A 56,907-nucleotide genomic window follows, 5' to 3' on the forward strand; every position below is an offset into this window, starting at 1 on the left:
CAGATCAAGTGGGGCCTGGACTACATGAACTCCCGCTACGGCAGCCCCGCCAAGGCCTGGAACTTCTGGCAGGCCAACGGCTGGTACTGAGCCGACAGCACACATCACCGCTTCCGCACCCCCGCCCACCCGGCGGGGGCGCGCGCGTATACGCGTATATACGGATGGGCTGCCACACAGCTTTGCCCGAGCGTCCGGCCCCCGCGAGGGACCCGGACACGCCCGGGACGACGGTTGCGGTCCAGGAGGTCGCTGCACGGCCCGTCCGCCGCCGGTGATGAGGGAAGCGGCCGGCATGGGCCCCGGCTTCGACCGCCGCCGCGTCTCCACGCGCGGGCGGATGGCTCAGTGGAAGCGGCACGAGACCCGCGGCGATTCCCGCCCGGTCGGTCAGCAGCGGCGAGATGCAGGTGTACGTGCCCAGCCCGCCGGCGCTCATGGTGGCGCAGCCCGCCAGCACCAGCCAGAGCCGGTCCGAGCGCAGCGCGGACGGCTCCGAGCGGATCGACACCGTCTGTCCGCCGCTGCTCTCGTACGGGACCCGGCGCGCGATCAGTGCCGCCGCGGCCGGCGCCAGGACGGCCAGCATCCAGAACGGTCCGTGCCAGCCCGTGAGACGCCCGCTGAACGCGCCGAGCGGCACGCCGACGACGTTGGCGAGCATGGCACCGGAACCGACCACGCCCACGGCGCGTGAGCTCGCGGCCGGGCCGGCCGCCCGGGCGGCCACGACGTTCGCCACAGCCCAGACCGCCCCGGTCGCCGGCGCGGTCAAAGACCGCGCGGCAAGCAGCAGCCCGAAACCGCTGGCGACGGCGGCGATCACATGTCCCGCGGCGAAGACGCCCAGGGCCAGCACCAGTGTCCCGCGGACCGGCAGCCGCCGCCTTTCCCCGCCGCTCCCGCGGTTCACCGGCACGAAGCGGGCGGCGCCGGCGACTCGCCCCGGTGACGGCGCCCGGGCCGCCGCCGGTCTCCCGTGTCTCGGGTGAGGCGCTTGAGAGGGCGCCCGGCTGTGCGGTGCGGGAAGCGGGGTCTGCACGCGCGGCTCCGTGACGGCAGTGGACGGCCCGTACGGGCCGGGCGCTCCCGGCCGGTGCGGGGCGAGCCCCCGCACGCGCGGTGCGATCAGTGCGGCGGAGGTCCGGGCGCGGCCGGCCGAGGACAGGCGCCGGTGAGCGTCCCGCCCAGCTCCCGGGCCGTGCGCACGAACACCTCGTGCAGGTCCCGGGCCGCCTGCGGCTCCGACTCCGCCTTGCGGCGTTGCAGCATCAGCAGCACCCGGGGCGCGTCCGCGGCGACCGGCCGGTACGTGATCAGGCCCTGCCGCTCCAGCGGATCCCCGCACACGCTGAAGTCCGGCAGCACCGTCACCCCCAGTCCCTCGGCGACCATCAGCTTGCCCATCTCCGCGCCGTCGGTCGAGTACGAGAAGGACGCCGCACGACCGTCCAGCAGCCGGTGCACATAACGGTGCATCACATACCCGGTGCGCATCGCGATCAACGGCTCGGTGAGCAGGTCCTCCACCGTCACGACCGGGCGGGAGGCGAGCGGGCTGTCCGGCCGGACACACACCACCGGCCGCCCTCGCAGGAGTTCCGTGGACTCGAAGTCGGCGGGTAGGTCGTCCCCCTCCAGATGATTGACCAGACCGAGGTCGAAACCGCCCTCCGACAGGGCCCGGTGGATGTCCGACTGCTGCGCGCCGACCACCTCGACCTGGGTGACGGGGTGGTCGGCGCGAAAGGCACGCACGGCCGGAATGAGCAGCGGTACCGTCGCCGCGTTGACCGTGCCGACGCGCACCATCCGGCTGATGCGGTGCTGCTCGCCCGCCGCGGCCCTGAGCCGGTCGACCGCCTCCAGCACGCCGAGGACGTGGGGCAGCAGTTCGCGGCCCGCGGCGCTCATCGTGGCCCCGGTCCGCTTGCGCTCCAACAGGTCGACTCCGAGCTCCCGTTCCAGATTCCGCACGGTCTCGCTCAGAGCCGGCTGGGACAGGCGCAGTTCGTCGGCGGCCCGGCGCAGGGAACCGAGCCGGACGACGGCCGCTATGTACTCCAGCTGTTCTGTTCGCACACCCGCAGAGTGCGGTGTGTTCCGGTACTCGTTCAAGGGTTTTCCTGTCACACCTTCGTGAATTCCAATGGTCCGCGCCGCGAAACCGGTCGGGTTTACCTTGACGGCCCCGCCCGGCTGCTGCCAGCATCGTCGGCATGACGATGCGACTGGACCTCACGCGGCGACGCCATGTCGACCTCGCCCGCGTTTCCAGCGCCTCCTGTTGCACCGCGGCCTGACCCGCCGATCGGCCGCCCTTCCTCCACGCCACGCCCGTCGACGCACGGTCGAGGGCCGCGTATTCACCGCATCGCCTGAATTCGGCGTTCCCCGCGCCCGGTGAATTCGGCGTGCGGAAAACACCGCACATTCCGCAACAGGAGTTCTACATGCCCGCACAGCCCGTGAAGTTCGCCTATTGGGTCCCCAATGTCAGCGGGGGACTGGTCACCAGCACGATCGAGCAACGCACCGACTGGGGCTACGACTACAACCGCGAACTCGCCGTACTCGCCGAGAACAACGGCTTCGAGTACGCCCTCACCCAGGTCCGCTACATGGCGAGCTACGGCGCCGAGTACCAGCACGAATCCACCAGTTTCAGCCTGGCCCTGCTGCTGGCCACCCAGCGCCTGAAGGTCATCGCCGCCGTCCACCCGGGACTGTGGCACCCCGGAGTCCTGGCCAAGCTCGGCGCCACCGCGGACCACCTGTCCCACGGCCGCTTCGCCGTCAACGTGGTCAGCGGCTGGTTCAAGGACGAGTTCACCGCCCTCGGAGAACCCTGGCTGGAGCACGACGAACGGTACCGGCGCTCCGAGGAGTTCATCACCGCGCTGCGCCGCCTCTGGACCGAGGACCACGCCGAACTGGCCGGTGACTTCTACCGGTTGCGTGACTTCTCCCTCAAACCCAAGCCCCTGCGCACCACCGGCCGGCCGCACCCGGAGATCTTCCAGGGCGGCAACTCCACCGCCGCCCGGCGCATGGCGGGCCGGGTGTCCGACTGGTACTTCTCCAACGGCAAGGACTTCGACGGAGTGGCCGAGCAGATCGACGACATCCGTACGTCCGCGGCCGAGGCGGGACGCACCGCGCCCGGGTTCGGGCTCAACGGCTTCCTCATCGCCCGCGACACCGAGCGCGAGGCCCGCGAGACCCTGCGCGAGATCGTGGCCCGGGCCGACACCGAGGCCGTCGAGGGCTTCGGCACCGCGGTCAGGCAGGCAGGCCGGTCCACCGCCGACGGCAAGGGCATGTGGCAGGACTCCTCCTTCGAGGATCTCGTGCAGTACAACGACGGTTTCCGGACGGGTCTGATCGGCACCCCCGAGCAGATCGCCGAGCGCATCGTCGCCTACAAGAAGCTCGGCGTCGGCCTCTTCCTGCTCGGCTTCCTGCACTACCACGAGGAGGTCGAGTACTTCGGCACGCGCGTGCTGCCCCTCGTCCGGGAACTGGAAGCCCGGCTCTCCGGCGCCGAGGACGAATCCGTCCCCGCCCACGCCTGACCCCCCACCTTCCGCACCGCACCCTGAAAGAGGTCACCCCCGCATGAGCACTGCCACGCCCGCCGACTGGACCACCCGCCCCGCCCCCCGCACGGCCGCGGACTGGATCGCCCGCGCCGCCGAAGTGGCCGCCGTACTCGCCACCGACGCCGCCGAGCGCGACCGGGCCGGCGCCACCCCGTACGCCGAGGTGCGACTGCTGAAGGACTCCGGCCTCGTCACCCTGCTCGGCCCCGTGGAGCACGGCGGCGCGGGGCAGGACTGGCGCACGGCCTACCGGGTCGTCCGCGAGGTCGCCAAGGCCGACGGCTCCATCGGCCAGCTCCTCGGCTACCACTACCTCTGGAACTGGGCCGCCCGCCTGGTCGGCACCCGCGAACAGTGGGAGCACATCGAGGCCGAGGCCGCCCGCAACCGCTGGTTCTTCGGCGGCGCGGTGAACCCGCGCGACAAGGACGTGATCGTCACCGAGGACGGCGACGACCTGGTCTTCACCGGCCGCAAGTCCTTCTCCACCGGCAGCAGGGTCTCCGACGTCACCGTCCTGGAAGGCGTCTTCGAGGGCACCGACCGCCATGTCTTCGCCATCGTGCCCTCCGACACCGCGGGCCTGACCTTCCACGGCGACTGGGACAACATCGGCCAGCGGCTCACCGAGAGCGGCAGCGTCACGCTCGACGGCGTCCGCACACCGTGGTCCTCGGCGGCCGGCTATGTGGACAAGCAGTTCCAGCCCCGGGTGTACAACACCCTCAACGTGCCCACCATCCAGCTCGTCTTCGTCAACCTCTACCTCGGGATCGCGGGCGGCGCGCTGGAGACGGCCGCCGCGTACACCCGTACCAAGTCCCGCTCCTGGCTGCACGGCGGCCACGAGCGCGCGGTCGACGAACCGTACGTCATCGACACCTACGGCGACCTCACCGCCAAACTCTGGGCGGTCGAGGCGCTCGCCGACGCGGTCGCCGCCGAGGGGCAGCGACTGCACGACGACCCCGACGCGGTGACCGAGCAGGTCCGCGGCGACTTCGAGGTGCGGGTGGCGGCCGTCAAGGCGCGCGCCACCGACGTCGCCCTGGAGATCACCGGCCGCATCTTCGAGGTCACCGGCGCCCGTTCCACCACGAGCGCCGAGGGACTGGACCGCTTCTGGCGCAATGTCCGCACCCACACCCTGCACGACCCGGTCGCCTACAAGCGGCGTGAAGTCGGCCGCTGGGTCCTGGAGGGCGAACTGCCCGAACCCACCTGGTACTCCTGACCGCCGCACCGACGGGGCGCCCCACGAACAGGGCGCCCCTCCGCCCGAAAGAGAACCCCATGGCCACCGTTCTGTCCGTCTCCGGCAGCCCCTCCGTCTCCTCCCGCACCAACCGTCTGCTGCGCCACCTGGACCAGCGGCTCCTCGCACAAGGTCACCACGTGGTCCCGCTCGATGTGCGCACCATCCCCTCCGAGGCCCTGCTCGGCGCGGACTTCCGGCACCCCGCCATCCTCGAGGTGACGGAACTGTTCGCCCGCGCCGACGGTGTCGTCATCGGCTCACCCGTCTACAAGGCCGCGTACTCCGGGGTGCTCAAGGCGCTGCTCGACCTGCTGCCGCAGTACGCCCTGACAGGCAAGACCGTGCTGCCGCTGGCCACCGGCGGCAGCCTGGCCCACGTCCTGGCCATCGACTACGCGCTGCGTCCGGTCCTGAACTCCATGGGGGCCTCGCACATCGTCCAGGGATGGTTCACCCTGGACCAGGACCTCACGGTGCACGACGACGGCACCCTCACCGTCGCCCCGGCCGCCGGTGAGGCACTGAACCGCGTGATCGACCAGTTCTCGGCCGCGCTCGGCCGGACCCCGCTCCTGGCCGCGGCGGGCTGATCGCCATGACCGCCCATGTGATCGCCGACGACGCCGAAGCCCTCGCGGTCGCCGCGGAGCTGACCGAGGAGTTCCGGGCGCGAGCCTCCCTGCGCGACGCGGAACGCAGGCTGCCCCGGCACGAACTGGACCGGCTGTCCGCCTCCGGGCTCCTGGCCGTCACCGTGCCCGCCGGCCACGGGGGAGCGGACGTCCGCACCGAGACGCTCGCGGAGATCTTCCGCCTGCTCGGGTCGGCCGACGGCAGCATCGCCCAGATCCCGCAGAGCCACTTCGTGTACGTCAACGTCATCCGCCGCCAGGGCACGCCCGAGCAGCAGAAGTTCTTCTTCGCCGAACTGCTCGCCGGGCGCCGCCTCGGCAACGCCCAGTCGGAGGCCGGCACCCGGCACGTCCAGGACATCCGCACCCGGCTGCGACGCCGCCCCGACGGCTCGTACCTGCTCAACGGCGTCAAGCACTACTGCACCGGAGCCCTGTTCGCCCACTGGATCCCCGTGCTGGCCCGCGCCGAGGACGACACCCTGCACGCGGCGTACGTCCCGCGGGACGCTCCGGGCCTGAGGGTCGTCGACGACTGGGACGGGATGGGCCAGCGGACCACCGCCAGCGGCACGGTCCACCTCGCGGACGTCGCCGTGCCCGCCGACCGGGTCCTGCCCCACCATCTCACCTTCCAGGGCCCGCAACTGCACGGCGCCTTCGCCCAGTTGCTGCACGCGGCCATCGACGCGGGCCTCGCCGCGGGTGCCCTTGCCGAGGCGGCCGGGTTCGTACGGACGAAGAGCAGGCCCTGGTTCGAGAGCGGGGCCGAGTCCGCCGCCGACGACCCGCTGCTCATCCAGCGGTTCGGTGAACTCGCCCTGGAGGTCAGAGCCGCCGAGGCGCTGCTGCGGGAGGCCGCCCGCACCGTCGACGCGGCCCGCGACGACCTCACCGACGACTCCGCGGCCTCGGCGTCCATCGCGGTCGCCGCCGCCAAGGTGGTGGCGGCACAGGCCGCGGTCGAGGTCTCGAGCGCCCTGTTCGAAGTGGCGGGCACCCGCGCGGCGCTCCAGTCACTGAACCTGCACCGGCACTGGCGTGACGCCCGCACCCACACCCTGCACGACCCGACGCGCTGGAAGGTCCAGCACATCGGACGGTACGTGCTGCACGGCACCAGACCGCCTCGCCACGGCCTGCTGTAGGAGCCGAGTGCGACAGCGCCGACGACGCCTCCGAGGCCCCTGATGCCCCCAGGCCCGCAGGCCCGCAGGTCCACCGGTCCCTTACCCCCGCACGGCACATGGCCGGCCTGCCCGGCAGCCCGTTTTCGGTACCCGTTCCGGAGTTCTCATGTCTGCCCTCACCTTCCATTGGTTCCTGCCCACGACCGGTGACAGCCGGCACGTCGTCGGAGGCGGTCACGGGTCCACGCCCGGCACCGCCGCCGGGGACCGCCCGGCCTCCATCGAATATCTCGGCCAGATCGCCCGCACCGCCGAACAGCTCGGCTTCGTCGGAGCACTCACCCCGACGGGCGCGTGGTGCGAGGACGCGTGGCTGACCACGGCCATGCTGACGCAGGTCACCGAGCGGCTGAAGTTCCTGGTGGCCTTCCGCCCCGGGCAGATCGGCCCGACGCTGTCGGCGCAGATGGCCGCGACCTACCAGCGGCAGTCGCACGGACGGCTGCTGCTGAACGTCGTCACGGGCGGCGAATCCGCCGAACAGCGCGCGTACGGCGACTTCCTCGACAAGGACCAACGGTACGCCCGCACCGGGGAGTTCCTCGACATCGTGCGGCGGCTGTGGGCCGGCGAAACGGTCGACCACCACGGCGAGCATCTGCGGGTCGAGGGCGCCACGCTGAGCCGGCTGCCCGAACCGGCGCCGCGGATCTACTTCGGCGGTTCCTCGCCCGCGGCCGGCGAGGTGGCGGCGCGGTACACGGATGTGTACCTGACCTGGGGCGAACCGCCGCAGCAGGTGAAGCAGAAGATCGACTGGGTGCGCTCGCTGGCCGCCGCGCACGGCCGGCGGGTGCGCTTCGGGATTCGCCTGCACACCATCAGCCGGGACACGTCGGCGCAGGCGTGGGCGGAGGCGGAGCGGCTGCTCAAGGCCATGGACCCCGCACACATCAGGGAGGTGCAGCGGGGTCTGGCGACCAGTGAGTCCGAGGGGCAGCGGCGGATGCGCGAGCTGCACCACAGCGGCGACACCGGCAATCTGGAGGTCTACCCGAACCTGTGGGCGGGCATCGGCCTCGTCCGCGGCGGCGCGGGCACCGCGCTGGTCGGCAGCCACACGGAGGTGGCCGACCTGATCGAGGAGTACCACCGCCTCGGCATCGAGGAGTTCGTGCTGTCCGGGGTGCCGCACCTGGAGGAGGCGTACTGGTTCGGGGAAGGCGTTCTGCCGGTACTGGAGAAGCGCGGTCTGTGGCAGCATCCGGCAGGCCCGCGCACCGTCGAGGCGGGCATCGTCCCGTTCGCCGCCAGATGAGCGGGGCGCCCGCGCCCCCGCACGTCCAGACCCGGGCGCACGGACCGGATCCCTCCGGTCCGCCGGGACTGAAGACGGTCGTGCTCGCGAGCCTGCTGGGCACCACCGTGGAGTGGTACGACTTCCCACGGCCGCCGCCGTCCGCTGCTGAGCCGGCGGGCCGGCCGGCAGCGGCCCCGGAGACCATGAGCCGGCCGCTCAGCGGCGGGCACGGGTGCCGCCCCGCCCGCGCAGGCCGACACCCGACTTCGAGCCGTTACGAGCACGCGGGGCGAAGTGGACCAAGCAGGCGCGGAGAATGCCTGGTGAGCCAGGCCGCGGCCAGACCGATGACCGCCCCGGCAGCGACATCGCTGGGGTAGTGGGCGCCGCTCTGCACCCGCTCGACGGCGACCACCGCGGCAGGCACCGCGCACAGAGCGCCGACCAGAGGCCAACTCGGCGCGGCGGCTGCGGCGAACGCCACGGCGGCGGCCGTGTGCCCGGAGGGAAACGACGACGAGACAGGCCGGTCCTCGACCTCGTCGTGGGGAATCCAGTCCCTGGGCGGCCGGGGCCGGTCGGCCAAGGGCTTGCACACGCCGTTGGACACCAACTGCGCCACCGCGACGGCTGCCAGGCCGGCCGCCCCCGTTCTGCGGCCTCGCCGACCGCCCAGCCCGGCCAGCGCGACGGTGACACCGCACCACAGCTTCGTGCCCTGCGCCGCCTCTTCGACCACCGACAGAGCTTCGGCCGGCCGGCGGGGAATGCGGGAGGCGGCCTGCCTCGTGAGCTTCCGGTCCACGTCACGCACTGTCTCGAGCAACCACATGCACTCTCAGTACCCAAGATCGGCGCCTATCGTCAGCTGTCACGTGTGACCGCCCGGGGTCCTTCCGGTCGGCATGACCGCCCAGGCCGATGCCGCCCGCGTCCTCCCCGGTCCAAAGACGCTTCCTGCTCCGTTCGCACCAGCCGCGATGGCGGCCGGCCGCGTGCCCGGTCAGGCTGGAAGGGCGCCCGGGCGGCCTCGTCCGGGCTTCGTCCGCCTGCGCCAAGGGAGCCGGTTTTGTCGACACGCAACACGTTGCTGCGCAGCCTGCACGACGTCGGACTGGCCGCCTGGTTCGGCGGCTCCCTCATGGGCGCGGTCGGCCTGAACGGTGCCGCCCGCGACGAGGGCGGCACCTGGGCGTCCGCCGCGAGGACCGCGAGCTCCGGCTGGGCCAAGTGGACGCCCGTCAGCGCGGCGGCGATCGCCGCGCACCTGTTCGGCTCCGGCGGCCTGCTCGCCGCGAACGCCCCGCGGGTCGCCGTCCAGCAGGGAGTCGCCGCCTCCACCCTCGCCAAGACCGCCCTGACCGGCGCGGCCCTCGCGGCCACCGCCTACAGCCGGGTACTGGGCAAGAAGATCGAACTCGCGGCCTCCGACGACCCGGGCGACGCCGAGAAGGCCGCCGAACACCCCGTCGACACCGACAAGGCCCAACGGCACCTGACGTGCCTGCAGTGGGCCGTCCCCGCCCTCACGGGGGGCCTGATCGTCCTCAGCGCCCTGCACAGCGAACAGCAGCGCCCCACCGAACAGGCCCACGGCATGTGGCAGCGCGCCCGCTCGCTGGCGCCCCACATGAGCGTGCCGTTCGCCGCGGACTGGCACCTGGGCCACTGACGGCGGCACCGCCCGGCGTTCCCTGCCGCGGACCCGTGCCGCCCAGTGGGAGCACATACTGCAAGCCCCAGCATCAACACCCGCAGACCGTGGCGGCGGCTGAGCAGTACGAGGCCGGGATGGACCGTGAGCACCGCCGGGGCCTCGTCCGCTGTCGGGCAGGGCGATCCGTCCGCTGGACCGGAAGCCGCCCGTCCGTGCCGGCCGAAGTCGCCCGCCGCTCCCGCGGGAACCGGCTGCCGGGACACCGCACGGCAGCCGGTGGACTACTCGCCCCGGCGCACGCCGCGGCTCACCGGGCCCCCGCCCTCGGCGAGTGCGCCCGCTGCCCGGGCTCCGTAAGCCGGGCCGGCCTCCGCGCGGCCGGTCCGCGGCCCCGGCCGGCCGGTCTCAGGACCACTTCTCCGCCCGGACGAAAGAGCCCTGGTAGCCGTTGATGCGCACTTTGAGCCAGTGGCGGGCGCTGCCGCTCCTCCCCTTGGCGATGATGTGCCCGTTGGCGTTGCACCGCTTGTAGCCGCTGCTCGCGATCTGCTTCCAGCGGCCGCCCTTGTACTCGAAGAGGCGTACCTTCATGGAGGCGTGGGAGTTGTAGCACCGCAGCACGGCACGGGTCGTCCTGCTCGGCGAGCGGTACTTCTTCGACGTCCAATGCCCGTCGCGCTGCGCGGGGACCCAGAGGTTGCCCCAGATCGTGTGCCATCCGGCGCCGGCCACGACCTCCTTGGCGGGGACGGCCGGCGCGGTGTCCGCTTCGGCCACGCCGGAGGCGAGCGCCAAGCCGGAGCCGAGCGTCAGGGCGGCCGTCGAGAGTGCGAAGGTCCTGCGGAATTCCATGGTCGTGCTTCCTCCTCTGTGGGTGGGACGACGTGCGTCCGGCCTGGTGGATCTCCGGACGGGCGGCGGCTCCGGGGTGTTCCGCCCCGTCCGCCGTGCTGCGCTCCACAGAGTTGCCGCCCGGTCCGCACGGCCGCCATCGGCATCGGCCCTCCTGGGACACCATGGGACGCCCGCTGCCGTGACCTGCTGGGACGCCCGGTGGGACGGGGAACCGGTGGGACGCCGCCCGGGGGAACATGGCCGAAATCACCGGCGTCAGGGCCTGGCCCGTGCGAGCGCCGCTCGGTATATCAAGCGAGGGGGGCGGGCCGGGGCCCGTGCGGGAGTCCGATGCCTACGGGGGTGGCACATGGCGCGTTGGAAAGAATTACCGGACATGCACGATCAGCGGGTCCGGCAGCTTTTCGTGCATTTGCGCAGACTGAAAGACCGCAGCGGCATGAGCCTGACCTCGCTCGCGGCCAGGACCGGCTACAGCCGCTCGTCATGGGAGCGCTATCTCAACGGCAAGGCCCTGCCACCGCGCCAGGCCGTGGAGGAACTGGCGCGGGTCACCGGGGCCGACCCGACCCGGCTGCTGGCCCTGCACGAAGTGGCCGAAGAGGTGTGGCAGCAGCGCGGCCCCGAACCGGCCGCCACCGGGCAGGAGACGGCGTCGGCCGGCCGGGCCGGTGAGCCGGACGCCGAGCGGGGAGCGGCGGTGACGGCCGCCGAACGGCCGCCGGGCGTACGCACACCGGTCGTCCTCGGCGCCGTCGTCCTCGCCGCGCTCCTCGGAACGGGCGTCGGCATCCTGATCGGCCTGCCCCTGGGCGGCGACGGAGCCGCCGGCCCGGCCGCCGCGCGGAGCACACCCAGCGCACGGCCGAGCGACCGCACCACCCCCGGCACGGGGCCGGGCCGGTACGTCTTCACGCCGGACCGGACCTACCCGTGCAAGGTCCGCCGGACCGGCGGCGGGCTGAGCGCCGGATACAGCGCGACCCGCACCGCCGTCCTCGCCGGTCCCGGCTGGGACGTGGTGGAGGCCCAGTGTCTGCTGCGCCACCGCAGGCTGGACCCCGGTGCCGTCGACGGCGTCTACGGTCAGCAGACCATCGCCGCCGTGAGGCGTCTGCAGAAACGGGCCGGACTGCCGGACGACGGCGTGGTGGGCCCGCACACCTGGCAGGTGCTGCGCGGATGACCGGTCCGGCACCGGAGTGCGAGGCGCTGACCGAAGGCCTCCGCGGCGTGCGAGCGCGTACGGGCCTGAGCCTCGCGGCGCTGGCGGCGCGCACCCCGTACAGCAAGTCGTCCTGGGAGCGCTATCTCAACGGGAAGAAGCCCGTGCCCCGGCAGGCTGTCGAGATGCTGTGCGCGATCGCGCGGGAGCCCGCCGGGCGGCTGCTCGCGTTGTGGGAACTGGCGGACGCCGAGTGGAGCGGCCGGGCCGGCTCCGCCCGCCCCCAGGTGCCGGCCGCAGCCGCACCCCTTCCCGGGACGGCCCCCGTGGATGCCGGCGTTCCGCCGCGGGCCAGGCGGCGGCTGCTGGCCGCCGGCGCCGGCAGCGCGGTGGCGGCCGCCACGGCGGCGGCGGTGCTGGCGGCCGTAGGGGGCGGCGGCCCGCGGCCGGCGAACCTGGCGGCCCCGGCACTCGATCCCGTCCCCGGATGCCACGGCAAGGCGTGCGACGGAAAGGATCCCGCCCGCATGTTCTGCGGACTGCCCGGCCGGGCGGACTCGCTCGGGCCGGAGCACCGTACCGCCTCCGGGGCGGGGGTGGAGATCCGCTACAGCCAGGTGTGCACCGCCGGCTGGGGCAGGGTCTGGCACGCGAAGGTGGGCGACGCCGTCGAGATCTCCGCTCCGGGCGCCCGGCCGCGCCGCGCGGTCATCAGGGCCGCCGCGGACACCACTCGCTACTGCTTCACGCCGATGATCGGGGACCCGGCCAAGACCGGCCTGCTGCTGTGCTTCCTGCCGGGGGCGGGCACCGGCCGGGAGTGCTTCCGCTCCTGACGTCACGTACGGTTCCCCGCCCACGAGACGGAGCGTCAGACGATGTGCGGAGCAGTTCACCCGGGATGGTGATCGGGGGCGAGTGAATCCGGTCGCTTCCACGGGTGAGGCGCGCCTTGCCGGTGCGAGTCGACGGGCGGCGCCGCCCCCGGGGACCGGTGGGCGGCGCCGCCCTTCGTGCACGGAGTTGCGTGCCGCGCATGCATGGAACCTCGCGCCGGCTGCGCACCATCAGGGCGCGGACGCCAGGCGGGCGCCGGTGTCCACCGGCTCCAGTGCAGGCCCCGCCCGGCGTGGCGGTTGGTCCCACCATGCCGGTGATCGCGGCGAACCCGCCGGGGGCGCGATCCCGGTCCTGTCGGCGTTTGACATCCCCGCCGGGCATCCACCATGCTTCCACTAATTCATTAATACAAGCATGGTGGAGCCGAGGAACAGGACGTGATCGACTACCGGATCGACCGTGGCAGCGGCGTACCGGCCTACGTGCAGATCCTCGAGCAGACCGAACGGGCGCTCCGGATGGGCACCTTGCAGGTCGGGGACAAGCTGCCCACGGCCAGGGAGGTGGTGGCGGCGACCGGCATCAACCCCAACACCGTGCTGCGGGCCTACCGCGACATGGAGCGGGACGGCCTGGTCGAACTCCGCCGTGGCCTCGGAACCTTCGTCACGCGCTCACTCGCCCGGCCCGGCGCGGAGAACGACTCCCCGCTGCGCCGGGAGGCCACCGACTGGGTGGCCCGCGCGCGAGCCGCGGGACTGGAGCGGGCCGACGTCCTCGCCCTGGTCACAGCCGCCCTGGACGCCTACGACAACGAGCACGACAGCACAACCCCGGGTGACCGGGAAGGAAAGAAGGAGGACGCATGACCGGGCCTGACGCGTCGGCCGCGCTGTGCGCCACGGGACTGGCGTTCCGGTACCGAAGGCGGGGCAACTGGGCCCTGCGGGACTGTGATGTCACCGTGCCCGGAGGCCGTGTCACCGCACTCGTCGGACGCAACGGCGCAGGCAAGAGCACGCTGCTGCACCTGGCCGGCGGACTGCTCCGGCCCACCTCCGGGCAGGTGCGCGTGCTGGGTGCCGTACCCGGCACGGCACAGGCCCGCGCCCGCGTCGCCCTGCTCGCCCAGGACAAGCCGCTCTACCCGCGTTCCACCGTGGCGGACACCCTGCTGATGGGCGAGAAGCTGAACGCCTCCTGGGACCGGACGGCCGCGGAGCGGATCGTCCGCGCGGGCGACATCCCGCTCCGCGCCCGTGTCGGTGAGCTGTCCCCCGGGCGGCGTACCCGCGTCGCGCTCGCCCTGGCGCTGGGCAAGCGACCCGAACTCCTGCTGCTGGACGAGCCGTTGGCCGACCTGGACCCAGTGGCGCGAGGTGAGATCATGGCGCAGCTGATGACCGAGGTCATCGAGCGCGGCATGAGCATCATGCTGTCCTCGCACGTCCTGCCCGAGCTGGAGGAGACCTGCGACTGGGTGCTGGTACTGCGGGACGGCCGCGTCGAGCTGAGCGAGGATGTCGAGGAACTGCGCGCAAGCCACGCGGTGCTGACCGGACCCGCCGGCCAGGCAGACACCCTGGCCGGAGCGGGCACCGTCGTGCACAGCCGCACCGGCGGCAGGCAGCTGACCGCCCTGATACGGCAGCGCGGACCACTGCGCGGCGACTGGCATGTGCAGCGGCCCGGACTGCAGGACATCCTGCTCGGCTACCTCCAGGCCGGCGAGCCGGGGCATCCCGCCCCCGCCGAGCGGACGGAGGCGGCGGCGTGAAGGGCTCCCTCTGGCTCGCCTGGCGCCAGCAGCGCGTGCCGGCCGGCATCGGCGCGGCGGTCCTGATCGTCGCCGCCGCCCTCGCCGCGTACTACCGCTCGGGCATGCTGGACGCCCTGCACAGCGGGCTGTTCGACCACTGCGCACCCGGGCCGCTGTACTGCACACGGGCCGACACCGGTCTGCCCCTGCTGCTGGACGTCGAGCCGCTGAAGTACCTCGGCGTGCTGAACATCGCCCTGCCCGTCCTCATCGGTGTCTTCTGGGGCGCCCCGCTCCTCGGCCGCGACCGGGAACTGGGCACCCACCGCATGATCCTCGCCCAGGGCGTGAGCCGCGGCCAGTGGTTCGCCTCCCGGTTCGCCCTGGCCGCGGTGACCACGATCGCCCTCTCCGGCCTGCTAGCGGGCGTGTTCGCCTGGTGGTGGCGACCGGCCGCCGACCGGAGCTACGGCCTGTTCTGGTACGACAACACGGCCCTGAGCGGCTCGGGCCCCCGCGTGGTGGCGGCCGCCCTGTTCGGCCTTGCGGCCGGCACCCTGCTGGGCCTGCTGGCGCGCCGGGTACTGGCGGCGATGGTCCTGACCCTGCTGGTCACAGGGGTGGTGACCCTCCTGCTGGAGTGGACGCACCGGGCCCGGCTGCTGGTCCCGCCGCACACCTACGTCAGCGCCGGCATCACCCCCAAACCGCCGATGGGCGAGAAGTGGTCGACCGGCCACTACGGCCTGATCACCGCCACCGGCCGCCACGACGACGTACTGACCTGCCCCTTCCCGTCGGGTGCCGAACTCAGGCAGTGCATGGCGGCGCACGGGTATGTCGCCCGCTTCTACGAAGCCAACCCGGCCGGTGACTACTGGACCTTCCAGTGGACCGACACCGCCGTCCTCGGCTCTCTCGCCGTCCTGCTCACGGTCGTCACCGTGCTGCTCCTGCGCCGTCGCGTCTGACCGCGGCGACCGCCCCGGGACACATCACCTTCACCCCCTTCCCTTCCCTTCCCGCACCGGAATCCCCTTTTCGCACGGAGGTCGCTCCGCCATGCCCGCCGACGCCAAGTCGCCGAAGAAGCTGCGCAACAACCGCGCCGCCCTCACCCACAAGACCGGTTACGCACTGCGCCACCCCGGCCGCGTCATCCCGTACCTGCGCCGGGCCGGCCGCGACACGTGGCTGCGCCTCAAGCACCCCGACCACGTCGGCTACTACCGCGCCGTGATGGCCTCGGACACCCGCCGCAACCCGGAAGCCGCGGTCGGCAGCCAGACCCACGACCGCTGGCTGGCGCTCGGGCAGATGCAGTTCGACTACCTGGTCGAGCACGGCCTGCGCCCCGGCCACCGCATGCTCGACATCGGCTGCGGCAACCTGCGCGGCGGCTGGCGCTTCATCAGCCACCTCGACACGGGCGACTACTACGGCATCGACATCTCGCCCGACATCCTGATGGCCGCCAAGAAGACCCTCGTCGAGCGCCGCCTCCAGCACAAGCTGCCCCACCTGACCATCACCGGCGACCTCACCCTGGACTTCCTGCCCGACGACCACTTCGATGTCGTCCACGCGCACAGCGTCTTCTCCCACTCGCCGCTGGAGGTCATCGACCAGTGCCTGGCACACGTCGGCCGCGTGCTGACCGACACCGGGTTCTTCGACTTCACCTTCGACCGCACCGAGGGCACCGAACACCAGGTACTGCGCGAGGACTTCTACTACCGCACCGAGACCCTGCTGGACCTGGCACGGCGGCACGGTCTGCACGCGCGGTTCATGGAGGACTGGGAGAAACGCCCGCACGGCCAGTCGAAGATCCGGGTCAGCCGCTCGCCCCTGCCCACCGTCTGAACCGGTCCAGGTGGCGACATGCAGTCCGACAGACCGTTCCCCGGACCACGGCACGGGCCGGTGCGCCTGGCCGCCATAGACGGACTCCGCCTGGTGGCAGCGCTCATGGTGGCCGCGTACCACTTCCTCGGGACACCCACCCCGCACTTCTGGGGAAGGACCCCACTCCGGGACCTCGCGCCCTTCCTGCACGACATCAGCCGCTACGGCTGGCTGGGTGTCGAGTTCTTCTTCGCCATCAGTGGCTTCGTCATCTGCATGAGCTGCTGGGGACGGACTCCCGCACAGTTCACCGTCTCCCGCATCGCACGGCTCTTCCCGGCCTACTGGTGCGCCGTGCTCCTCGTCGTCGCGCTCGTCCTCGTCTCGCGGATCGGCAACTGGCCGGCCGCCACTCGCATCGACCCCCGTACCGTCCTGGGCAACCTGACGATGGCTCCGGGCCCGCTGGGACTGGAACTGGTCGACGGAGTCGCCTGGACGCTGTGGGTGGAGGCCCGTTTCTACCTGCTGATGGCCGTGCTGCTCGTCTTCGGGCTGTCCTACCGACGGGTGACGGCCTTCTGCGGAGCCTGGCTCCTCGCCGGTGTCATCTCCCTCGAACTCCATTCGCCGCTCCTCGACGAATTCGTCATGCCCCGGTACACCGGCCTCTTCGTCAGCGGAATCGTCCTTTACCTCATGCACAGATTCGGGCAGAGCCTCCTGCTGTGGCTTCTGCTGGGTTTCGCCTGGTGCTACCAACTCACCGTGCTCGAACTCCGGGTGGCCGACCACGCCACCGTACCCGCCGGCGAGAGCCGGCCCTCCTGGGCTGTGTGCGCGACGGTTCTCACCTTGTGCCTCGGGCTGTTGGCGCTGGCCGGTGCCGGAGGGCCGCCGGCCAGGCTGCGTCAACGCTGGCTGGTCACCGCAGGGGCACTCACCTACCCCTTCTACCTCGTCCACCAGAGCATCGGAATTCCCGTGGCCAAAGGTTTGCTGCGGGCCGCCCCGAGACTGGGGCCGCTGCCCGCGATGGCGGTGTCCCTCGTCTGCATGCTGGGACTTTCCCTGCTCATCCACACCATGGTGGAACGACGGCTGGGACGCCTGCTGAGACAGCGCCTGACCCGCGACATGCGGTTCCAGGACCAGGCCGCGGGCCGGCCGGCGTGAGCAGCCCCGTCAGGTGGGTTTTCCACAGCGCGCCGTTGCCTCGGACTTCACCGGCGGGCTCGCCGCCCGCCGCCGGCCCGCGCCCGTCCTGCTCGTCGCACAGGGTGCGGCCACCGCTCTCCTGACGGCGTGCCTGCCCTTCGGTATCGGCCACCCCACCGCAGGGGACCTGCCGGCGGGTGCCGCGGCCGGACTGTGCGCGGCCGTCGGAAGCCTGTGTCTGTACGCCGCCCTGGCACGCGGCCCCATGTCCACGGGGGCGCCGCTGACGGCCCATCTCGTCGCGGCGCTCCCCGTGGCGTTCGGGCCGGCCACGGGCGAGCACCTGCGCCCGACCGCCCGGGCCGGGATTCCACTGGCGCTGGTCGCCACCGCTCTCATCGCCCGTCCGGCTAGCTCCGCGTCCACGCCCCGCCCGCACCGTCCCGCCCTCGTCCGCGCCGTGGCCTCCGGAGCCGCGTTCGCCGGCTTCTTCGTCCTGCTCTCCCGGCCCGCACCCGGTTCGGGGCCTTCCCCGCTGGCCGCCGCCCACCTCGCGGCCACCACCGTTCTCGCGGCAGCCACCGTCCTGGTCCGCGCACGGCCGTCCGGGGACCGGCTCGCCTTTCCCCGGCGGCTGAGCCTGACGACAGGGATCACCGAACTCGCCGCCCACCTGTGTCATCAGTACGCCGTTCGCGGGGGACTGCCGGGCATCGCCGCCGTCCTCACGGCCTTCTGTCCCGCCGCCACCACGCTGCCGGCCCGCTTCATCCTCCACGAACGCCCCACCCGGGCCCAGCTCGCCGGCTACCCCCTGGCACTGGCCGCCGTCACTCTCCTCGCGCTCGCACGGCCGGCCTGACCACACGACCACTGCCTGCTTCCAGGCGGGGCCGACGGTGACGGAGAGTTGGTGGGGTCAGGTGGGACGAAGGCGTGCGGGGTGCCCGGCGGGGCCATGCCGAGCGTGCCGGGCAGACCGTCTCCGGGCACGACGACCGGTTTCGCCGGCGAGTCGTCGGGCACCCTTATCCGGCCCGGTCGGCACGTCGGCGACGAGGCATCCATCCACGGTCGACCAGTAGGAGGTCAGCATGGGAACCGGCCGCCGCGGCCGTCAGTGGGGCAGCTTGACCGCAGCGTTCCTCGCTGTGTACCTGCTGATCGGCACCGTGATGACCGTGACTGCTTCGTCCGGCGGTCAAGCATGGCTGGCACCGCTGCCTGTGCTGCTCGTGGTCGGCGCCGGCATCGCCGCCGCCCGCGCCCGCCGCCGGTGATACCGCACCGCACCAGCGGCACGACGACACCCCTGCCGTAGCGCTCCGGCCGGCTTCGGCAGGAACCGGCGCGTGCTCAACGCGCCGCGTACCATGGGCACTTGATGGAGGACTGCCGCAACTGACCGGTGATCCGGGTGCTGCCTTGCCACCAGCGGGTGGGTCTCTCCAGTGTGCCGTACACGGGGAAGACGAGACGGAGTTGAACCACGGCGTGACGACCGAGACCCAGGACCTCTACGTCGAAGACCATGATCTCCTCATCGACCCCATGCTCGAAGGCCTGGTGGAGTTCCCCGAGCACTCGGCCATCACCAACAGCCTCATCGGCTTCCACGAGGACTTCGGCACCATTCTGACCGGTTGCCGACGCGGCTATGTCCGCGTCACCGTCGAAACCCACACCGGACAGCCCCCGCTGATCACGGACGGCTGGGACGACGTCCTCGACATCTCCGCCGACCTCACCCGGGGCCACGCCTTCGTCGCCGGCTACGACAAGGCGCTCACCACCAACCTCGCCTTCGACGGCCCCGGGACCTACCGGATCCGCACCCATGCCCGGGGCCGCGCCCGCGTGAAGGACGCCGCCCTGCCTCGAAAGCCCCGCCCTTCCGAGGCCGGCCCTCCGCCCGAGACATACCTCGTGCAGGCATGGAAAGCGCCCAGAGCCCCCGAGCAGGTGCACAAGAGCAGCCACTACGCCACCCTGCCCGCAGCCGACTACACCGGTCCCCGCACCTCGCCCTATCAGCCGGCCGTCACCGCTCCCGGAATTCACGCCGAGGGCGGAGGGATCGTCCTCGTCCGTACCTGCTTCACCGATCCCCGGGCCTGGCACCAGTTGTTGCATTTCATCGACCACGGTGGCGAAGGCGGCGGCGCCATCGACGTCACCCCGATCGACGACCCCGCCTACGACGGCCTGACCGGACACCAACTGCGTACTCTGGTCGACCGTGACGAGGACGACCGTCCCCACCACGAAGTCCTCCTCATCGCCGACCAGCAGGCCCTCGCCTCACCCGATCTCCCCCTCCTCGCCGTCGACAACCCACCCGGTGAACCCGCACCGTGCTTCCGGATCCCGCGGCAGCACCTGGAAAGCTTCGTGGTCAACACCGACCTGGGGAACACCGACTTCCACGAGTGGTCCCGCGACGCGGACGACGACGGCGTCTACCGCCCCCTTCTCTGAGCCGGCAGCCGAGTGGGCATCCGCTCGACGCTACGGTGCGGCCGTCACCGCCGGGTCGCACGCGGTCCGGGCCCACTTCCGGTACGGCTCCACACGGTCGGTGAGCACCGCGTCCACGCCGGCGGCCTTCGCCTTCTCCCACGCCTGCGGTTGGTTAGCCGTCCAGACGTAGACCTTCAGCCCGGCGGAGTGCCAGTCCCGGACCGCGCTGGGGGTGGCGAGGTACCGGGAGACGTTCAGCGATGTTCCGTACCGAGCCGCCTGTGCGCCGCTGATCCGCGTCTTCTCGTGGGTGAGCGCGGTGCGCAGTTCCGGTGCGGCGCGGCGTACGGCCTCGACCGCGTCCGCGTTGAAGCTGTGCACGACGACATAGGGGGCCGCGCCGGTCGAGCGGATCACGGACAGCAGCGAATCCAGCTGTGCGGGCGTCGGCGTCGGCTTCAGCTCCACCATGGCCGTGAGGCGACGCCCGGCCGTGAAGCTCAGCGCATCCTTGAGGGTCGGCACCGGCTCACCTCTCTCGGTGCGCAGGGCGCGTACCTGAGAGGCCGTCATCGCGGCGATGGGCCCGTGCCCGGTGGTGGTGCGGTCGACAGTCGGATCGTGAGAAAGGACCGGTACGCCGTCCCGGGTCCACCACACGTCGAACTCGACGCCGCTCGCCCCGGCGCCGGCGGCGTCCCGCAGCCCCCGCAGCGTGTTCTCGTCCTCAGGAGTGCCACGATGGCCGATCACCTGGGGCACGGTGCACCGCGGCACGGCAGCGGCCGCGGTCGTCTCCGGGGCCGCCGCCGATTCCTTCGCCCAGGGCGGCGAACAGGCGGTCATCACAGTGACAGCGGCCGCCACAAGGGTTGCTATTCGAACCGATCTTCGCTTTGTCACCCGGCCAACGGTAGCCCGTGCCCCGGTGGGGTCCACAGGGGAGTGGTTCGAATCACTGGCGTCGGTCAACCCTGGCCGGCGCAGGCCTCCGCCTCCGCCAGGTACCGCGTCACCGGCCCCAGTGTCAGCATCCCGCTCGCGCCGCCCGCGTGTTCGGTGCGGGCGGCGCGCAGGGCCGTCGCGGCGCGGGCGGCGGCCGGGCGGTCGCCGAGGCGGGCGGCGGCGTGGGCGGTCAGGCACCAGAGTGCCTCCTGCATGTGATCAAGGGGTGGCTCGGGTGCCGCGGCCAGGGCGGTACGGGCCTCCTCCACCCGGTGCCGGGCGAGCAGCACCAAGGGGCGCGTCCAGGGGCGGTACGGGCCCCAGTCGAGGGCGGGATCGGTGGGAGCGGGACGGCCGTGCAGGAGACGGAGGCCCAGGAGGGCGAGGGCGAACAGGCCCCGGTGCAGCCCCGGCATGCCCGCCGTCCCGGCGAGGGCGTCCTCGGCGGCGCGGTACTGCGCCGCGGCCGTCGCGGCGCCCGGTCCGCCCGGTTCGGTGCTGCGGGCGGCCGTCACCCGGGCCCGGAACCAGCCGGTGAGGACGGGGACGAGACGCGCCTCGGTGCTGACGGCGAGCCGCTCGGCCGCCTCGGCGTGCGCGAGCGCGGCGTCGAGGTCCCCGAGAGCGGAGGCGGACTGCAGGCGGACAAGCCGGCCGAGCACGGCGAAGTCCGGCAGTTGGTGCCGCGTGGCCAGGTCGACGATCTCCGCGCCGATCCCGTCCCGTGCCGCCGCGAGCCCAGGCCGGCCGAAGGACTGGAGGAACACGCCGTCGAGGGCGAACACCAGCAGGGCCGGATCGCCCAGCTCCCGGGCCAGCGCCTCGGCCTCGCGCGCCGCCTGCGCGGCGCGCCTGAGCTCGGTCCCGGACAGATCGGCGCCGCGGCTCTCGACCGCGACGGTGGCCAGCAGGCGGGCGCGCAGTGCGGCGGGACCGTCGGCGCCGAGCGCGGTGAGCGTACGCTCGGCCGCCGCGACGACGGCGCGGGACTGCTCGAGGTCGTCGGCCCGGGTCCAGAGAGCGGGCACGTCGTAGGCGCCGATGACGCGGGCGGTCAGGGCGACGTCTCCCGTCCGTTCCGCCGCCTGGACGGCGGCGAGGCGGTCGCGCCGCGAGTGCACGAGGGCGTCACCACCCGCCAGGGCCAGGGTGCGCGCCAGTTCGACAGTGGTGCGCGGACCGAGTGGTACGCCGGCCGTCCACACGGTGCGCGCGGGCTGGAGCGTCGTGGCTCCGCGGAGAATGTCCGTCTCCAGACGCCGGAGGTCGGCACCCGGGTCGAGCCCGAGCTGATCGGCGAGCATCGTGCGGGCGCGGCGGAGGGTGGCCAGCGCGTCCGCCTGACGGCCCGCCCGGTGCAGTGCGCGGGCCAGCAGCCCCCAGGCCGGCTCGCGCCAGGGGTGTTCGGTGACGTGGGCGCCCAGTTCGGCGACGAGCTCGGCTCCCGAACCGGAGTCGAGGAGGAGGCGGGCGCGCAGCTCCACCCCCTCCAGCCGCAGCTCCTCCAGCCGGGTCCGTTCGCGCTGGGCCCACGCCGAGCCGGGCACATCGGCGTAGGCGGGGCCCCGCCAGGCCGCGAGGGCCGCGTCGAGGCCGGCCAGCGCGGCGGGCGTACGCCGGGCGCGGGCCAGGGCGTCCTCGAACCGGTGGACGTCCACCATGTCACGCGGCAGGCACAGCGCGTAGCCGGGACCTTCCGTGACGAGGACGCGCGGCGGGGTGCGGGGCGGCCGGTCGGGTTCGATGGCGCGGCGCAGCGCGGCGACGAACGTACGCAGCGCGCCCACGGCGCGCGGCGGCGGCTCGGCCCACAGGTCGGCCACGAGCGTGTCGGTGGCGACCATCCGTCCCCCCGCGGCGACGAGCCGGGCGAGTACTTCGCGGTGGCGAGGCCCGCCCAGGTCGACCGGCGTGCCGTCGTCGCGGAGGACCCGCACGGCACCGAGTACGTCGATGTGCATGCCCTCCATCTTCCGTGTCGGGGGTCCGCGGCGCCGCAGCGCGCTGATCGGCTGCTGATCGCCGTCGTCCACGCTGGCCCCGTCAGCCCTCGGACCGAGGTGTCCACCGGTCCGCCGACCCCGCGAAGGAACCTGTCATGACGCCCACCATTCCCGGTTTCGACCACGTCCGTCTGCCCGGCACCGACGGAGTGGAGCTGGCCGCCGCCGTCGGCGGCGACGGCAGCCCGGTCGTGCTGTTGCACGGCTTCCCGCAGACGCACCTGATGTGGCGGCACGTCGCCGAGCGGCTCGCCGGCGAGCACACGGTGATCTGTCCCGACCTGCGCGGCTACGGCGCCAGCGACAAGCCGGCGGCCACCGGTCCCGAGGTGTACTCCAAGCGCACCATGGCCGCCGACGTCGTCGCCCTGGCGGCGGCGCTCGGACACGAGCGGTTCGCCCTGGTCGGCCACGACCGGGGCGCCCTGGTCGCCTTCCGCGCGGGACTGGACCACCCCGAGACCCTCACCCACCTGGGCATCCTCGATGTCGTGCCGACGCTGGACATGTGGAGCGTCCTGCACGGTGCCCCGGCGGCCGTCGGCTACCACCTGTTCCTCATGGCGCAGCCGCCGGGACTGCCGGAGACGATGATCGCCAACAGCGCTGACGCCTTCTTCGGTTCCTTCCTCGACGCCTGGGCCGGGGAGCCGGCCGCCATGCCGGAAGCGGTCCGGGCCGCGTACCTGCGGGCATGCGCCGCGGCCGTCCCGTCGATCGTCGCGGACTACCGGGCCTCGGCGGGCATCGACGTGACACACGACCAGGCGGACCGGGACGCCGGTTCCCAGCTGGCCATGCCCGTGACGGTCGTCCAGCAGGACTGGGGCGCGCAACTGGGCTACGACGCCGCCGCGGTCTGGCACGCGTGGGCACCGGACCTGGACCACCGGCTGACCGGGGCGGGGCACTTCATGGCCGAGGAGGCGCCCGACGAGATCACGGCGGCGATTCGCGACCTGCTGCTCCGCTGAGCCCGCCTCCGGGCCACGGGCGGCTGCGGACGACCCCCGCGGAGCCGCCCGTACCCGCGTGCCCGGAGGCGACCCCGAACAGACCCGGGAGCCGGCCGTTCCCGTCGGCCGAGCCCACTTCTCCCGTGCTGTCCGTGCCCACACGGCGGCCGCTCGCCGGTCTTCGGCTTCGCCTGCCCCGACGTTCATCAATTCGTCACACGCGGCCGGAATGGCGGTCGCGCGTGGCCGGTTTCCCGTACATGACCATCGGAGTAGCGCTCTCTCATCTGCACCCGATCGACACCACCGTGCGGCTCGCCCGGGAGGCCCATGCGGCCGGGCTGACGTCCGCCTGGTTCGGGCAGACCTTCTCCTACGATTCCCCGACGCTGGCCGCGGTCGTCGGCCGCGAGGTCCCCGGCCTCCAGGTCGGTACATCGGCGATCCCGGTCTTCGGCCGCCATCCGCTGATCGTCGCGAGCCAGGCGCAGACCGCCCAGGCCGCCACCGGCGGCCGTTACAGCCTCGGGCTCGCGCTCGGCACCAAGCACCTCACCGAGACCGGCTTCGGCATCCCCTACGAGCGTCCCATCGCCCGGCTCCGCGAGTTCCTGACCGCTCTGCGACCGCTGCTGGAGACGGGCAGCGCCGATTTCCACGGCGAGTTGCTGACCGCCACCACTCCGCTGCCGGCTGCCGTGCCGGGCGCCGAACCGCCGGTCCCCGTCCTGGTCGCCGCCATGGGACCGCAGGCCCTGCGCGTCTCCGGCGCCCTCGCGGACGGCATCCTCCCGTTGCTGGCCGGGCCGCGCGCGCTGGCCGAGCACATCGTTCCCGCCGTCACCGCGGCGGCCGAGGCGGCGGGCCGGCCGTCGCCGCGGATCGTGGCCTTCGTACCCGGCGTGGTCACCTCCGACGTCGAAGAGGTGCGGCGGACGGCGACCGAGACGCTCTCCTTCTACGATAGGTTCCCGTCCTACCAGAGGGTCATCGAGTTGTCCGGCGGCACCCGGGCCGCCGACATCGCCGTCATCGGTGACGAGGAGAGCGTCGCCGCAGAGGTACGCCGCTACCGCGAGGCCGGAGCGACGGAGGTGGTGTTCACGGCGACCGAACTGGGCGGGGAGGCCGACCAGCGCCGGACGTTCGCGCTGCTGGGAGAACTGGCCGGCGGCTGAGCCGCGGGGGAGGCGGCCCCGTGCCACCGCCACCGCCATCGCCATGACGGACGGGAGTGGGACGGGAGCGAGGACCGGGGCCGGACACAGTCGATCACGGTCCGGGAGCGGGGGGCGTCGCCGGGCCGTCCGGGCTTGCCCGGGCGGCCCCTTCGCCGCCGGGGAGCGGGAGTTGTCGTGCAAGCGAACGCGATCCACCACGGTGCCGCGCCCATGCACGGTGGCCCGGCCGTCATCGGAAAGCATCTTCCGGTCATGTGGTCACCCCTCTTGCCGGGTGGCCGGGCAGGCCGTTACGGTCCCAGCCAGTGATCATCTACGCGCGTCACTCACCAGGGAGAGCTTCATGCGCCTGCGCAAAACCGTCCTGACCACCATCGCCGTGCTCTGCGCGGGAGGTGCCGTGGCCGCCGGCACGGGAGTGACCGTGGCCCGGACGAACGGCGCGCCGGTCCCTGCGGCCGCCGGCTGGACGCAGGCCGGCCACGACGTGAGAAGCGGTATCAGCGGACTCGCCGTCACCTCGCACACGGGCAGCACCTACCGCGTCCTGATCGCCCTGGACAACAAGCGCCCCGGAGAAAACCGCATCGCCCAACTCGACTACCACGCGCGCGAGTCCGGTCGTACGACCACCGTGCGACCCCTCGCGTGGCGGGGCGGTGCCGAGCCGATCGACCTGGAGGCACTCGAATCGGTGCCAGGCACCTCCGGCGAGTACCTGGCCGTGTCGAGCCGCGGCCTCGTGTACCACATCGAGGTCACCGACGACGGCAAGGCGGTCCAGGTCCGCGACCTCTCGCCGCTCCCGGCGATCGGCCGGGGCGACAACTTCGAGAGCTTCACGCTCGTCTCCCGGCACCACAGGCTGGCGGCGGTCTGGGCCGACCGGGGCGAGGGCGACGGCCGGCCCGCGACGCTCTACGCGGCGCCGCTGTCGTTCAACCAGTACGGGGAGTCGGTGTTCGGCACGGTGACGAAGGCCGTCTACCGTGCGCCGTATCCCGCCCAGGACGTCCGGCACGCCTCGGACGTCGCCGTCACCGACTCGGGCCGACTGCTGATCGCCTCGGCGTCCGACGAGGGGGACGACGGACCGTTCGACTCGGCGGTGACCGACGCGGGCTCGGTGACGCTCGACCGCGCGGGCCGGGTGCGGCTCACGGTGGCCCGTTCCCCGGAGATACTGCGGAAGTTCAAGGGCCACAAGGTCGAGGCCGTGGACTGTGTGCCCGGCTCCGGCACCGCGGTCCTCGGCACGGACGACGAGAACGCGGGCGGCGCCCTCACGACCGCCCGCATCTGCCGCTGACGACTCGGACGGCCCGGGGAGCCGACGCACAGCACGGTCCGGGCGACGCGTCGGCGTCGGTGTCGTAAGCGCGAGCCGGCCAGATGAACGGCCCTCCGCTGCAACGGCCTTGACCCGAACGGACGACATTGACATGTCCGATACAATTCCGGATGCTGGCATCACCCTTTCCACGGATGCGGAAACCAAGAACGGAACGCGGTCATGAAGCCGTCCCGCCGTCTCTTCAGTGCCGGTGCCCTCCTGCTCGCCGGCCTGCTCGCGGCCGTGCTGTCCGTGACGTCCGCCGCGCCCGCGCGGGCGGAGCGGACGGACCTGCGCGCCGCCGACCCGAGTGTGCTGCGCGTCGGGGACACCTACGTCGCGGTCCAGTCGACCGGCGGCGGCATCGCCGTGCGACTGGCACCGTCGACGTCAGCGCTGGCCTCGGCACCGGCCCGTCAGGTCTGGTCGGACACCCGTGCCCTCGGCGAGATCTGGGCCCCCGAGATCGTGAGGGACAGCGGCCGGTACTACATCTACTTCTCGGCGGGCCGCGGAGCCGCTCACCGTATGTACGTCATCAGCTCGGCCTCCCCGGACAGCGGGTACACGGCGGAGACCCGTCTGGCGCTGCCCGACGACAAGTGGGCCATAGACGGCACGCTGTTCGCCTTCGCCGGACAGCGCTGGTTCGTCTGGTCGGGCTGGGCCGGGGACACCGACGTCGAACAGAACCTCTACATCGCCCGGATGAGCGGCCCGACCACGCCGGCCGGCGGCCGGTACATCATCTCCCAGCCCCGCGAGGCCTGGGAGCGGGTGGTCGGCAACCCGTACATCAACGAGGGCCCCGAGGCCATCAAGGACCCGAACGGACAACTGCACATCGTGTACTCGGCCAATGGGAGCTGGAGCGACCAGTACTGCCTCGCCGACCTGAGACTGCGGGCCGGCGGAGACCCGACGTACGTCTGGGACTGGTACAAGTCCAACGGCTGCCTGTTCGGCTCGCACCGGGAGACGATGATGTCCGGGTGGGACCCGACGCTGTACGTCGACGGCCCCGGGCACCACAGCTTCGTCCTGCTGGACGGCGACATCGGTACGAGTCCCCCGGCCGGCCCCCGGTTCCCGCTGATGTTCCACGCGGTACCCAAGGGCACCCCGTACTCCTGGGCGAACCGGTACTGGTACACCGGCACCTTCTGCTGGTGGGGCGACACCACCTACCGTCGCGCCAATGTCCCCGGCCCGAACGCCGACACCGGCTGGAGCCTGAAGTTCTTCGAGTAAGAGGTCGCGCGAACAGGCTGGTCACCGGGGCGGCGTCCAGGGCGGGCAGACCGGCTAGGCTCACAGGGCAACCGTCTTCTGATCCGCGGTGGGGAAGCCATGGCCGTCACATACTTGATGCTCGCGCGGCTGCCTGAAGGAGGATCGGAGGCCTTCGACGCGTACGAAAGCGTCGTGCTGCCCCTCCTCGCCGAGTACGGCGGGCGTCTCGAGCGACGACTGCGCACTCCGGACGATCGGGTCGAGGCCCACCTCATCACCTTTCCCGGCGACGAGGACCTCGCTGCTTACCGGGCGGACCCACGGCGTTCCGCGGCCGCACCGCTGTTGGATGCCTCCGGGGCCGCGGTCGAACTGTTCGCGGTTCGCGACGTGCAGTGATGGGTTCCACGGGGTCGCCCGAGGGGTGGCCACGCAGGCCCGGGCCGCGCAGCGAGTCACGCACCCGAGTGCGGTCGGGGGAACCGGCAGGGGCCGCAGCGCAAGCTGGAGCGACACGACACCTACCGCAGCCCACCTGTTTCCTGCTGCCCCCTGACCGGTTGTCGGTGGCGGCTGGCACGCTGGCCGTATGAACGGAGACGAGCAGCTGCTGAACGGTCGCGTCTACGGTCACGACCATGACGAGCCCAACCCCGGTCCGCTCCCGCACCGGACCTACGCCGAACTGGTCGGCGGGCCGCTGGACGGCCTGCTGCTGGACATCCACGGCTGGCGGACCGGCGAAGTCGACGACGGCGTCGCCCTGCCCACCGAACTCGGGCGATGGCCCGGTGGCCGCGCCCTGTACGACCCCCGCCCCGGCGAACCCCGCGCACAGGGACCCGGCATCACGTGCCGCCTCTACTACTCCGGTGACACACCCTGACGCCGGACCCGCCCACGGCGGGACTGAGCCGGTTGTGGAGGAGCTGCACACCAAGCACCGGATCCTCACGACCGGAGCGCTCGCCACCGGAGCAGGAAGGCAGCAAGCAGGCCCCCTCGACGAGCGTCGGCTCCCTCGTCGCTGAGCAGGCCCGGCGGGCACGGACCGGAGGTGGGCGCTCTTGTGCCGGACGGCTCCGTGTAGTGGGCTGTGCGGCCATGAAGAGAAGAAGCGTGACGGCACTTGCCGCGGCCCTGCTCGTGGCGCCCCTCCTGGCGGGCGCGCCCGGTCAGCGGGCAGAGGCCGCCGCCGACGGTACGACCGGTTTGGCGCAGCGGGCCGGTTCGTCCCCGGTGGCCGGTCTGGACCTCGACACGGTGACGATCCCGGAGTTGCAGAGGCGCATGGCACGCGGGTCGCTCACGTCGTCGGCGCTGACACGGGCGTACCTGCGACGGATCGAGGCCATCGACCCGAAGCTGCACGCGGTGCTGCGTACCAGCCCGACGGCCCTGCGCCAGGCGGCCGCCAGCGACGCCAGGCATCGTCGGGGGACGGTCCGCGGCCCGCTCGACGGCATCCCCGTGCTTCTCAAGGACAACGTGAACACGCGCGACATGCCGACGACGGCCGGGTCGTTCGCCCTGGCCGTACGTCCCCCGGACGCGGACGCGGTGCTGGTCGGCAGGCTCCGGGCGGCAGGTGCGGTGATCCTGGGCAAGGCCAACCTGTCGGAGTGGGCCAACTTCCGCGCGGCGAAGCCGACATCGGGGTGGTCGGCGATGGGCGGACAGACGAACAACCCGTACGTCCTGGACCGCAATCCGTGCGGTTCCTCGTCCGGTTCGGCCGCCGCGCTCGCCGCGTCCTTGGCGCAGGTGGCGATCGGCACCGAGACGGACGGCTCCATCGTGTGCCCGGCCGGGATGAACGGGGTCGTCGGCCACAAGCCCAGCCTGGGAGTGGTCAGCCGGTCGGGTGTCGTCCCGATCTCCGCCGAGCAGGACACCGCCGGGCCGATGGCGCGCAACGTGACGGATGCCGTGCTCACCCTCTCCGTGCTCAGCGGTCGCGACACCGTGCGCGCCGGCGGCCCGGGCCTCACGGACGCGGCGATGCACCCCGGCGGTCTGCGCGGCAAACGGATCGGGCTGTGGCGCCTGCCGTCGCTCGGTCCGGAAGTGGACGCCGTGATGACGCGCGCCGCGGACCGGCTGCGCGGCGCCGGCGCACAAGTCGTCGACGTGACCCTGCCCTATCAGGAGCGGCTCGCCGCACTCGAATTCCCCGCGCTGCTCAGCGAGTTCCACCGGGACATCGACGCCTACCTGGCCACCCGCAGCGGGCCGCGGAACCTCGCCGCGCTGGTCGAGTTCAACCGTACGCATCCGGCCGAGCGAACCTGTTTCGCGGGCCAGGAACTGTTCGAGCAGGCGTTGAGCGCGCCTTCGACCACCGACCCGCGGTACCGGGCCATGCGGGCGGAACTGAAGGATCTCTCCCGCAGGTCCATCGACGAGACCCTGGCCGCCCACGACCTGGACGCCATCGCCTCCCCGACGAATCCGCCGGCGTGGACGACCGACTGCGCCCGTGGCGACAACGACGTCATCCCGTCCTCCACGCCGGCCGCCGTCGGCGGATACCCGTCGTTGTCCGTACCGGCGGGCTCCGTGGGCGAGTTGCCCGTCGGCCTGCTCCTGATGGCCGGTGACCGCCAGGACGCCGAACTCCTGTCTCTCGGAGCGCTGGTGGAGCGGCGACTGGCCGCCTGGCGGGCGCCACGGTACCTGCCCTCCGTGCCATCCGGCACCGCGCGGTGAAACGGCCGGCGCCGGCCGCCCCGCGCGCGGCCGGCCCGCCGCCGTACCGGTTCCACGGGCGCGCACCCGATCGCCGTGCGTACCCCGCTCGGGACGTGTCCCCGGATCCACCCGGGCCCTCGGGTCCGGCGGCCCGTTCCCGGCCACCCCCTGGGCACGCCGCGGTCCATGACATCCTGTGACGTCGTAGCACGTCACACACGCAGGATGCCGGACGATGAGGGTGGGCGTCCGGGGGGCCGGGGAAGAGCGAAATGAGACTCTGCTTTCTGGTGGAGGAGCAGTACCGTCACGACGGCATGCCGGTCGAGGTGATCCGACAACTCACCTCATGGGGCCACCAGGTGGACGTGGTGCGACCGGGGGGATCCCTGCTGTGCATGACGGAGACACTGAAGGCGGGCACCCATGACGCGTGGGTGCTGAAGACCGTCTCCGGCGGCCCCGGCCTCACCCTGCTCGAGGCCGCTGCCGCGGCCGGAGTGACGACGGTCAACGACGCCCGGTCGATACGGAGCGTGCGGGACAAGGCGCTCGCCGCGGCGATCGGCCGCAGCCACGGGCTCCCCCTGCCACCCACCTACGCGGCGGCGCGGCCCGAACTGCTCGCCGAGATACCGGCCTCGCAGTACCCGATCGTCGTCAAGCCCGCCGACGGAAGCTCGGGGAGGGCCGTGCACCTGGTGACCTCACGGGACCGGCTCGCGGGGACGGTCCGCGCACTGGCGGACGAGGCCATGCTCATCGCCCAGCCCTATGTCGCCAACTCGGGTGTCGACATCAAGGTCTACAGCGTCGGCGGGAAACTGTACGCGACCGAGCGCCGCTCCCCGCTCCACCCCGAGCACCCGGTGCGGGAACGCCGTGTGCCGCTGCCGGCCGAAGTGGCCGCGATAGCCGCCAGGGTCGGTGTGGTCTACGGCCTCGACCTCTACGGCATCGACGTGGTGCTGGGACCGGACGGCCCTGTGGTCGTCGACGTGAACGACTTCCCCAGCTTCCGTCAGGTGCCCGACGCGCCGGCACGCGTGGCCCGGGCGGTTCTCGCGCTGGCGGCCGGCACCGGCCGCGGGCACCACACCACCGGGGCACCCCTGCTCCGTCTGCCGGAACGGCGCGGGAACGCCGTCGACGACCCCCGGACGGTGCGCCCCGGCCCGGCGCAGCCGCCCGTGGCGGTGGGCAAGACCGTATGAGGATCGGCCTGATCACCCGCGACCCCGGTCACGAACTGCTGGCCGGCACCACCGCCCTGCTCACCCCCGAGCACCGGGTGGAGACCCTGGACCCGGAGGCGCGGCCGGACGCCAGGGAGCCGCTCGCCGATGTCTACTTGCTCAAGGCGCGTACGCCGCGCGCACTGTCCCTGGCCCACGCCCTGGAGCGGCGCGGCGCCCCCGTGCTGAACTCGGCCGCCGCGACCGCCATGTGCCAGGACCGCACGGTGATGGCGGAGCGGGCCCGACGGGCGGGGCTCCCGTTCGTGGCCACCCGCACCTGGCCGAGTCTCGCCCGGTTGGCCGCGGGAGCGGAGCCGTCCTGGCCGGTGGTGGTCAAGAGCCGGCACAGCCGTAAGAACGACCTGGTGATCCGCCTCGACGAGGGGACGGGCCTGCGGGAGGCCGCCGCTGCGTTCCCGCAGGAGCCCGTGGTCGTCCAGGAGTTCGTGCCCAACAGCGGCTGGGACCACAAGCTGTGGGTCATCGGGGACCGGCTTTTCGCCGCCCTGCGCCGCTCCGAACTGGCACCCGGGGAGCACGGTCCCGCACAGCCCCTCGACCCCGGCGGCCTGCCGGCCGGCTGGTCCGCTCTTGCGCACCGGGTCGGTGAGGTCTTCGCCCTGGACGTGTACGGCGTGGACCTCATCGACAGCGGCGACGGCACCCCGCTGATCGTGGACATCAACGCCTTCCCCGGTGTCCGGGGCCAGCCCGGGGCTCCGGAGGCACTGGCGGCCCTGACGCTGGCGACCGCCGGCAGCGACGCCTGACCCGAGCGGTATGACGGGCGTATGTCGGCTCGGCGAAGAGGGTGTTGCGCCCGCCGGGCCGGCCGCCCCGGCGTGGTTGGCTCTGAGCCAGGGGGTGGTCAGCGTGCCCGGCATGCGGGTTTCCCAGCGGCTCACCACGCGACGTGCCGTCGCTCTGATGCCTGTGGCTGCCTCGCCGTGTAGGTGACCTCGGGCGAGAACACGCGCGGTGCCCTCCGTATGGACACCGACTCGTCGCCCCCTGTGCGTCCGCATCCGTGCTCGTCCGCAGCATTCACCCGCAACAGTCAGTCCGCGAGGGAGGACTTCCGTGAACCCGCTCAGAAACCGGCGCGTCACCCGTCACACCCGCACCGTCCTCGTAGGAGCATGCGCCGCGGTCCTGACCGCTGCGGCGACCGTCACGACGGCCGCCGCCCAAGGACCGGGCCCCCGCCCATCGGTGGCGCTCGACTGGTACGACACCACGGCCGCATCCATAGCCGCCGCCGGGGCCCCGACTCAGATCACCAACAGCCGTACCTGGGCCGTCAGTTGGCTCGCGGCGGCGCGCGCCACCCGCACCGTGCCGCCCGGTGTGGACCGGACGGACTTCCAGGAGGCCGCCCTCGCCTCCGCCGTCCACGACAGCCTGGTCGCCCTGATCCCCGCCCGCGCCCCGCAGTTGGACGCCGCACTGGCGACGACGCTGGAGCGCGTCCCGGACGGCGCCGCCGAGACCAAGGGCGTCGCGGCCGGGGCCCGCGAGGCCCGGCTGGTGCTCGCCTCCCGGAAGGACGACGGCCTCGACCCCGCCTCCGTGGACGCGCCGTTCACCACGCCACGGGCCGCGCCCGGCGTATGGCAGCCGACACCGCCCGCCTACGCCCCGGCCACGCAGTACGGCAACCGGCTCGCCCGCCCCTTCCTCCTCGAGCGCGCCGACCAGTACCGGCTGCCCGCACCGCCCGCCCTCACCTCCGAGCGCTACCGCGCTGATCTCGCCGAGGTCCGCGCGTACGGAGCCGCGAACAGCACCGTCCGCACCCCGCGGCAGACCGAGACGGCCACCTTCTGGTTCGGCTCCTCACTGACGCTGTACACGGAGCCCCTGCGCATCGCTCTGGCCCGGTCGCAGCGGTCGGCCGCCGGGCAGGCCCGGCTGGTCGCGCTGTTCCACGTCTCCCTGGTGGACACGCAGATCGCCACGTCCGACAGCAAGTACGCCTACCTGCGCTGGCGCCCGGTCACCGCGATCCGCACGGGCGACATCGACCCCGACCCCACATGGACCCCCCTGCACATCACACCGGCGCACCCCGACTACCCCAGCGGCCACGGCACCTACGCCGGTGCGGCCGAGACCGTCCTGACCGCGCTCACCGGGCCGAGCACGGCACCCTTCGAGCTGACCAGCCCCACCGCCCCCGGCGTCATCCGCACCTACACGGCCTGGAGCCGGCTCACCCGGGACAACGTGGACGCCCGGGTGTACTCCGGCATCCACACCCGCTCCGCCGACGAGGCGGGGGTCGTCCTGGGCGAACACGTCGCGGCGCACGCGCTGCGGAACGCGGGACGACTGTTCGGCGACCTGTGAGCGGACGGCGGAGCCGGGGGCACCCCTGAGCGCCGGGCCGGGCCCGTACGAGGAGGTCCCACGTCGTCCTTCCGGACCGTCCGCGCGTCGTACCGGCCCGTTCGGCCGGTGTCCTCCGAGAAGGGCGGGTGGCCCCGCCGTCCGCGGTGCTCGGCGTGGGAAAACTGCCCGTACCGCGCCGGGGTCCGTCGGTCCCGTCCCGTCCCCGGCACCGGCGTGCCGTCCGACGCAAGGCCGGACGACCGGATGTGAGCGCACGGCGGACGGGGCGCGGCCGGCCGCGCCCCTCCGCCGAGCTGTGTGATCGCGCTGTGCAGGCGCCGTCATCGACCGCGCGTGCGCCCCGCGCGGTCGACCGGTGGACGCGGACCGGCCGCGCCGTTCACCTGGACACGGGCACACGCGTCCGCCTCCGCGAGACCGCGCGGGCGCCTGCCCCATGTGCCGGCCGTCCGGACCCGCCCACCATGAGGAGGCTGAGGGCTCCCGGCGCATTGACGGTCCGGCACACCAGGATCCCTCTCCCTCAGCAGAACCAGCAGTTCCGGATGGCCCTGATCGCCGACAACCTGCACTGCGACGCCGTGCGCCTCTCCGGCGGCGACGCCGAGCGGCTGAGCAGCGCAGCCCGGCATGCAGCCGACGCCGGCCTCGAAGTGTGGTTCTCCCCGTTCCCGGCCGATCTTCCCCCGGGGCGGATCCTGCCGTTCTTCGCCGACTGCGCGCAGCGCGCCGAGGCCCTGCGACAGGACGGCGCCCAGGTGGTGCTCGTCGCCGGCTGCGAGCTCAGCGCCTTCGCCCACGGCTTCCTGCCCGGCGACACATACCTCGACCGCCTCCACGCCACGGCCACCGCCGACATCCAATGGTGGACCTCACTCGGGCCCGTTCCCGAACGCCTCAACATCTTCCTTGCCCAGGCCGCGACGACCGTCCGCGCCCACTTCGGCGGGAGGATCACCTACGCGTCCGGCCCCTGGGAGCCCGTCGACTGGGGCCCGTTCGACCTGGTGGGCTTTGACGCCTACCGAACCGCGCGGAACGCCGACACCTTCCGCATCCACCTGCGCGAGGCCCTCTCGCACGGCAAGCCTGTCGCTGTCACCGAGTACGGCACGTGCGCCTACCGGGGCGCGGGTGACCTGGGCGGAATGGCCTGGCAGCCACCGCAAGGAGCGATCCCGGACGAAGAAGGTCTTCCATGCCATGAGCACCCGACACCAGCGGCCGAACAGCCGCCCCGACTGACGTGACTCTCCGCGGCGCGGCGCGCGGAACTCGATGAACTCGAAGGACAGCCGGCCATGCAGTCGGCCGCGGTGCGGGCCGAGCAGGGCGAACTCGCCGGCGCCGAACGTGTCGTTGAGGGGTCGAGCGAGCAGCGCCCGGGCAAGTGGGCCGGCCGTGCGGTGACGCTGAGCCCGCACCGCAGGCCGGATGTGGAGGAGACCGTGCTCCCGCCGGACCGCCGGCGCATTCTCGCTGGCGTGCGGCAGGCCGCCGGGCCGGTCATGGCCCGGCAAGTCGGCGAGATGCCGGGATCCGACGTCACCCAGCGGGCCAAGCGGGAACCGCTGCGGGGGAGGCGGGTCAGACTCGTTGGTCGCGGCTGGCTGCGCAAACGGTCCGACGGACGCTTCACCACCCGCCTGTGATCAGGGACGCTACCGCCCCGAGTAGCACGCGGCGGCAACAACGTCTCCGAGTCCACCGTCCGCCGCCGGCGCGACGAACTGATCGCCCTGCTCGCCGCGCGGGCACCGCGCCTGGACCGCGCACCGAAGAAGGTCGCCGAGCACGGCGGGGGAGTGGTCCTGATCGACGGCACCCTTGTCCCCACCCAGAGCCGCACCGGGAAGACCGACCGGCGGAACTGCTCCGGCAAGCACCACCACCGGCTCCCGGGCCACTCCTGCTGGTCGTCGGCGCCAGTCCTCTGCCCCGTGCCTTCGAGTCGGCGGAGGCTTTCCGCGGTGCACTGCAACCTGAGGCGTACGCCACATTTACCTACCGCCAAGGTTTACCCGCGGCTCCAACTCGTGCGGGACGCAGGGCTCCTGTTCCCTCTGTCACAGTCGACAGCGCAATCCAGTACGCGCAGTGCAACCCGAGAAAACTGGGGGAAAAGAAAATGCGTCTCACCAAGAAGGCCGCTTTCGTCACCGGTGCCGCCGTGCTCGGAATGGGCACGTTGCTCGTTCCGTCGGCGATTGCCGCGGGCTCGCCCGCCGGCACCCCGGAGGGACAGGTCCACATTCAGTCCGGCACGTTCCACCTGTACGAGAACACCAACTTCAACAAGAACAAGAAGGGCGGCTGGGCCGGGCTGCGCCAGACGGACAGGGACCTGCGGAACAACCACTTCGACAACGGCAAGCGGGTCGACAACCGGACCAGTTCGGTGAGGAACTACACGAACAAGTACGTCGACCTGTGGCAGAACGTCGGCTGCACGGGGGCCCACACCACGTCCTATCCCGGGACCCAGGACGGGAAGCTCAGCAACGACGCGATCAAGGACAACCGGCTGAGCTGCGTCAAGTTCCGCCGCTGATGCCGCGTTCCGGTGCGCGGCCTCCGGGCCGCGCACCCGGACCGGCCACACCGCGGCCCGAGTTGTCCGAGGTGAACACCATGCTCGACTCCCGGCACATCCGTGTTCGTGCCCTTGGCGTGTACGTTGCGGCAGTGGCCATGTCCGGCGGCCTCGCCGGGTGCTCCGCGGAAGCGGTACATCCCACGCCCCCCGCACATCCGAGCGGCACCCCCTCTCCCGGCGGCCTCGCCGCCACCGACCGGGCCCGCGCCCTCCTCCTGCCCTACGACCGGTACGAACTGACCCCCGGCGACCTGGCGACCGTGCAGGCCGCCGAGGACGCGCTCATGGTGACCTGCATGCACACGCGGGGCCGGTCCTGGACGCCCCTGCCCGCCGCCACCGACGACGACCCTCCGAACCGTACGAGGTACGGGGTGATCGAGGCGGCCGTGGCGACCCGGTACGGCTATCACCAGCCCCCCGCCCCGCCCGGCGTCGCCGCCCGTACCACCGCCGAGGGCGCCCGCAACGCCCGCCTCACCCAGGCCGACGCCGACGCGGCGTTCGGAAGGGCGGGGACCTCGGACTCCGTGGGGGGATGCTGGAAGACGGCCCACGACGCACTGCGCAAGGACGTACCGACATCACCGCATGAGGTGCTCAACGAACTCACCATTTCCTCCTTCGACAACGCGCGCAAGGATTCCCGGGTGCGGCACGTTCTGTCCCTGTGGAGCGCGTGCATGAAGAAGTCCGGGTATTCCTACGCCTCCCCGATCGACGCCGCAGCCGATGCGAAATGGCAGGAGACCGACCGGCCGAGCCGGCAGGAAATCTCGGTCGCCGTCGCGGACGTAGGCTGCAAGGAGAGAACACGGCTCGTGGAGGAATGGAGTGAAGTGGAGAGCGAGTGGCAGCGGGAGTTCATTCGGGAGCGGCCCGACCAGTTCCGCGCTCTCGCCCTCGCCAAGGACACCTGGTTGCGTGCGGCCCGGGCAGCGCTGCGAGAGGGATCGAACGGCCGGTGAACGGACTGCCGGCGGGCGGCGGAGAAGGACTCTGTCCCGTCTCCGCCGACCGCGTCGTCTCCGGGAGGACGTCACCCGCCTCCGGCCAGGAGGTCAGCCGGCCAGGGCCGCGAGGGTGTCGTCCAGGTCGGTGGCCCGGGGCTGGTTGTAGGGGAGCTTGCCGAGGAGCCTGGCCATGCCGCAGGTGTCGGTGAGGGCGGAGAGGACCAGGCCGCCGGCGACGCCCGCGGAGAGCCGGCGGGCCGCGTTCCAGCGTCGTCCGGCTATCAGGCCGGCCAGGACGAGAGATCCGGCGGCGAGGCGGACTTGGCGGTCCATGGCCCAGACGGTGCGGGTGCCGGCCGGGCGGTGGATGTCGTGGCCGAGCTGTGCCCAGGCGGTGGTGCCGCCGGTGAGTGCGGCGGCGGTGACGCCCTGGTCGGCCAGGCGCCGGCAGGCCTGGGCGGAGCGGGCGCCGGAGGCGCACACCATGAGGAGGTCGCCGCGGCCCGCGGCGGTCTTCAGGGCGGGCAGGGCTGCATCGAGGCGGTCCAGGGGGATGTTGTGGGCGCCGGGCAGGTGCCCGGAGGCGTACTCGCCGGGGGTGCGCACGTCGATGACGGTCAACTCGTGCAGACGGGCGTTGGCTTGGTCGACGGTGAGGGTGGTGGTGGATGCCACGGGAGGTTTTCCTTTGCTCGGTGTGGGCCACCCCTTCGGTAGGATACCCAAGGGGGTATCTCGAAGGAGTGTGGGTCGTGGAACTGGCTATGGCGGCCGAGGAACTGAAGACGGTGGTCAACCGGCTGCGCCGGGCGCAGGGTCAGATCGCCGGTGTGATCAAGATGATCGAGGAGGGGCGGGACTGCGAGGACGTCGTCACCCAGCTCGCCGCGGCGTCGCGGGCTCTGGACAAGGCCGGTTTCGCGATCATCGCCACCGGTCTGCAGCACTGCCTCACCGACGCGGACATGGCCGCCTCCGGCGACCGGGAGCAGATGCGCACCCGGCTGGAGAAGCTGTTCCTGTCTCTGGCCTGATCCTGTCTCCGGCCTGAGTCGTGGTGCCCGCGGGGCCGGTCATCGGTCCGACTCCTCAGGTGAGGGCGTCGACTAGCATGAAGGCTGCCACCGCCAGCAGCACGCCGGCGAAGGCGCGCTGCAGCAGGGGGCCGGTGACCTTGGCGGCCAGGCGTCTGCCGTCCCAGGCGCCCAGGATCGCCGCCCCGGCGAAGGGGCTGACCACCGCCCAGTTGACGCCGGCGGTGGTGGCGCCGCGGGTGGCCAGGGAAGCCAGCGAGTTCGCCGAGATGACCAGCAGGCTGGTGCCTACGGCGGCCTGCATCTCGAAGGCCAGCACGGTGACCAGGGCCGGGACGGCGAGGAAGCCTCCGCCGACCCCGAGAAGACCGGTCAGCGCGCCCAGCCCGGCGCCGGTACCGACGGCTCGGGCGGGCCCGGCCTCAGCTGCTGCCGGGCCGGTGGCGGTGCGGCTGGGGCGCAGCATCCTGACGGCGGCGAGCGCGGCGACGGCACCGAACGCGGCGGTCAGCACCGGCTGGGGCAGGCGGGACGCCGCGGCTCCCGCCGCGGCCGCGGGCAGCAGTCCGGCCCCGGCGAACAGGGCGCCGGCTTTCCAGCGGACGTTGCCGGTGCGGGCGTGGGCGTACAGGGCGGTGAGCGAGGTGGCGGTGACGATGATCAGGCTGGCGGTGGTGGCGGCGGCCGGAGTGAAGCCGAGCAGGTAGATCAGCGCCGGAACGGCCAGGACGCTGCCGCCCCCGCCGAGCGCGCCGAGCGCCAGCCCGACCACCGCCCCCGCGATCAGGGCCAGGATCAGAGCGCTCACGCTATGCCGCCGTCGTTGCCGCCAGGGCCGAGGAACGGCAGGCCCGCACGCGCCCGGGCGGTCATGCCGCCGGTGACGTCCGTGGCCTGAACGCCGCGTCCCGCCGGCCGAGCGGCGGCCTGCCGGGAGCGGTATCCGGAGCAGCGGATCATGCCCACTGGCCTGCGCTGTGCGGCCCCCGGCCGTGACGCTCCTGCCGCCGGACGGGAAAGGGGCAGGTGCGGTACACCGGGTGCGTGCCCGGCGTGCCACTCCGGTGCTTCGCGTGCCCCCAGCAGGACGGTGGCGCGGTTGCCGGTCCGCTGGTGGGCCGGTCGGGGGGTGAGGCGGCCGGGGCCGCGGTGGATGCGCGAGAACATCGTTCGGTCGCTTTCGTGCGGGTGGCGCGGAGGGGCGTGTCAGTCGGTGCGGCCGGGGCGCGCGAGGGTCAGTCCTGCCTCGGTGGCGGCGTCGAAGCCGTCGTCGACGGCGACCACGTCGCGGCCGGCGGCGTCGAGCAGGGAAGCGGCTGTCGCCGCGCGCATCCCGCCGGCGCAGTGCACCCACACCACCCCGTCCGGCACGTCGTCGATACGGCGGTGCAGCTCGTGGATCGGGATGTGGACGGAACCGTCGATGTACCCGCCCGCACGCTCCGAGTCCCGGCGTACGTCCAGCACGACCACGTCGTCGCCGCGCTCACGGACCGCGGCGAGGCCGGCGAAGCGGGCACGGGGGAAGGAGGCCAGCCGCTCGCCCTCACGGATCCAGCCGGCCGGGTCACCGGTGGCGGCGGCGGCCGGGCGGTCGATGCCCACCCGCGACAGCTCCCGCTGCGCGGCGGCGATCCGCTCCGGGGTGTCGGCCAGCAGGGTGACGGGCTTGCCCCACGGGATCAGCCAGGCCAGGTAGGTGGCGAGCTTGCCCTCGCCCTCGAAGTTGAACGATCCGGCCACGTGCCCCTCGGCGAAGGCCATGCGGTTGCGCAGGTCCACGACCCATTCACCCGCGGCCAGCCGGGAGGCGATCTCCTCGGCGTCCGCGTGCCGCGGCGGGGTGAGGTCGACCGGCGCGGGACCCTCGGCGTTGGCCGGGCCCATGTGCGCGTAGTAGGCGGGTACGTCGTCCAGCCCGGCCAGCATCCGGGTGACGAAGGTGTCCACGTCCAGGGTCAGCGCGTCGTTGGTCTCCCGCTCCTTGCCGATCGTGGTCGCGTCCCCCTCGGCCTGGGAGGAGGAGCAGAAGCTTCCGAAGCCGTGGGTGGGCAGCACCGGCACCTCGTCGTCCAGCTCATGGGCGAGCCGGTGGGCGGAGGCGTGCTGGGCTCGGGCCAGCTGCTCGGTCAGCCGGGGTTCGACCAGGTCAGGCCGGCCGACGGTGCCGATGAGCAGCGACCCGCCGGTGAACGCCGCCACGCCACGGCCACCCTCGGTGAGTGCGTAGGAGGTGTGGTGCGGGGTGTGTCCGGGCGTGGCGATCGCGCGCAGCGCCAGCCCCTCGTCGACCGTCACGGTGTCGCCGTCGGCGACCGGGGTGCGGGCGAACGAGACGTGCGCCCCGGCCGGCACCAGGTACTGGGCGCCGGTGACGCGGGCCAGCTCCAGACCGCCGGTGACGTAGTCGTTGTGCACATGGGTCTCGGCCACGAAAGCGATGCGCACCCCGCGGCGGGCCGCCGCCGCGATGACCTGGTCGATGTCCCGCGGCGGATCTATGACCACCGCCGCGCTGGGTCCGCCGGCCAGGTAACTGCGGTTGCCCAGGCCCTCGAACTCCAGGGTGTCGACGAAAAACACGGCTCATGACTCCTTTCCGGGTGATGTACCCCCGGGGGTATCTGGCTCCCACCATAACAGGTATACCCGGGGGGGTATCGCGGAGCCGAGGAGCGCCCCCTCTCAAGGCATCGCCTGACGTGCCGCGGGTACCCCGCGGGGTATAGCGGGGCCGACAGTTCCGCACCACTGGGGAACGTCCCTGTCCCACGACGCACCATCCGCCTGGGCGTCGATGGCGACCCCGATGGCAGGTGAACGACAGGCTCACCAGTGCCTGACGAACCCGCAGTTGGTCATACTGGCTCGACATGTTCCGGCAGGATGGCAGCGTGATCCGGGGCGAGGAGGCGGTGGTGTTCGGCAGAGGCACGCGTATGCTGGCGGGCGCGTTGGTCGTGGCCTGCATGATGCTCGTCGGCCCCAGCGCGCCGACCGGCGCCCTCTTCGCCAGGCCGCTGCCCGCCGGAGCCGTCAAGGACGTCGTACCGGGCCGGGTCATGACGTGGAACATCTGCAACCCGTGCGGCGCCGGCGGCCTCGACCGGGCAAGAGAGATCGCCACGTACGCGCCCCAGGTCATCGGCTTGCAGGAAGCCTGCGTGGGCGACGTCGAGAAGATCCGGATCTATCTGGAGAGGTTCTACGGGCTGGTCTACCACGTCGAGTACGGGACGGTTCTGCGGGACTGGGGCCGCTGCGGGGGAGTGCCGTGGAAACCCGGGGCCTACGGCCAGGCGGTCCTGTCGGCGGCGCCGCTGACGGACCCCGTCAGCGTGGAGTACCCCGACGGCGGATCCGAGGACCGTGGGTACATGGCGGTGACCGCCACGGTAGGCGGCCAGTCCGTCCGCGTCTTCAACACACACCTTGCCCAACGGCGTCAGGAAGCGGTCCGGGCAGGCCAGACCGCCGTGCTCGCCGCAGACGTCGCCCGCTACGACCGCGCCATCGTCCTGGGCGACTTCAACGCGGTGCCGGACGCCCCCGAACTCGCCCCCGTGTGGAAGCTCGCCACGGACACAGACCCGAGGTGCCGCCCCTCGTCCACCGTCGGGTGCGCCCCGACCACCGACTGGCAGAGCAAGTTCGACTACGTGTTCCTGCGGGGCATCGTCCCCCTCGGACACCGTGTGCACCCGACCCCGTACTCGGACCACCACCTGCTGCACACCGACCTGGACCTCGGCCAGGACACCACCTGAGACCGGCCGGAGACCGGACGGCCCACGCCCCGTGGGGGACTACGCCATTACCCCGCTCCCGATCCCCGTACGGACAGCGCGGTGCCACGCCGGACGCCGGACCGGCCGCACACCGGGCCCGCACGTGATCGGCGTGGCCGCACGGCCGTGTCCAGATCCTCCGGTCGCTCAGGAGCAGAGGTTGTCGTGCCGGACGGCCAGGACGTGCCCCGCCGCGTCGATGAGGCGGCTGCGGGAGAGGCGCCCCTGGGACACCGCGTTGGTGATCGCCGTCGCGATCGCCGACGTCTGGGAGCCGACGTCGCCCTTCAGGTCGAACATGACCATGTCGGCACCGGAGCGCAGGGCCTGCACGGCGGCCGCGGGCACGCCGTAGCCGGCCGCGGAGATCGCCTTCGCGCTGAGCGAGTCCGTGAGCACCAGCCCCTTGAAGCCCATCCTGCCGCGCAGCTCGCCGATGGCGGTGGGTGACAGGCTGGCCGGGTTGGTACCCAGGCCCGGCACGACGTTGTTGGCGACCATGATGGCCGGGGCTCCGGCCTTGATGGCCGCTGTGAACGGCGGGATGGCCACCTTCCGCAGGGTGGACCAGGGCAGGGTGCGGGCGGGGCCGAAGTCGGAGTTGTAGGTGGAGCCGCCGATGCCCGGGAAGTGCTTGACGACGGGTATCACGCCACCGTCGCGCATCCCGTTCATGTACGCCACCCCGGCCTTGGACACCACCGAGGTGCTGCCGCTGAAGGACCGCCACCCGTCGGGGTTGCTCTTGCCGGGGGCCACGTTCCTGCCGTCGACGTCGACCACCGGCGCGAGGTTCATGTTCACCTGGGCGGCCGCCATCCGGGTGGCGACCTCCTTGACGTTCTGCTGGATCTGGGCCGGAGTCCAGTGCGCGCCCATGTACGCGGCCCAGGGCAGGTCTCCGACGAGGTTGGCCATCCGCTGGACGCCGCCGCCCTCCTCGTCGGTCATCACCAGCAGACCGAGCCGGCCGGGCACCCGGGACTTCAGGGCGGTCAGCCGGGTGCCGAGGTCGGAGGGCGCCTTGCTGCCGAACAGCAGCACCCCGCCCGCGCCGGCGCTCACCTCGGAGGTGGCATCGGAGACCGAGGTCTCCGACACGGGGACGGCGATGGTCAGCATCGCCAGCCGGCGGTTCGACCATCCGGCCAGCTTCGAGCTGTTGGTGCACGCCTTGGCGGTCTCGGCGGCGGTGAGGCCCGCGGCGAGCGACGGACGGGACGTCTTGCCGGGACGGGAGGCCGAGGACGCGGCGGGCGGAGCGAGGGACACGCCGGGGCCGCTGGAGTGCGGGGTCGCCCGCGGGACACCGGTGCCCGCGCCGCACGCCGCCAGGACCGCCGCCGCCACGGCGGCGGCGCTCGCCCCGCGGACGGCCGTACCGCGGTCGCGCAGCCGCCGGGGTGCTGCCGCGCCGCTCCGTGGTGCCGATTTGCTCCTGCTGTCCCGGTACGACGGGAGAGTCATCGTCCGATCTCCTTTCGGAAGACGCGACGGTGGGCGCGCGCTCACGACCGTATGAGCACGCGGTGGCCCTCGCGAAGCGCGAGATGCGCTCCGGCCCGCTTGTGTCCGCTCGTCCGCGGGCGACGTCGTCCCAGCATCCCCTGTTTCCGAGCCGGCCGAAAGGCGGGCTTCCGGTGGTCCCGGACTCCGCCGGGGCGACGGGGCCGGCCGACCCGGTGTCTGGGTCGCGGTGGTGGCAGGTGGGGACGGTGATGTCCTCGGCGATGCGCCGGGAGACCCCGGCGGCCCGGTCGGACAGGCAGAAGTCGACGGGTAGGACCAGCCGCCGGGCAGCCGGTGGAAACCCGCACCCTCACCGTGGCCGTCGCCGAGACGGCCACCGACGCCGCCGGAGAGGCGGTCGCCCTCGCCACCCTGTGCGCGAGACTGCGACGGACCGGCACCCCCGCCGGAAGCCGTCGGCCGCGCCTTCGCCCACGGCGCACACGGGGACCGGCTGCGCCGGCTCTTGGGCGGGCATGGCCTTCCCGTTCGCAGGGCCGGCAGACGGCACAGATGGCTGTGCTCTCGTACCTACCTGGTGCAGTCGGTCGCGGATGAGGACGCGTCGGCGCCCGAACGGGGGACCGGCGACGGCATGCCGCATCCGGCACCGGTGACCGGGCGGAATCATCCCGGAGTGACCTCATCGTGAACGGAAGCGAGCCCCATGCAGAGCAGCGTCGTCGTGTTCACCTGTGATCTGCGCCTGTCGGATCACCCGCCGCTGACTGCGGCCCTGAAGGGCGGAGGGCGGGTGGTGCCGCTGTTCGTACGTGACCCAGCCGTGGACAGAGCGCGTTTCGCCGTGCCGAACCGGCTCGCGTTCCTCGCCGACTGCCTGCGTGACCTGGACACGGAACTGCGGGAACGGGGCGGCCGGCTGGTGCTGCGCGAGGGCGACACGGTCAGGGAGGTGTGCCGGGTGGCCGAGGAGGCGGATGCGGGCGAGGTACACATGTCCGCTGATGTGAGCACCTTCGCCCACGTGCGCGAACGACGGCTGCGCAGGGCGTTGGAGGCCGCCGGGCGGCGCCTGCACGTGCACGAGACGGTGAGCACCGCCGTCGCGCCGGGCGCGGTGACACCGGCCGCCTCCGACCACTTCGCGGTGTTCACGCCGTACTACCGGCGCTGGTGCGTGCAGGGTCTGCGGGACGTGCTGGACGCACCGCGCATGGTCAGCGTGCCGGAGCAGGTGGGCTCCGCCCCGCTGCCGGAGCGCCGCGACGTGAGCGGTGTGGCGCCAGGGTTGTGCGCGGGGGGTGAGACGGAGGGACGGCGCAGGCTCGCCGTTTGGCTGCGTTCCGGCGTGCACACCTACGAGGACCGGCACGACGACCTCGCGGGCGACGCCACCTCCCGGCTCTCCCCCCACCTGCACTTCGGCACGCTGTCACCGGTCGAGGTGGTCCACCGGGCCCGCGAGGCCGGCGGAGCGGGCGCGGAGGCGTTCGTCCGGCAGATCGCCTGGCGGGACTTCAACCGTCAGCTGCTCGCCGCCCGTCCCGAGACCGCAACGCGCGACTACCGCACCCGGCACGACCGGTGGCGCGGCGGCCGGGACGCGGAGGCGGACGCCGAGACGTGGCGCCGGGGCCGCACGGGCTACCCCCTGGTGGACGCGGCGATGCGGCAGCTTCGCCACGAGGGCTGGATGCACAACCGGGGCCGGCTGCTCGCGGCGAGTTTCCTGACCAAGACGCTGTACGTCGACTGGCGGGTGGGCGCCCGGCACTTCCTGGACCTGCTGGTCGACGGTGACGTGGCGAACAACCAGTTGAACTGGCAGTGGGTGGCCGGTACGGGCACCGATACCCGGCCCAATCGGGTCCTCAACCCCGTGGCCCAGGGCAAGCGGTTCGACCCGGACGGGACCTATGTGCGGCGTTGGGTGGAGGAACTGGCGGAAGTGGAGGGCGGTGCCGTGCACGAACCGTGGAAGCTCGCGGCCGGGGAGCGCGCCCGGACCGGTTACCCCGAGCCGATGGTGTCGCTGGCGGAGGGCCTGGAGCGCTTCAGACGGGCCCGGGGGCAGGAGTGAGGAGGGTGCGCGGGCCGTCCGGTACCTGGCGCGCGGATCTCCCGGCCCCGCCGGGCACCTGGCACGATGCCCGGCACGCGGGCCGCAGACCACCGGCGTCGGCGCGCCCCGCCGCGACCAGCGACCAACCAGCGGCCGGCGGGCCGCGACCGGCGACCGCCCGGCACCGGCCCGGCCCGGCTCTGTCCGCACTTCCTCACGTCGGCCGACGGGCGGGCCCGGCTACGGGGGGACCCGGTGGGCAGGGGCTGGGTGTGGCCGGTGGTCATGGCGGATCTCCGTACGGATTCGCTGTTCACCGCCGTGTTCCTCCGGCCGGCACACGGCGGCCTTGACGTGACCTGGCGTCGAGGGAGCCCCGCTCGTAGGCGCCCACGGCCTGGAACGGCGACGCCGGCTGCCGGACGGCGGCGGTGTGGCCGTGTGCCGGGAGTCGCGCTCGCGCATCCCGGAGCTGACCTGCCTGATGCTGACCTCCTTCGACGACGACGAGGAGGCTGGGCTGGACTCGATCATGGCGGGCACCTGCGGGTGCGTCCATGAGCAGACCGGGAGCTCGGACCTGATGCCCGCCCGGCCGCCTCCACCGTGGCCGAGGGCCAGTCCTGCCGGCGGGGAAGTCGAACGCCGACCGCCCGTCCCGTCGTCAGGCCCGCCTCTTCGGCCCGTGATGATCAAGTGCTGCGCACCCTGGCGGGAGGAAGGCCCGGCAGCGGGGCGGCAGGCCGGGGTGCCCCCGGAGGACGACCCGAGGAGTGCCCTGGGGGAAGGCCGCTGGACACTTCGCCGAGCGGCTGCCCCGGCACCCCTGCGAAGCTCACGAGGTGGCGCTCGGGTAGCTCCGGGCCGTGCCCGCGCCCATGGCGCTTCGCGGCTCGCTGTCGACAGGGCGGAGGCGGAGACCGTCATGGGCGGGTGACAGCTCACCGGTCGTCGTACCCCGGTCCGCAGAATGTGCGACGGCGCCGGTAACCGGCGCCGAGAGCGCGAACCGTTCCATGGATGTGGCCCGAACGGTCCTGTCGGGTACCCGCCGGGGCGGACCAGGGTGGAACGTGTCCGTCCGCACGCCCGCCATCCCGCCATCCCGCCATCCCGCCTCGAAAAGGAATGCACATGCCCGTCGATGAGCAGCAGACGCCCGCGCGACTGGAGGAGGACGAGCTGAAGGCGCTGGACGCGCACTGGCGCGCCGCGAACTATCTGGCCGTGGGCCAGATCTACCTGATGGCCAACCCCCTGCTGACCGAGCCGTTGCGCCTGGAGCACGTCAAGCCACGCCTGCTGGGCCACTGGGGCACGTCGCCGGGCCTGAACCTCGTGCACACGCACCTCAACCGGGTGATCAAGGCCCGCGATCTGGACGCGATCTGCGTCTGGGGACCCGGGCACGGAGGGCCGGCGGTGCTGGCGAACTCCTGGCTGGAGGGTTCCTACACCGAGACCTACCCCGACGTCACGCGGGACGCGGCCGGCATGACCCGGCTGTTCAAGCAGTTCTCCTTCCCCGGGGGAGTGCCGAGTCACGTCGCGCCCGAGACGCCCGGCTCGATCCACGAGGGCGGGGAACTCGGCTACTCGCTCTCGCACGCCTACGGCGCGGCCCTGGACAATCCGGGCCTGCTGGTCGCCTGTGTGATCGGTGACGGTGAGGCGGAGACCGGGCCGCTGGCCGCCTCCTGGCACTCCAACAAGTTCCTCGACCCCGTCCACGACGGTGCCGTCCTGCCGGTCCTGCACCTCAACGGCTACAAGATCGCCAACCCGACCGTGCTGTCCCGGCTCCCCGGGACCGAGCTGGACGCCCTCCTCAAGGGGTACGGCCACGACCCGATCCACGTCACGGGTGACGACCCGGCCGCCGTCCACCGCGCGATGGCCCGTGCCATGGACACCGCCCTGGACCGCATCACCGCGCTGCAACGCGCGGCTCGCGAGGACGGGGTCGCCGACCGGCCGCGCTGGCCCGTGATCGTGCTGCGGACCCCGAAAGGCTGGACCGGTCCGGCCGAGGTGGACGGACTGCCGGTGGAGGGCACCTGGCGGTCCCACCAGGTGCCGCTGGCCGCCGTACGCGACAACCCGGAGCATCTGCGGCAGCTCGAACAGTGGCTGCGCTCCTACCGCCCCGAGGAGCTGTTCGACGAGCACGGCGCCCCGCGCGCCGACGTGCTGGCCTGTGTTCCCGCAGGGCCCCGCCGGCTCGGCGCCAGCCCGCACGCCAACGGCGGGGTCCTGCGGCGCGAACTGCCCCTGCCGCCGCTCGAACGGTACGCCGTTCGCGTCGACAAGCCGGGCGCCACCCGGCACGAGCCGACCCGCGTGCTGGGCGACCTGCTCGAGGACGTGATGCGGGCCACCACCGACCGCCGGGACTTCCGTCTCGTCGGCCCCGACGAGACCGCGTCGAACCGTCTCCAGGCCGTCTACGCGGCCAGCGGCAAGGCGTGGCAGGCCGACACCCTCGGCGTGGACGAACACCTGGACCGGCACGGCCGGGTGATGGAGATCCTCTCCGAACACACCTGCCAGGGCTGGCTGGAGGGCTACCTCCTCACCGGCCGGCACGGACTGTTCTCCTGCTACGAGGCGTTCGTGCACATCGTCGACTCGATGGTCAACCAGCACATCAAGTGGCTGCGCACCACCCGCCGCCTGCCCTGGCGCGCCCCCATCGCCTCCCTCAACTACCTGCTCACCTCGCACGTGTGGCGTCAGGACCACAACGGGTTCTCCCACCAGGATCCCGGTTTCGTCGACCACATCCTCAACAAGAGCCCCGAGGCCGTACGGGTCTACTTCCCACCGGACGCCAACACCCTGCTCTCGGTCGCCGACCACGCACTGCGCAGCCGTGACTACGTCAACGTGATCGTCGCCGGCAAACAGCCCTGCTTCGACTGGCTGCCGATGGAGGACGCCACGGTCCACTGCGCCCGCGGCGCGGGCATCTGGGAGTGGGCCGGCACCGAAGACGGCTCACGCGAGCCGGATGCCGTGCTCGCCTGCGCGGGCGACGTCCCGACGCAGGAAGTGCTGGCCGCCGCCCAGTTGCTGCGCCGGCACCTGCCCGAGCTGGTCGTGCGGGTGGTCAACGTGGTCGACATCGCACGGCTGATGCCGAGCGAGGAACACCCGCACGGCATGACCGACTTCGAGTACGACGGCCTGTTCACCCCGGACAAGCCGGTGATCTTCGCCTATCACGGCTACCCGTGGCTGATCCACCGCCTGGCCTACCGCCGTACCGGCCACCGCGGCATGCATGTGCGCGGCTACAAGGAGATCGGCACCACGACCACGCCGTTCGACATGGTCGTCCGCAACGACCTGGACCGCTACCGCCTGGTCGTGGACGTCATCGACCGCGTCCCCGGGCTCGCGGTGCGCGCGGCGGCGGTACGCCAGCGCATGGCGGACGCCCGGCAACGTCACCACGTCTGGATCCGCGAGCACGGAACGGACCTGCCGGAGGTCGCCGACTGGACATGGGACGGCTGAACCGCGTTCCCCCTCCGGGAGCGGCCGGCAGGGCCGGGGCACCAGGTCGTGTCCGACCTCTCCGGGCACCCCGCCTCCTACGGCCTCCTGCCCGCCCCCGCCCGTGAACAGCTTCCCCGGCGTCCTCGTCAGAGTGCGGCCTGATCGCCGAGCGGGCCAGGGAGATCACCGTTGCCGGGGGCACGCTCGTGGGCGGGCGCAGCCGGTACGGCATCGAGCCGCCGCGGGCGACACCGTCCGCTTCGGCTCGGTGGCCCCCGGCGGGCAGGGTGGGGCCGCTCACGGCAACGGTGAGCATCGGATCCGGCAAAGGGAACGGGCCCGCTCGGGACGGCCCAGCCGGCCTGGACAGTCCGCCCTCACGACACCTCGGTGGGATAACCTGTCCTGATGGACAAGGTGTTGGACGAGGGCCCGTTCTATCACGGCACGAAGGCCGATCTCCGGGTAGGAGACCACCTCACCGCCGGTTTCCGTTCCAACTACCGGCCCGAAGTCGTGATGAACCACATCTACTTCACCGCGTTGCGCGACGGCGCGGGACTCGCCGCCGAACTCGCCGCCGGTGACGGGGCCCCGCGCGTCTACGTCGTCGAACCGACCGGGGAGTTCGAGAACGATCCGAACGTCACCGACAGGAAATTCCCCGGCAACCCCACCCGCTCCTACCGCAGCAGGGAGCCGCTCCTGATCGTCGGCGAGGTCACCGACTGGACGCGCCTGACGCCCGAAGCCCTCCAGACGTGGCGGGACCGGCTGGCCGCGATCCGTGAGGACGAGCGCGCCGAAATCATCAACTGACGGCGTCGCCGGCGGATCCATCCGTCGGGAACCGTGCCGGATCACAGCCCGGTGGCCAGCCGGGTGGTCTCGGCCACCGCGGCGATGAGCGGCCGCAGCCGGGGTCAGCGGGAGAGTGATGCCGGTCAGCGGCGGCAGGGCCAGTCCTGTCGCGACTGTGAGGCCGTACGGAAATCCCGTCGGCGTCCAGAGCCGGACGCGCGCCGGGGCCCGGCCGCGCATACCGACCGCTCGCCGGTCTGCCGGGGAGGATCCCCGTTGCCCTTCACCTGAGCTGCTCGGCCAGTCCCACGATGATGCCCTCGGGGCCGCGGAGGTGACAGAGCCGGTAGCTGTCCTGGCGAGGCCCCCGGCCACCTGCTGTGGTACGGCTGCGAGGTCCTGATCCGTGCCGACGAACTCGCCGAGGCGTGGCCGTACTGCAGCCGGGCCCGTCTGCCGGACCAGCCCCGGCCGCTTGGTGGATGTCTGCTCGTCGTTCCCAGCGCACGCGTAACCAGCGGAAGCCGTGCGGCCAGGCAAAGGTCCGCTCGACCACCCACCGGTAGACGCCCAGGTGGGAGCCGTGCTCCGTGCCGCGCCGGGCGAAGGCGGGCACCACACCCCGGGCGCGGGCCTCCTCGCGATAACAGTCGTGGTCGTAGCCGCGGTCCGCGTAGAGCGTGACCGCTCTGCGGCGTGGCAGGCCGACCCGGCCACGCACTGGCGGAACGGCATCCACCAGAGGCAGGAGCCGGGTGACGTCGTAGCGGTTCCCACCGGTCAGCATGACCGCCAGCGGGGTTCCGTGGCCGTCAGTGATCAGATGGTGCCTGGCGCCGGCCGGGCCCCGGCCGGCCGGCGACGGGCCCGTGCGGATCCCCCTTTCAACGCCCTGACACGCGAGGAATCGACCGCACAGCGAGACTGGTCCAGATCCCGTGCCGAGTTCAGCTCGGCAAGCAGAACTTCGTGCAACCGCTGCCGGACCCCGGCCACGTTTCCGGTCCCGCAGCCGGCGCCAGCACGTCGCTTCGGGGGCCTGGGCGGTGCCCCGGGCCGGCCGCGGTCGCCCTACTCGCGCTTGCCTCTGCGGTGGGAGTGGGGCCGGGGGCGGTCAGGGAGCCAGAATGTGCGCGACAGGACCTTCTGCTCGTGTTTGGTCCGTTCCCGGGTCAGTTCGTCCCTGAAGCGTCGCCCGTGCGTCCGCAGGGCCCCGGTGACGAGCCGTTCCGCGACCGCGCCGAGACCCGAGGACTGCAAGGCGCTGACCAGGGCCACCTGATCGGCGAGCGAGCGCACGTGGATCACGTGTGCCAGGACACATCCCAGCACCCATTCCCCGCGCACGCTGCCGCCCGCCGGGAGCTGCTTGGCCAGCAGGGTGACGTCGAGGATCGGGCAGTCGGCGTACCTGGTGCGGATGACCGCGTCGAGGGGGCCGGTGAGCCCGGCCGTTGCGAGGGCCAGGAGCAGGGACGCCAGCGGGGCCGGATCCATGTCGTTGGCGAGCCGGCACAGGAGGTGTTCGCCGGCGTACTGCGATCCCGCCTCGGCGAGGGCCGCGAGGAACAGGCTCGCCTGGCCGACGAGTTCACCGTGCAGCATGCACCGGAAGACGATTTCGGCCGGTTCTGCCAGGCCGTGCCGCTCCAGCCCGGCGAGCAACGCCGCGGCCTGTGCCGGCGCCAGGGCGCGGGCTGCGCTCCACAGCAGCGGCCCCGCGCCCAGGGCCGTGCCGTCCAGGTGGTGCAGCAGCTGGGCGATCTGGTCCGCTGTTCTCGTCCGCACGACCAGGTCCAGCAGGTCCACCGCGAACTGGACACGTCCTGCCAGATGCAGCTCGCTGATCAGGATGGCGACGTCGTCGACGGGACGGTACTGCGCGGCCCGGGACAGCACCGACCAGTCGCGGCCGTCCCGGAGCGCCTGGACGAGCAGGATCAGATGGCCGACGCTGCGGCCTTGCGTCTCCGCGAAGACCACCTCTGCGTCGTGACCGAGGCCGTGATCGGTCAGGGACCGTATGAACTCGGCGACGTCCGCCGCGGACCGTAAGGCCGCCGCCGCCCGCTGCAGGGCATCGGCCTGCCGGAGCAGGCCATGGTCACGCAGCATGAGGCTGAGTGTCACCACATCCGGAACGGCGCGCTGAGCGGCGGCGGACATGGCGGCGGTCACCGCGTCGTCGAGTTCGCCACCGGCCAGGTCGAGGGCCACCGACACGAGGTCGGGTACCGGACGGACCACGGCCGCCGCGCCCAGGAGACTCGCGGCATGTGCGGGAAGACCGGTCCGGTGCAGCGCCGAGGCGAAGCCGGCCAGGTCCTCGGACTGGTGGAACTTGACCGATGCCTGGATGAGAACCACCACGTAGTCCTCCACGCCTTCCCGGAACAGCTCCCGGGCCAGGGCGCTGGTGTCGTCGACCGAGCGCACCATCACCATGGCGGGCAGCGCGGTCCGCGCATGCGCGTCGAACCCCGCCTGCCGCAGCGCGCACAGGAGCCCGGCCACCTCCTCGACGGCGCGGGACTGACTGGCCGACCGCACCAGCTCACTCGCCATGGCCTTGCGGGTGCGCAACTCCAGATCGCCCACGGCGCGCACCAGCTCCGGCACCGAGGACCTGCGGTCGGCCTCCTCCAGCATCACCATGATCGAGGGCGGCTCATCGTCCTCCCGACCGGACCCGGTCACCTCCTGGAGGGTTTCGAGCCGGGTCTCCAGCCGGTGGCAGCGGTCTTCGGCGGCGATCAGTTCGGCACGGGTGACCGCCAATGCCTCCTGGAGAAAGACGACCTGCTCCTGGAGGTCGCCGCTCTCCTCCTGGAGCAGGGCGTACTCCCCTTGCCACAGCTCCACCTCGCCCCGGCGTGCCTCCAGTTGTGACTCCAGCTTCCGGCACCGGCTGCGCACCTGGGCCAGGCGGCCCTCCCGGTCCAGCAGCGCCTCCTCCAGGGCACGCTGCCTCGTGGTGATACGACGGGTCTCCTCGTCCGCCTCGGCCAGCTGATCCTGGAGTGCCTCCATCTCGCTGCTGGGCCGGTTGCCTTCGAGCGCCGCACGGTGCAGATCCCGCAGCGCCGCCTCGGCCTCGGGGGTGAGGGGGACGCGCAGGTCCCGGACGTCCGCGATGACCCCGGCGATGAAGTCCCACGGCGGGACGCGGCCACCGTTGAGGTAACGGCTCACCGAACCGGGGTCCAGAAACCGGCGGCCCGCATAACGCCGCACGCCGACTCCGAGGAGCAGAAAGACCTTGCGCAGATCCTCCGCCAGCGCTCGCTTCTCCGGAGACAGACCCTCCTTCAGAGGGGCCAGCGCAATAGGCCGGGCCGGGGCGGCCACGGCCGGCTCGCCGGAGATGCGTACGTGTCCTTCGTGCATTCCGCCAGTATCGCTGGTCCTCCAACTCCACGGCTGATCAATGCCGTTGCCACCGAGAGTGGCAACACGCGCCGGTTGCTGCCACTTCGGGCGGCAACACCCGCAACGCTCTACGGCCGGCTCACCGCGGCCACGATGGGACCAGGAGCCCGCGTGAGCGAGAGGAAGAGGCATGAACGTCATCGACGAGGCCGGGCGAGCCCGGGCAGCCCGCGCCGCCTTCTGGCGCCGTCTGGCCCGGCAGACGGCCCTCGGCGCGGCGCGGGCCGCCGGTTCGGGCGCTGTGACCCTGCTGGTGTGGTGGCTGCGCGGGACCTAGGCACGGCGGACCGAGCCGGACCGGCCCCCGAGGAGCGGTCGCCCCGGGCCGTGCCGCGCTCCACCGCGTCCTCGCCGTGCACCCGGTGTCTGGGCGGTGTGTGCTCGGTGGGCAACCGGGGCCGGGTTCTCGGGGTGCGGTGTGAGGCAGGTGCGGTGCGGGCGCCGGAGCGTGCACGGTGCCGGTCCCCGAGGGTGGCTCCTCCGCGTAGTCACCCTTCACCGGAGCAGAACGGCGGGGTGAGACGGGAGGACCCGGCCGGTGGGGCCGGGCTCCTGTGCTGTGAGCGTGTGCTCGGCCATCAGTGGCTGCCGGCGAGTTCGCCGCTGAGCTTGCCGTGGAGGTCGGCGCTGGGGTCGTTCAGGCCGGTGATCTCGACGGTTTTGCCGCGCTGCTTGTACTTGGTCTCGATCGCGTCGAGGGCGGCGACGGAGGAGGCGTCCCAGATGTGTGCGGCCGAGAGGTCGATGACGACCCTGTCCGGGTCGCCGGCGTAGTCGAACTGGCCGACGAGGTCGTTGGAGGAGGCGAAGAACAGCTCCCCGGTGACCCGGTAGACGACCGTGTCGCCGACGGGGTCGGTGACGGCGGTGACGTGGGCGAGGTGGGCGACGCGCTTGGCGAAGATGACCATGGCGGTGACCGAGCCGACGACGACGCCGATGGCGAGGTTGGAGGTGGCGACCACGACGATCACGGTGATGACCGTGACGGTGATCTCCCCGGCCGGCAGCCGCTTCAGCGTCCTGGGGGAGATGGAGTGCCAGTCGAAGGTGCCGAAGGCGACCATGACCATGACGGCGACCAGGGCGGCCATGGGGATGTCGGAGACGACCGGGCCGAAGACGACGCACAGCACCATCAGGAAGACACCGGCGAGGAAGGTGGAGACGCGGGTACGGGCGCCGGACACCTTCACGTTGATCATGGTCTGGCCGATCATGGCGCAGCCGCCCATACCGCCGAAGAAACCGGTGACGATGTTGGCGATGCCCTGGCCGATGGACTCGCGGGTCTTGGAGGAGTGGGTGTCTGTGATGTCGTCGACCAGCTTCGCGGTCATCAGCGACTCCATCAGGCCGACCAGCGCCATCGCCAGGGCGTAGGGGGCGATGGTGGTCAGGGTGTCCAGGTCGAACGGCACGTCCGGCAGGCCGGGCACCGGTAGCGCTGAGGGCAGTTCCCCCTTGTCGCCGACGGCGGGGACGGCGATACCGGCCGCGATGGTGATCACGGTGAGCACGACGATGGACACCAGCGGTGCCGGGATCACCCTGGTGATCTTCGGGAAGATCACCATCAGCGCCAGCCCACCGGCGATCAGCGGGTAGACCGGCCAGGGCACGTCGCGTATCTCCGGCACCTGCGCCATGAAGATCATGATGGCGAGGGCGTTGACGAAACCGGTCATCACCGAGCGGGGAACGAATCGCATGAGCTTGGCCACGCCCACCGCGCCGAGGAAGATCTGGAAGAGGCCGGCCAGGATCACGGTGGCCACCAGGTAGCCCATGCCGTACTCGCGATTCACGGGCGCGATGACGAGCGCGACCGCGCCGGTGGCGGCGGAGATCATCGCACGGCGTCCGCCCACGACGGAGATGGTCACGGCCATGGTGAAGGAGGCGAACAAGCCGATCGCCGGGTCGACACCGGCGATGATCGAGAAGGAGATCGCCTCAGGGATCAGGGCCAGGCCGACGACCAGGCCGGCCAAAACCTCGGTGCGCCACACCTTGGGATTGCTCAGCCAGTCCGGCCTGAGGCCGCGCAGACGCGCGGCGGGAGTCGCGATGGTGGAAGACAAGGAGATGTGTACCTGTCCGTGTTCGGGCACACCCACCGGCAGCCGGGGTGTGCGGGAAAGGAAGAGCGAGGAGGCCGGGCCGATGCTCCGCGGACGGCCCGCAGGAGGGGGCCGGAAGCCGTGGAGGACGGGCGTGAGGCGGCGGCGCGCACGAGGGGCAGGGCAGCTCAGATCGGGCGGTGAAGGGTCACGGCGGGCAGACGGCGGCGATCGGCGGCATCGGCTCGCGCACGCTCTCTCCTGAGGGGCTCGGTCTTGGCAGGGGGCGCCTTCGACCCCGGAACGACAACAGCGGAGCGGCCGGGCCACCCTCACCGTGAACCCTACCCTAACGTTAGGGTAGGGATTCGGTGGAGTCGCGCGGGAGGCGGCGTCATGACAGGAAGGGCCAGGGACGAGGGCGTGCACGGCAAGCACATGCAGATCGGTGAGGTCGCCGCGCGGACGGAGCTGTCCCTGCGCACCATCCGGCACTACGAGGAGAACGGCCTGGTCATCCCGTCCGCCCGCTCCCAGGGCGGCTTCCGCCTCTACACCGAGACCGACGTCGCACGACTCATGGTGATCCGCCGGATGAAGCCGCTCGGCTTCACATTGGACCAGATGCGGGATTTGCTGGACGCCACCGACCGCCTCGACACCGGTGGCAACGAACTGGACCCCGACGAGCGCGAAGCGCTCATCACCCGCGTACGCGGGTATGAGCGGAGCGCGGCGGAGCAGGTGGAGAAACTGCGTGTCCAACTCGCGCGTGCCGAGGATTTCGCGGCCACCCTGCGAGCCCGTCTCCCGGAGAGCGAACCGGCCCGCCCTTGACCCGCCGTCCAGGCAGCGTGCCTGGGCGGACAGGTCGCGGCCAGACCGTACAAGCCGCCGGTCAGAGTCCTGTCCCGCTCGGCGAAGGAGGCTGTCGCGGAGTACGCCCGGGCCGGCCGCGAGCGCCTCGGGCTGCAGCGGGTACGCGACGATGTCCTGATCCCGTACGCCATGCGCTGGCCCGACGAAATCCGCGACCCCGCCGAGCTCCTTGCCCCGCCCGCCGGGGTGGCCGAGGAGGAGATCGCCCGCGCGCTCGCGTTGACGGACACCATGACCGTCGACCGGCCGGAGGGCCGGAGTTCAGAGGCGATACCGCGGAAGCCCTTGAGCCGGCTGAAGCAGCGTTCGTCGACATTCCGTCGGGCGGTAGAACTCCCGGTCGATGCCTGGTGACCGGCCGCCGCTCCCGCTGACTGCGGCGCGCTCGGCGCAGTGCCAGGGGCGGGGCCGGGCTCGTGCGAACGGTGATGGGCCGCCGCGCACTGCTGCACCGGTTCGGCCGCGGACCGGCGGGGCCGGAAGCTGGAAGACAGGCCGCTGTGGTCGCTGCCCGAGCAGCAGGGCTTCTCGGCGAGTGGATCATCGCGGTCTGCGCCCGAGCGCCGGCAGGTGATCAACCCCTACGGCATCCGGATCAGGCACCGCACCCAAGGCGACGTCGAGTTGGGCCCATGGCGTCGCCGGCACTCCGGGGTGGCGGAGAAGAAGGGCCTCCGGCAGCTCCGCTGCGACCCCCGCGACACCTTCCGGATCTGGGTGCGCGACCGCCAGGGC

General features: G+C 72.4%; 51 protein-coding genes and 4 pseudogenes. 41 read left to right on the forward strand and 14 right to left on the reverse strand.

The window, feature by feature from the left end; genetic code table 11:
- Positions 1-90 (forward strand): annotated as a pseudogene (locus tag AB0E62_RS28495) (lytic transglycosylase domain-containing protein); the annotation flags it as partial.
- Between the two features lie 265 nt (positions 91-355).
- Here AB0E62_RS28495 and AB0E62_RS28500 read toward each other — a convergent pair.
- Together AB0E62_RS28500 and AB0E62_RS28505 are read right to left on the reverse strand one after the other, a co-directional pair.
- Positions 356-1,117, reverse strand: a pseudogene (locus AB0E62_RS28500) (MFS transporter); the annotation flags it as partial.
- Between the two features lie 11 nt (positions 1,118-1,128).
- Complete coding sequence (locus AB0E62_RS28505) at positions 1,129-2,082, reverse strand: LysR family transcriptional regulator (RefSeq protein ID WP_362199825.1); 954 nt, start codon at positions 2,080-2,082, stop codon at positions 1,129-1,131.
- A gap of 143 nt (positions 2,083-2,225) precedes the next feature.
- On the opposite strand from AB0E62_RS28505, the gene AB0E62_RS28510 reads away from it, so the two are divergent.
- From AB0E62_RS28510 to AB0E62_RS28535, 6 genes are all read left to right on the forward strand, one after another.
- Positions 2,226-2,303 (forward strand): putative leader peptide, encoded by a 78-nt coding sequence (locus AB0E62_RS28510; protein WP_351520955.1) that lies wholly within the window; start codon positions 2,226-2,228, stop codon positions 2,301-2,303.
- Positions 2,304-2,453: 150 nt separating this feature from the next.
- A complete protein-coding gene (sfnG, locus tag AB0E62_RS28515; RefSeq protein WP_362199828.1) occupies positions 2,454-3,575 on the forward strand; it encodes a dimethylsulfone monooxygenase SfnG in 1,122 nt (373 codons plus the stop codon).
- A 43-nt stretch (positions 3,576-3,618) separates the two neighbouring features.
- A complete protein-coding gene (locus AB0E62_RS28520; protein ID WP_362199831.1) occupies positions 3,619-4,836 on the forward strand; it encodes an acyl-CoA dehydrogenase family protein in 1,218 nt (405 codons plus the stop codon).
- A 59-nt stretch (positions 4,837-4,895) separates the two neighbouring features.
- Positions 4,896-5,450, forward strand: coding sequence for an NADPH-dependent FMN reductase (ssuE, locus tag AB0E62_RS28525; protein WP_362199834.1), 555 nt, complete (start codon positions 4,896-4,898; stop codon positions 5,448-5,450).
- A gap of 5 nt (positions 5,451-5,455) precedes the next feature.
- On the forward strand, positions 5,456-6,640 hold the full coding sequence (locus AB0E62_RS28530; protein ID WP_362199837.1) for an SfnB family sulfur acquisition oxidoreductase: 1,185 nt from the start codon (positions 5,456-5,458) through the stop codon (positions 6,638-6,640).
- A gap of 148 nt (positions 6,641-6,788) precedes the next feature.
- Positions 6,789-7,940: an LLM class flavin-dependent oxidoreductase gene (locus AB0E62_RS28535; RefSeq protein WP_362199840.1), complete on the forward strand. Its 1,152-nt coding sequence runs from the start codon at positions 6,789-6,791 to the stop codon at positions 7,938-7,940.
- Positions 7,941-8,196: 256 nt separating this feature from the next.
- Here AB0E62_RS28535 and AB0E62_RS28540 read toward each other — a convergent pair whose 3' ends face one another.
- The gene (locus AB0E62_RS28540) at positions 8,197-8,727 is read right to left on the reverse strand and encodes a phosphatase PAP2 family protein (RefSeq protein WP_362199843.1); all 531 of its coding nucleotides are present in this window, start codon (positions 8,725-8,727) and stop codon (positions 8,197-8,199) included.
- A 264-nt stretch (positions 8,728-8,991) separates the two neighbouring features.
- Here AB0E62_RS28540 and AB0E62_RS28545 point away from each other — a divergent pair, with 264 nt between their 5' ends.
- A complete protein-coding gene (locus AB0E62_RS28545) occupies positions 8,992-9,594 on the forward strand; it encodes a hypothetical protein (RefSeq protein ID WP_362199846.1) in 603 nt (200 codons plus the stop codon).
- 390 nt (positions 9,595-9,984) lie between these two features.
- Here AB0E62_RS28545 and AB0E62_RS28550 read toward each other — a convergent pair whose 3' ends face one another.
- Positions 9,985-10,431, reverse strand: a complete 447-nt coding sequence (locus tag AB0E62_RS28550) for a hypothetical protein (RefSeq protein WP_362199849.1) — start codon at positions 10,429-10,431, stop codon at positions 9,985-9,987.
- 352 nt (positions 10,432-10,783) lie between these two features.
- On the opposite strand from AB0E62_RS28550, the gene AB0E62_RS28555 reads away from it, so the two are divergent.
- The 10 genes from AB0E62_RS28555 (at position 10,784) to AB0E62_RS28600 (ending at position 19,682) form a co-directional block, all read left to right on the forward strand.
- Positions 10,784-11,620, forward strand: coding sequence for a helix-turn-helix domain-containing protein (locus tag AB0E62_RS28555; RefSeq protein WP_362199852.1), 837 nt, complete (start codon positions 10,784-10,786; stop codon positions 11,618-11,620).
- On the forward strand, positions 11,617-12,435 hold the full coding sequence (locus tag AB0E62_RS28560; RefSeq protein WP_362199855.1) for a DUF2690 domain-containing protein: 819 nt from the start codon (positions 11,617-11,619) through the stop codon (positions 12,433-12,435). Before AB0E62_RS28555 ends, AB0E62_RS28560 begins: the two co-directional genes overlap by 4 nt.
- Before the next feature lie 441 nt (positions 12,436-12,876).
- Positions 12,877-13,308 (forward strand): GntR family transcriptional regulator, encoded by a 432-nt coding sequence (locus AB0E62_RS28565; RefSeq protein ID WP_362199858.1) that lies wholly within the window; start codon positions 12,877-12,879, stop codon positions 13,306-13,308.
- Entirely contained in the window at positions 13,305-14,216 is a 912-nt protein-coding gene (locus AB0E62_RS28570; protein WP_362199861.1) for an ABC transporter ATP-binding protein, read from the forward strand. Before AB0E62_RS28565 ends, AB0E62_RS28570 begins: the two co-directional genes overlap by 4 nt.
- Entirely contained in the window at positions 14,213-15,169 is a 957-nt protein-coding gene (locus AB0E62_RS28575; RefSeq protein ID WP_362199864.1) for a transporter, read from the forward strand. Before AB0E62_RS28570 ends, AB0E62_RS28575 begins: the two co-directional genes overlap by 4 nt.
- A gap of 91 nt (positions 15,170-15,260) precedes the next feature.
- Positions 15,261-16,064: a class I SAM-dependent methyltransferase gene (locus AB0E62_RS28580; RefSeq protein ID WP_362199867.1), complete on the forward strand. Its 804-nt coding sequence runs from the start codon at positions 15,261-15,263 to the stop codon at positions 16,062-16,064.
- An 18-nt stretch (positions 16,065-16,082) separates the two neighbouring features.
- Positions 16,083-17,222: an acyltransferase gene (locus tag AB0E62_RS28585; RefSeq protein ID WP_362199870.1), complete on the forward strand. Its 1,140-nt coding sequence runs from the start codon at positions 16,083-16,085 to the stop codon at positions 17,220-17,222.
- Positions 17,223-17,235: 13 nt separating this feature from the next.
- Positions 17,236-18,066, forward strand: a complete 831-nt coding sequence (locus AB0E62_RS28590; RefSeq protein WP_362199873.1) for a hypothetical protein — start codon at positions 17,236-17,238, stop codon at positions 18,064-18,066.
- A 232-nt stretch (positions 18,067-18,298) separates the two neighbouring features.
- Positions 18,299-18,484: a hypothetical protein gene (locus AB0E62_RS28595; protein WP_362199876.1), complete on the forward strand. Its 186-nt coding sequence runs from the start codon at positions 18,299-18,301 to the stop codon at positions 18,482-18,484.
- 214 nt (positions 18,485-18,698) lie between these two features.
- On the forward strand, positions 18,699-19,682 hold the full coding sequence (locus AB0E62_RS28600) for a hypothetical protein (RefSeq protein WP_362199879.1): 984 nt from the start codon (positions 18,699-18,701) through the stop codon (positions 19,680-19,682).
- A 30-nt stretch (positions 19,683-19,712) separates the two neighbouring features.
- Here AB0E62_RS28600 and AB0E62_RS28605 read toward each other — a convergent pair whose 3' ends face one another.
- Together AB0E62_RS28605 and AB0E62_RS28610 are read right to left on the reverse strand one after the other, a co-directional pair.
- Positions 19,713-20,417 carry a glycerophosphodiester phosphodiesterase family protein gene (locus AB0E62_RS28605; protein ID WP_362199882.1) on the reverse strand — a complete coding sequence of 235 codons (705 nt, stop codon included), beginning with the start codon at positions 20,415-20,417 and terminating at the stop codon, positions 19,713-19,715.
- A gap of 215 nt (positions 20,418-20,632) precedes the next feature.
- Positions 20,633-22,570, reverse strand: a complete 1,938-nt coding sequence (locus tag AB0E62_RS28610) for an AfsR/SARP family transcriptional regulator (RefSeq protein WP_362199885.1) — start codon at positions 22,568-22,570, stop codon at positions 20,633-20,635.
- A 137-nt stretch (positions 22,571-22,707) separates the two neighbouring features.
- Between AB0E62_RS28610 and AB0E62_RS28615 the strand changes: the two genes are divergently transcribed.
- The 14 genes from AB0E62_RS28615 to AB0E62_RS28680 all read left to right on the forward strand — a co-directional run bounded on the left by AB0E62_RS28615 (position 22,708) and on the right by AB0E62_RS28680 (position 37,160).
- Positions 22,708-23,586, forward strand: a complete 879-nt coding sequence (locus AB0E62_RS28615; protein ID WP_362199888.1) for an alpha/beta hydrolase — start codon at positions 22,708-22,710, stop codon at positions 23,584-23,586.
- A 242-nt stretch (positions 23,587-23,828) separates the two neighbouring features.
- Positions 23,829-24,746: a TIGR03564 family F420-dependent LLM class oxidoreductase gene (locus AB0E62_RS28620; RefSeq protein ID WP_362199891.1), complete on the forward strand. Its 918-nt coding sequence runs from the start codon at positions 23,829-23,831 to the stop codon at positions 24,744-24,746.
- A gap of 346 nt (positions 24,747-25,092) precedes the next feature.
- Positions 25,093-26,058: a hypothetical protein gene (locus AB0E62_RS28625; protein ID WP_362199894.1), complete on the forward strand. Its 966-nt coding sequence runs from the start codon at positions 25,093-25,095 to the stop codon at positions 26,056-26,058.
- A gap of 204 nt (positions 26,059-26,262) precedes the next feature.
- A complete protein-coding gene (locus AB0E62_RS28630) occupies positions 26,263-27,333 on the forward strand; it encodes a glycoside hydrolase family 43 protein (RefSeq protein WP_362199897.1) in 1,071 nt (356 codons plus the stop codon).
- A 99-nt stretch (positions 27,334-27,432) separates the two neighbouring features.
- Complete coding sequence (locus AB0E62_RS28635; protein WP_362199900.1) at positions 27,433-27,714, forward strand: hypothetical protein; 282 nt, start codon at positions 27,433-27,435, stop codon at positions 27,712-27,714.
- 190 nt (positions 27,715-27,904) lie between these two features.
- Positions 27,905-28,201 carry a hypothetical protein gene (locus AB0E62_RS28640; protein WP_362199903.1) on the forward strand — a complete coding sequence of 99 codons (297 nt, stop codon included), beginning with the start codon at positions 27,905-27,907 and terminating at the stop codon, positions 28,199-28,201.
- 218 nt (positions 28,202-28,419) lie between these two features.
- The gene (locus AB0E62_RS28645) at positions 28,420-30,024 is read left to right on the forward strand and encodes an amidase family protein (protein ID WP_362199905.1); all 1,605 of its coding nucleotides are present in this window, start codon (positions 28,420-28,422) and stop codon (positions 30,022-30,024) included.
- 254 nt (positions 30,025-30,278) lie between these two features.
- Positions 30,279-31,220 carry a hypothetical protein gene (locus tag AB0E62_RS28650; RefSeq protein WP_362199908.1) on the forward strand — a complete coding sequence of 314 codons (942 nt, stop codon included), beginning with the start codon at positions 30,279-30,281 and terminating at the stop codon, positions 31,218-31,220.
- A complete protein-coding gene (locus AB0E62_RS28655) occupies positions 31,217-32,014 on the forward strand; it encodes an alpha-L-glutamate ligase (RefSeq protein WP_362199911.1) in 798 nt (265 codons plus the stop codon). Before AB0E62_RS28650 ends, AB0E62_RS28655 begins: the two co-directional genes overlap by 4 nt.
- Before the next feature lie 310 nt (positions 32,015-32,324).
- A complete protein-coding gene (locus tag AB0E62_RS28660; protein WP_362199913.1) occupies positions 32,325-33,593 on the forward strand; it encodes a vanadium-dependent haloperoxidase in 1,269 nt (422 codons plus the stop codon).
- 548 nt (positions 33,594-34,141) lie between these two features.
- On the forward strand, positions 34,142-34,846 hold the full coding sequence (locus AB0E62_RS28665; protein WP_362199916.1) for a hypothetical protein: 705 nt from the start codon (positions 34,142-34,144) through the stop codon (positions 34,844-34,846).
- 51 nt (positions 34,847-34,897) lie between these two features.
- The gene (locus AB0E62_RS28670; RefSeq protein ID WP_362199919.1) at positions 34,898-35,248 is read left to right on the forward strand and encodes a hypothetical protein; all 351 of its coding nucleotides are present in this window, start codon (positions 34,898-34,900) and stop codon (positions 35,246-35,248) included.
- A 476-nt stretch (positions 35,249-35,724) separates the two neighbouring features.
- Positions 35,725-36,147, forward strand: a complete 423-nt coding sequence (locus AB0E62_RS28675) for a peptidase inhibitor family I36 protein (protein ID WP_362199922.1) — start codon at positions 35,725-35,727, stop codon at positions 36,145-36,147.
- Positions 36,148-36,281: 134 nt separating this feature from the next.
- Positions 36,282-37,160 (forward strand): hypothetical protein, encoded by an 879-nt coding sequence (locus AB0E62_RS28680; RefSeq protein WP_362199925.1) that lies wholly within the window; start codon positions 36,282-36,284, stop codon positions 37,158-37,160.
- A gap of 93 nt (positions 37,161-37,253) precedes the next feature.
- Here the strand turns inward: AB0E62_RS28680 and AB0E62_RS28685 are convergent, their stop codons facing one another.
- Positions 37,254-37,820 carry a rhodanese-like domain-containing protein gene (locus AB0E62_RS28685; RefSeq protein WP_362199927.1) on the reverse strand — a complete coding sequence of 189 codons (567 nt, stop codon included), beginning with the start codon at positions 37,818-37,820 and terminating at the stop codon, positions 37,254-37,256.
- 77 nt (positions 37,821-37,897) lie between these two features.
- On the opposite strand from AB0E62_RS28685, the gene AB0E62_RS28690 reads away from it, so the two are divergent.
- The gene (locus AB0E62_RS28690; protein WP_010358257.1) at positions 37,898-38,179 is read left to right on the forward strand and encodes a metal-sensitive transcriptional regulator; all 282 of its coding nucleotides are present in this window, start codon (positions 37,898-37,900) and stop codon (positions 38,177-38,179) included.
- A gap of 55 nt (positions 38,180-38,234) precedes the next feature.
- On the opposite strand, the gene AB0E62_RS28695 is transcribed toward AB0E62_RS28690, so the two are convergent.
- The 3 genes from AB0E62_RS28695 to AB0E62_RS28705 form a co-directional block, all read right to left on the reverse strand.
- Complete coding sequence (locus tag AB0E62_RS28695; protein WP_362199930.1) at positions 38,235-38,987, reverse strand: sulfite exporter TauE/SafE family protein; 753 nt, start codon at positions 38,985-38,987, stop codon at positions 38,235-38,237.
- Positions 38,984-39,139, reverse strand: coding sequence for a hypothetical protein (locus AB0E62_RS28700; RefSeq protein ID WP_362199933.1), 156 nt, complete (start codon positions 39,137-39,139; stop codon positions 38,984-38,986). The genes AB0E62_RS28695 and AB0E62_RS28700 overlap by 4 nt, the downstream gene beginning before the upstream one ends.
- A 246-nt stretch (positions 39,140-39,385) precedes the next feature.
- Entirely contained in the window at positions 39,386-40,762 is a 1,377-nt protein-coding gene (locus AB0E62_RS28705; protein ID WP_362199936.1) for an MBL fold metallo-hydrolase, read from the reverse strand.
- Between the two features lie 290 nt (positions 40,763-41,052).
- Between AB0E62_RS28705 and AB0E62_RS28710 the strand changes: the two genes are divergently transcribed.
- Complete coding sequence (locus AB0E62_RS28710) at positions 41,053-41,946, forward strand: endonuclease/exonuclease/phosphatase family protein (RefSeq protein WP_362199939.1); 894 nt, start codon at positions 41,053-41,055, stop codon at positions 41,944-41,946.
- Between the two features lie 168 nt (positions 41,947-42,114).
- Here AB0E62_RS28710 and AB0E62_RS28715 read toward each other — a convergent pair whose 3' ends face one another.
- Positions 42,115-43,434, reverse strand: a complete 1,320-nt coding sequence (locus AB0E62_RS28715) for a glycoside hydrolase family 3 N-terminal domain-containing protein (protein ID WP_362199942.1) — start codon at positions 43,432-43,434, stop codon at positions 42,115-42,117.
- A 709-nt stretch (positions 43,435-44,143) separates the two neighbouring features.
- Here AB0E62_RS28715 and AB0E62_RS28720 point away from each other — a divergent pair.
- The 4 genes and pseudogenes from AB0E62_RS28720 (at position 44,144) to arr (ending at position 49,819) form a co-directional block, all read left to right on the forward strand.
- Complete coding sequence (locus AB0E62_RS28720) at positions 44,144-45,517, forward strand: deoxyribodipyrimidine photo-lyase (RefSeq protein ID WP_362199945.1); 1,374 nt, start codon at positions 44,144-44,146, stop codon at positions 45,515-45,517.
- A gap of 394 nt (positions 45,518-45,911) precedes the next feature.
- Positions 45,912-46,123, forward strand: a pseudogene (locus AB0E62_RS28725) (DNA-binding response regulator); the annotation flags it as partial.
- A 510-nt stretch (positions 46,124-46,633) separates the two neighbouring features.
- A complete protein-coding gene (locus AB0E62_RS28730) occupies positions 46,634-49,018 on the forward strand; it encodes a phosphoketolase family protein (protein ID WP_362199948.1) in 2,385 nt (794 codons plus the stop codon).
- Positions 49,019-49,408: 390 nt separating this feature from the next.
- Positions 49,409-49,819, forward strand: coding sequence for an NAD(+)--rifampin ADP-ribosyltransferase (gene arr / locus AB0E62_RS28735; RefSeq protein ID WP_362199951.1), 411 nt, complete (start codon positions 49,409-49,411; stop codon positions 49,817-49,819).
- Positions 49,820-50,279: 460 nt separating this feature from the next.
- Here arr and AB0E62_RS28740 read toward each other — a convergent pair.
- Both AB0E62_RS28740 and AB0E62_RS28745 read right to left on the reverse strand, forming a co-directional pair.
- Positions 50,280-50,828, reverse strand: a pseudogene (locus AB0E62_RS28740) (IS5 family transposase); the annotation flags it as partial.
- Between the two features lie 44 nt (positions 50,829-50,872).
- Entirely contained in the window at positions 50,873-53,188 is a 2,316-nt protein-coding gene (locus AB0E62_RS28745) for an ATP/GTP-binding protein (RefSeq protein ID WP_362199954.1), read from the reverse strand.
- A gap of 172 nt (positions 53,189-53,360) precedes the next feature.
- On the opposite strand from AB0E62_RS28745, the gene AB0E62_RS28750 reads away from it, so the two are divergent.
- Positions 53,361-53,507, forward strand: coding sequence for a hypothetical protein (locus AB0E62_RS28750; protein ID WP_362199957.1), 147 nt, complete (start codon positions 53,361-53,363; stop codon positions 53,505-53,507).
- A 301-nt stretch (positions 53,508-53,808) separates the two neighbouring features.
- On the opposite strand, the gene AB0E62_RS28755 is transcribed toward AB0E62_RS28750, so the two are convergent.
- Positions 53,809-55,314, reverse strand: a complete 1,506-nt coding sequence (locus AB0E62_RS28755; RefSeq protein WP_362199960.1) for a SulP family inorganic anion transporter — start codon at positions 55,312-55,314, stop codon at positions 53,809-53,811.
- A 402-nt stretch (positions 55,315-55,716) separates the two neighbouring features.
- Here AB0E62_RS28755 and AB0E62_RS28760 point away from each other — a divergent pair, with 402 nt between their 5' ends.
- Both AB0E62_RS28760 and AB0E62_RS28765 read left to right on the forward strand, forming a co-directional pair.
- Entirely contained in the window at positions 55,717-56,130 is a 414-nt protein-coding gene (locus tag AB0E62_RS28760) for a MerR family transcriptional regulator (protein WP_362200080.1), read from the forward strand.
- A gap of 171 nt (positions 56,131-56,301) precedes the next feature.
- Positions 56,302-56,526 (forward strand): hypothetical protein, encoded by a 225-nt coding sequence (locus AB0E62_RS28765; RefSeq protein WP_362199963.1) that lies wholly within the window; start codon positions 56,302-56,304, stop codon positions 56,524-56,526.
- Positions 56,527-56,907: the final 381 nt, after the last annotated feature.

Origin of the sequence: Streptomyces sp. NPDC038707, assembly GCF_040636485.1 — a bacterium.
GTDB lineage: Bacteria > Actinomycetota > Actinomycetes > Streptomycetales > Streptomycetaceae > Streptomyces.

Excerpts from the sequence above, each read along its gene's own strand:
- AB0E62_RS28645 (WP_362199905.1), top strand. The coding sequence starts at position 28,420 with ATGAAGAGAAGAAGCGTGACGGCACTTGCCGCGGCCCTGCTCGTGGCG.
- AB0E62_RS28530 (WP_362199837.1), top strand. The coding sequence starts at position 5,456 with ATGACCGCCCATGTGATCGCCGACGACGCCGAAGCCCTCGCGGTCGCC.
- AB0E62_RS28765 (WP_362199963.1), top strand. The coding sequence starts at position 56,302 with ATGCGCTGGCCCGACGAAATCCGCGACCCCGCCGAGCTCCTTGCCCCG.
- AB0E62_RS28650 (WP_362199908.1), top strand. The coding sequence starts at position 30,279 with ATGAGACTCTGCTTTCTGGTGGAGGAGCAGTACCGTCACGACGGCATG.
- AB0E62_RS28555 (WP_362199852.1), top strand. The coding sequence starts at position 10,784 with ATGGCGCGTTGGAAAGAATTACCGGACATGCACGATCAGCGGGTCCGG.
- AB0E62_RS28625 (WP_362199894.1), top strand. The coding sequence starts at position 25,093 with ATGCGCCTGCGCAAAACCGTCCTGACCACCATCGCCGTGCTCTGCGCG.
- AB0E62_RS28700 (WP_362199933.1), bottom strand. The coding sequence starts at position 39,139 with ATGATCCGCTGCTCCGGATACCGCTCCCGGCAGGCCGCCGCTCGGCCG.
- AB0E62_RS28670 (WP_362199919.1), top strand. The coding sequence starts at position 34,898 with ATGCAGTCGGCCGCGGTGCGGGCCGAGCAGGGCGAACTCGCCGGCGCC.
- AB0E62_RS28535 (WP_362199840.1), top strand. The coding sequence starts at position 6,789 with ATGTCTGCCCTCACCTTCCATTGGTTCCTGCCCACGACCGGTGACAGC.
- AB0E62_RS28745 (WP_362199954.1), bottom strand. The coding sequence starts at position 53,188 with ATGCACGAAGGACACGTACGCATCTCCGGCGAGCCGGCCGTGGCCGCC.
- AB0E62_RS28715 (WP_362199942.1), bottom strand. The coding sequence starts at position 43,434 with ATGACTCTCCCGTCGTACCGGGACAGCAGGAGCAAATCGGCACCACGG.
- AB0E62_RS28610 (WP_362199885.1), bottom strand. The coding sequence starts at position 22,570 with ATGCACATCGACGTACTCGGTGCCGTGCGGGTCCTCCGCGACGACGGC.
- AB0E62_RS28665 (WP_362199916.1), top strand. The coding sequence starts at position 34,142 with ATGGCCCTGATCGCCGACAACCTGCACTGCGACGCCGTGCGCCTCTCC.
- AB0E62_RS28640 (WP_362199903.1), top strand. The coding sequence starts at position 27,905 with ATGAACGGAGACGAGCAGCTGCTGAACGGTCGCGTCTACGGTCACGAC.
- AB0E62_RS28550 (WP_362199849.1), bottom strand. The coding sequence starts at position 10,431 with ATGGAATTCCGCAGGACCTTCGCACTCTCGACGGCCGCCCTGACGCTC.
- AB0E62_RS28520 (WP_362199831.1), top strand. The coding sequence starts at position 3,619 with ATGAGCACTGCCACGCCCGCCGACTGGACCACCCGCCCCGCCCCCCGC.
- ssuE (WP_362199834.1), top strand. The coding sequence starts at position 4,896 with ATGGCCACCGTTCTGTCCGTCTCCGGCAGCCCCTCCGTCTCCTCCCGC.
- AB0E62_RS28620 (WP_362199891.1), top strand. The coding sequence starts at position 23,829 with ATGACCATCGGAGTAGCGCTCTCTCATCTGCACCCGATCGACACCACC.
- sfnG (WP_362199828.1), top strand. The coding sequence starts at position 2,454 with ATGCCCGCACAGCCCGTGAAGTTCGCCTATTGGGTCCCCAATGTCAGC.
- AB0E62_RS28570 (WP_362199861.1), top strand. The coding sequence starts at position 13,305 with ATGACCGGGCCTGACGCGTCGGCCGCGCTGTGCGCCACGGGACTGGCG.
- arr (WP_362199951.1), top strand. The coding sequence starts at position 49,409 with ATGGACAAGGTGTTGGACGAGGGCCCGTTCTATCACGGCACGAAGGCC.
- AB0E62_RS28580 (WP_362199867.1), top strand. The coding sequence starts at position 15,261 with ATGCCCGCCGACGCCAAGTCGCCGAAGAAGCTGCGCAACAACCGCGCC.
- AB0E62_RS28560 (WP_362199855.1), top strand. The coding sequence starts at position 11,617 with ATGACCGGTCCGGCACCGGAGTGCGAGGCGCTGACCGAAGGCCTCCGC.
- AB0E62_RS28630 (WP_362199897.1), top strand. The coding sequence starts at position 26,263 with ATGAAGCCGTCCCGCCGTCTCTTCAGTGCCGGTGCCCTCCTGCTCGCC.
- AB0E62_RS28595 (WP_362199876.1), top strand. The coding sequence starts at position 18,299 with ATGGGAACCGGCCGCCGCGGCCGTCAGTGGGGCAGCTTGACCGCAGCG.
- AB0E62_RS28585 (WP_362199870.1), top strand. The coding sequence starts at position 16,083 with ATGCAGTCCGACAGACCGTTCCCCGGACCACGGCACGGGCCGGTGCGC.
- AB0E62_RS28750 (WP_362199957.1), top strand. The coding sequence starts at position 53,361 with ATGAACGTCATCGACGAGGCCGGGCGAGCCCGGGCAGCCCGCGCCGCC.
- AB0E62_RS28615 (WP_362199888.1), top strand. The coding sequence starts at position 22,708 with ATGACGCCCACCATTCCCGGTTTCGACCACGTCCGTCTGCCCGGCACC.
- AB0E62_RS28675 (WP_362199922.1), top strand. The coding sequence starts at position 35,725 with ATGCGTCTCACCAAGAAGGCCGCTTTCGTCACCGGTGCCGCCGTGCTC.
- AB0E62_RS28510 (WP_351520955.1), top strand. The coding sequence starts at position 2,226 with ATGCGACTGGACCTCACGCGGCGACGCCATGTCGACCTCGCCCGCGTT.
- AB0E62_RS28720 (WP_362199945.1), top strand. The coding sequence starts at position 44,144 with ATGCAGAGCAGCGTCGTCGTGTTCACCTGTGATCTGCGCCTGTCGGAT.
- AB0E62_RS28635 (WP_362199900.1), top strand. The coding sequence starts at position 27,433 with ATGGCCGTCACATACTTGATGCTCGCGCGGCTGCCTGAAGGAGGATCG.
- AB0E62_RS28655 (WP_362199911.1), top strand. The coding sequence starts at position 31,217 with ATGAGGATCGGCCTGATCACCCGCGACCCCGGTCACGAACTGCTGGCC.
- AB0E62_RS28730 (WP_362199948.1), top strand. The coding sequence starts at position 46,634 with ATGCCCGTCGATGAGCAGCAGACGCCCGCGCGACTGGAGGAGGACGAG.
- AB0E62_RS28710 (WP_362199939.1), top strand. The coding sequence starts at position 41,053 with ATGTTCCGGCAGGATGGCAGCGTGATCCGGGGCGAGGAGGCGGTGGTG.